This is a genomic window from Cobetia sp. ICG0124, from assembly GCF_004006355.1.
Classification (GTDB): domain Bacteria; phylum Pseudomonadota; class Gammaproteobacteria; order Pseudomonadales; family Halomonadaceae; genus Cobetia; species Cobetia marina.
Window position 1 is genome coordinate 2,694,310 of record NZ_CP024893.1, and the last position, 57,671, is coordinate 2,751,980.

Consider the following 57,671-nt stretch of genomic DNA (forward strand, 5'->3'; position numbering starts at 1 on the left):
AATCTCGATCAGGATGCGATTGCCATCATCGAGGGCGCGCTGGAAATCAGTGACCAGCAAGTCCGCGAGGTGATGATCCCCCGCTCCCAGATGCAGGCCATCCAGGTCGATCAGCGTCCTGAGGAGTACCTGCCGCTGATCCTCGAATCGGCGCATTCCCGCTATCCCGTCATCGACGAGAACCTCGACGAGGTGCTCGGCATCCTGCTGGCCAAGGACCTGCTGCCGCTGATCCTGCAGAACGATAGCGAGCGCAAGCGCTTCGATCTACGCGAAGCCATCCGTCCGGCCATGTTCATCCCGGAGTCCAAGCGCCTCAACAGCTTGCTCAAGGAATTCCGCGAGACCCGCAATCACATGGCGGTGGTCATCGATGAATACGGCGGCACTGCGGGCCTGATCACCATCGAGGACATTCTCGAGCAGATCGTCGGCGACATCGAGGATGAGCACGACACCGATGAGGATGAGGATATCCGTGAGCTGGGCGACGGCCAGTTCGCCGTCAGCGCCCTGACCACCATCGAGGACTTCAACGAGCACTTCGCCACCGACTTCCCGGATGAAGAGTTCGATACCATCGGCGGTCTGATGATCCAGCGCTTCGGTCACATGCCACGTCGCCAGGAGTCGACCGACTTCGCCGGCTGGCGCTTCACCGTGCTCAATGCCGACAACCGTCGCATTCGCCAGGTGCAGGTCTGCCGCCTGGAAGATGCCACCGGTGATGCCCCGCCCTCCGCTGAGCATCGCGCGCACATCAGCGGTGAGTGACCCATGGCGCTGGGCCACCTGCTGGCTCTGATCGCCGGTGTCTTGATCACCCTGAGTTTCGCCCCCTTCGAGCAATGGTGGCTGGGCCCGGTGGGTGCGGGGCTGCTCTACGGCGCCCTGCGCATGCCGAGCGGTGGCTTCCTGCGCGCCTGGTGGTATGGCGTCGGTCTGTTCGGCAGTGGCGCCAGCTGGGTCTATGTCTCGATCCATGACTACGGCTATACCGGCATGCCGCTGGCCGTGCTGCTGACGATGCTGTTCGTCTCCACCATGGCGCTGTTCCCGATGCTGTGGATGGGGCTGTGGCAACGCTTCTGCTCACGCCAGCTGGACGTGCTGTCGTTCGCTGCCGTCTTCGTCATCAGTGAGCTGTTTCGCACCTGGGCCTTCACCGGCTTCCCGTGGCTGCTGCTGGGCAACAGTGCGGTGGGGTCGCCGCTGGCCAATTGGGTGCCGATACTCGGGGTCTACGGCGTCTCGCTGATCATCGCGCTGTCCGGTGCGTTGCTGTGGAACCTGGCACTCAGGCGGCGCTGGCTGACCCTCGTGCCACTGGTGGTGCTATGGGGGGCGGGTCTGCTGCTGCCGACCAGCTGGACGCATCCCGGCGGAGAGCCGGCACGCGTCGCGCTGCTGCAGGGCAACCTGCCGCAGCTGATCAAGTGGAGCGCCGAGGGCCAGCGACGCGCGGCCAATACCTATGCCGCGATGACCCGTGCCGTGCAGGACGATGCCGACCTGATCGTGTGGCCGGAAACCGCACTGCCGATGCTGCGCGATCAGGCCGAACCCTTCCTGGAACGCATCCAGGCGACGCTGCCTCCCAAGACCGGGCTGATCACCGGCATCGTCGAGCGCGACGCCGACAACCGCTTCTTCAACAGCGTGATCCCCATCGATGACCCTTCGGCCCAGTATCGCAAGGAACATCTGGTGCCCTTCGGAGAATATGTGCCGCTGGAGAGCTGGTTGCGTGGCATCATCGGCTTCTTAGACCTGCCGATGTCGAGCATGCAATCAGGCGACAGTCAGCAGGAACCGCTGTTCGTGAGCGGGCTGCGTATCGGGGTCGCCATCTGCTACGAGATCGTCTATCCGGAGCTGGTTCGCCAGCGGGCGCTGAGCTCGACCGTGCTGCTGACCGTGTCCAATGACACCTGGTTCGGTCACTCCATCGGGCCACTCCAGCACCTGCAGATGGCACAGATTCGCGCACTGGAAAACGGACGTTTCCTGCTGCGCGCGACCAGCAACGGGGTGACGGCGATCATCTCGCCACAGGGGGAGATCATTGCCCGCGCCCCGCAGTTCGAGGAGGCGACCGTCACCGGCGACATCCGCCTGCAGCTGGGCATGACGCCCTGGATGCGCTTCGGACTGCTGCCGATATGGATTCTGGTGGGCCTGCTGCTGGCACCGAGCCTGATGCTGGGCATCGGTGAACGTCTGGCGGCACGCCGTGATGCTCGGCAGCGCCTCTGAACAAGCGAGACCATCATGGGCTTCACCGAGTTTCTCGGCATCATCAAGGACCTGATACTGCCACCCGGCGGCCCGCTGCTGCTGCTGATCCTGACCATGCTGATCCTCAAGCGCTGGCCGACTCTGGCGCGGGCGTTGATGGCACTGGCCATTCTTGGCATGTGGCTCCTGGCGTCACCGGTCGTCTCCACACGCCTGATGGCCGGGCTTGAGCGCATTCAGCCCAGTGCACCGGCGGAATGGATTCAGGCTCAGGCGGTGGTCGTGCTGTCCGGTGGCCGTTACTACAATGCGCCGGAGCTGCAGGGACGAGACCGGATCAACGGCGAGACGCTCAGCCGGCTGGACGAAGGCGTGCGGGTCGCGCGCAATGCCGAGCTGCCGATCCTGCTGACCGGCGGCAAGGTCTCGTCATCGGACGATGGCACCCTGGCGGAACTGATGCAGCGCTCGCTGATCGATGAATTCGATTACCCGGCGCGCTGGCTTGAGAACCGCAGCGAGAATACCCAGCAGAATGCGCGCTACACTCGCGAGATGCTCAAGGAAGACGACATCAACAAGATCGTGCTGGTCACCAGTGCCTGGCACATGCCGCGCGCGATGCGCAACTTCCAGAATCAGGGCTTCCGCACCATCATTCCGGCCCCGGTGGGATACACCACCGTCTCCGGGCTGGGAATCGATGCCTGGATTCCCAACAGCTCCGCGCTGACCCAGTCACGCTGGGCACTGCACGAGTGGATCGGCTGGCTGGTGGGTCGCTAGACGCATCGAGGCCACCGACCAGAGACACGACGGGCTGTCCTGCATCCAGCTGGCCTGCCTGAGCCAGGGCCCCAGCTGGCGACGCTGGAAAGCCGGGTCCCGCGTCCATTCATCGCATCCGACATGGGCATTGCCCGCGGGAAGCTCACCCAGCACATCATCGGGAAACGCCAGGCTGGCGCGCGAGTTCACCTTCAGCGAATAACAGCGGTCATGGCTCATGAGGCTGGTACGCAGATAGCGCCAGACGCGCTCCTTGAGAAACCATTGATCGATGTTCGGGGTTTCCACCTGCCGGGGACTCCAGTCCGCCAGCATCCCCTCCATCGAGGGCAGCACCCCGGCGATACCTCCCCAGAGTCCCGCCAGCACGAGATCGGTATGCGTCCACCAATCCCGCATCACATGGAAGAAACGCCCGGATGTCAGCCACATCTGCACGGCTCGTACCTCGCGAAGACTGATGACACTGTCGCAGTCCCGCACCAGGAAATAGCCAACGCCGGGATCATCCGCGACCGCAAATCGCCAGCACAGCCGCTGTCTGAGTGAGTCGGTATTCGGGCGTTCCACCAGCTCGGCGTCCAGCTGCCGGGCGATGTCCAGAAAATCCTCTGGCACACTGTCGTCGTGATACAGCCGCACCTGCCAGCCCGGGTAGAGCACCGGTGCCAGCAACAGGTTATGCAACATGCCATTCAGATAACGCGGCCCCTGGCCCCAGAGACCATAGGACAGCACTCGCCGCTTGCCGGCTGCCACCGCCGATGGGGCTCTGGAGGGCAATGCCCAGTCCTTGGCAAGCGGCTGGTCTCCGTACGCGACATCCTTGAGCTCCAATGCGCGACTGCCGAAGCCACGTGCCTGAGCATGGCGCCCCAGGCGTGCACAGCAGGAGGCCAATGCATCGAACAGTACCGGATTGCGGCTTCCTCCATCGACCAGCCTCTGCCCAGCGGCGATGGCCCCTGACGCATCACCCGCCCGCGACAGGCATACCACCCGATTGAGGGAGATTTCTTCATCCTCGGGGCATTCATCACAACCCTGGCCGAGTATCTGACCGGCAGCGCGATAATCCCCCAGCAGGAACAGGTAGTAGGACACCTGCTTGAAGAGGCCCGCGGCACGCGGGCGAGCCTGTTGATTGAAATGCGCGATCATGCACTGGACGGCTCGGGCGCGATGCCCTGCCGTCCACTCCTGATGCGCTGGCAGGAACCAGTCGTGCGGTGTCGCCATCAGTCCCGGGGGTCCGCATCGGTTGATGGCGCGGGTTGCGGCGCCCCGCGTGCGAAGAAACGGTGCCCACAGGCATGGCAGGGCTCCAGTACGCTGGGGCGCGTCAAGGTCGTGATGGCCTCGCAATGCACGCAGTGCAGCAGCCCCGGCGCGATGACTTCTCCACTGGTGTAGTCGGCGCGAGCGGCCTCGAGGTCTTCCTCGAAGTGCGCGCGGTCCACCACGGTGCGATCCGCGATGGACATCAGCGCGGAACTGACGCTGCGCGACAGCACGTCGAGATCAATCCCCAGCCAGCTGGCGACCCCTTCGCCACCGGCCGCCAGGTGGCGACGGAATTCCTGCATGTCCCGCTCGACCCAGGCACGCAGCAGCGCCAGCTCGTCGCGGGTGAACTCCTCGACCTCGGCCTCGAACTTCACCGCTTCATCCAGCTCGACCTTGAGCCCTTCCCAGGACAACTCGCCGCTGCTGTCTTCCAGACGCGTCAGGATTCGCCCATAGGCATCGCCGAGACGTCCTTCCCCTTCGCCCTGCGGCTGGCGGGAGGGCGGGAGGGCATCGGGGTATCTTCAAAGCCGCTGTCATGCGAGGACGTGGTGGCACTGGCGGGATCGTGGCACTGGCGGGATCGTGCGGATCACGGGGTTCACGTGGTTGGCTCATGGACTCTCCTTGTATCATCAGCGTCTCCCGGTCTGCGGGAGGGCCATGGCAGTCGCCTCCCCTACCTGAGGCCTGGCGTCTGGGGTAGACTTGACCCCATCGCTGACAGTGGCGGCCTTGCCAAGCGGACCGCCCATCTCTTCACGCCCTGCCTGCCCGCTTGGACAGGTACAGGCCAACGCCAAGGTAGCAACGGACCCGATGGACTCACAGGATACGTCTCAACAGTACGCTCCCGACCAGATCGAACAGGCTGCCCAGCAGTACTGGGAGAAAAATCAGTGCTTCAAGGCGGTGGAAGATGCCAACCGCGAGAAGTTCTACTGCCTGTCGATGTTCCCCTACCCCAGCGGCAAGCTGCACATGGGGCACGTGCGTAACTACACCATCGGTGACGTGATCTCGCGCTTCCAGCGCATGCAGGGCAAGAACGTGATGCAGCCGATGGGCTGGGATGCCTTCGGCCTGCCGGCGGAAAATGCCGCGATGAAGAACAACGTCGCGCCGGGCAAGTGGACCCACGAGAACATCGCCTACATGCGCGATCAGCTCAAGGCGCTGGGCTTCGCCTACGACTGGAGCCGTGAGTTCGCGACCTGTGACCTGGAATACTACCGCTGGGAACAATGGTTCTTCGCCAAGCTGGTCGAGAAGGGAGTCGTCTACAAGAAGAGCTCCATCGTCAACTGGGACCCGGCGGACCAGACCGTGCTCGCCAATGAGCAGGTCATCGACGGCCGTGGCTGGCGCTCCGGCGCGCTGATCGAGCGCAAGGAAATCCCGCAGTGGTTCCTGCGCATCACCGACTATGCCGAAGAGCTGCTGGCCGACCTCGACAAGGTCGAGTGGCCGGAACAGGTCAAGACCATGCAGCGCAACTGGATCGGCAAGTCGCGGGGTGTCGAGCTCAGCTTCGGCCTCGATGCCGAGGCAAGCCAGGTGCAGGAATCCCTGACCGTCTTCACCACGCGTCCGGACACCCTGATGGGCGTGACCTACGTCGGTGTCGCCGCCGCTCACCCGCTGGCCAAGGCCGCGGCAGAGCACAATGCCGAGCTTGCCGAGTTCAACGCCGAATGCGCGCGTGGCGGCACCAGCGAAGCCGACATGGCAACCATGGAAAAACGCGGCATGGATACCGGCTTCAAGGCCATCCATCCGCTGACGGGCCGTGAAGTGCCGGTCTACGTCGCCAACTTCGTGCTGATGGAATACGGCACCGGTGCCGTGATGGCCGTGCCGGCCCACGACGAGCGCGACCACGAATTCGCCACCAAGTACGGCCTGCCCATCGAAGCCGTGATCGCCGATGCCGACGGCAACGCGCCTGACGTCAGCGACGCCGCCTTCACCGAGCACGGCGTGCTGATCAACTCCGGCGACTTCAATGGGCTCGACTTCGAGAGCGCCTTCGATGCCATCGCCGCACGTCTGGTCGAGCAGGGCCGTGGTGAGGTCAAGACCAACTTCCGCCTGCGCGACTGGGGCGTCTCGCGTCAGCGCTACTGGGGCGCGCCGATTCCGGTCAAGAATGGTCCGAATGGCGAATCCATCCCGCTGACCGACGACGAGCTGCCGGTCGAGCTGCCACTGGAAGTCGAATTCGACGCCTCCGGCGGTTCGCCGATCAAGAAGATGCCGTCCTTCAGTGACCTGGGCGATGGCTGGCAGCGCGAGACCGACACCTTCGACACCTTCATGGAGTCCTCCTGGTACTACGCGCGCTTCTGCTGCGCGGACAATGCCGAGGCCATGCTGGACGAGCGCGCCAACTACTGGCTGCCGGTCGACTACTACATCGGCGGCATCGAGCACGCCATCCTGCACCTGCTCTACTCGCGCTTCTTCCACAAGCTGATGCGGGACTTCGGCCTGGTCGACAGCGATGAGCCGTTCAAGCAGCTGCTGACCCAGGGCATGGTGGTCGCGGATACCTACTACCGCATCAACGAGAAAGGCGGCCGCGACTGGTTCAACCCGCTGGACGTGGACGTCGAGACCGACGACAAGGGCCGTGCCATCAAGGCCGTGCTGAAGTCCGATGGCCTGCCGGTGGAGATCGGTGGCACCGAGAAGATGTCCAAGTCCAAGAACAACGGCGTGGACCCGCAGTCGATGATCGACCGCTTCGGCGCCGACACCGTACGTCTGTTCATGATGTTTGCCGCACCGCCCGAGCAGTCGCTGGAGTGGTCCGATTCCGGTGTCGAGGGCGCGCATCGCTTCGTCAAGCGTGTCTGGCGCCTGGTTCACGAGCACGTCGCTGCCGGCACCCCGGCCGCGTTGGACGTGGCAGGCCTGAACGATGACCAGAAGGCGCTGCGTCGCAAGACGCACGAGACCATCGCCAAGTGCAGCGATGACATCGGCCGCCGTACCACCTTCAACACCGCCATCGCGGCCGTGATGGAGCTGGTCAACGCCATCAGCCGCTTCGAGGACGCCTCCGAGCAGGGCCTGGCCGTCAGCCGTGAAGCCGTCGAGGCCTGCGTGCTGTTGCTGTCACCGATCATCCCGCATGCCAGCCACTCGCTGTGGGCGACACTGGGCCACGAGGAAGCCGTGATCGACGCCAGCTGGCCGGTCGCGGACAGGGATGCGATGAAGAAGGACAGCATCGAGCTGGTCGTGCAGGTCAACGGCAAGCTGCGGGCGCGTCTGTCCTTCGCCGCCGATGCCGACCGTGATGCCATCGAGGCTGCTGCCCTGGCAGATGCCAACGTCACCAAGCACACCGATGGCAAGACGGTGCGCAAGGTCATCGTGGTACCGGGCAAGCTGGTCAACATCGTCGCCAACTGACATGCAGCGCTCTCGCAGGACATTCATGACACTCGTTCATGACAGGAGGTCACGGTGACGCAGGCGAATTCCAACAGTGCATCAGTGGACGCATCACGCCGCCTGATGGCGGCCATTGGCGTCGGCGTCGCGCTGACGTTGAGCGGCTGTGGCTTCCAGCTGCGCGATTACGACGCCACGCCGATGGCCATCACCGAACTCGATGTCCAGGCACCGAACACCGATACCCACGACGCGCTGCGCGAAGCGCTCAAGCAGGCCGACATCCGCCTGAGCGATGATGCACCACTGCGCCTGAATCTGGGCAAGCTGAATGAAGACGTCCATCAGATCACCTTTGGTGATGCAGGCAGCATCAAGCGCGAGCTGACCTATCGTGTCGTCTACTCGCTGCAACGCAAGTCGGACGGTGCCTACCTGGCCAACCAGCAGGAGCTGGAAGCCAGCAGCGACTACTACACCAACGACGACAACCTGCTCAACACCGATGACGTGCGTGAACGTGCCGGTGAGCAGAATGATCGTGAGCTGAGTCGTCAGCTGATGGACCGCCTGCGCGCCATCACCCCCTGAACTCCCCGTGCAGGATCGAAGGACACTCATGAAGGTCTATCCCGACAAGCTGGAAGAGCAACTCAACAAGCGCCTGTCTCCGGTCTATATCGTGGCGGGCGACGAGCCTCTTATCCATCAGGAAAGCTGCGACGCCATCCGGCGCGCGGCGCGTGCGGCCGGCGTCGAGGAGCGGGAAGTCCTTCACGTCGAGAACGGTTTCCAGTGGGGCCGTCTGACCGAATCTGCCGCCAGCATGTCACTGTTCGCCTCGCGCAAGCTGATCGAGCTGCGCCTGGGCACCCAGAGCGCCGGCCAGGAAGGCAGCAAGGTGCTCAAGGCCTATGCCGAGCGCATCGAGAAGGATGGCGACATCCTGCTGATCACCGCCGCACGCCTCGACCGCAAGGTGCAGCAGACGGCGTGGTTCAAGGCGCTCGAGAAGGTGGGAGTGTTCATCGCGGTCTGGCCGGTGGATCATTCCCGCCTCGGCTTCTGGATTCGTGATCGCGCCCGCCTGCATGGCCTGGAACTGAATCAGGACGCCGCCCGGCTGCTGGCCGAGCGCATCGAAGGCAATCTGCTGGCCGCGGACCAGGAGCTGCAGAAGCTGGCGCTGCTGCACCCGCCGGGCGCACGCCTGGATGGCAATGCCATCGCCCAGGGGGTCGAGGACAATGCCCGCTATGATGTCTTCACGCTGGCGGATGCCTGCCTGAAGGGCGAGATCGAGCGCAGCGGGCGTATCGTGCTGGGTCTGCGGGGAGAAGGGGTCGAGCCGCCGGTGATCCTGTGGGCCTTGACGCGCGAGCTGCGCACCCTGCTCTCGCTGCGTCAGCACCTCGATCAAGGCCAAAGCTTCGAGCATGCCTGCAAGGCGCAGAAACCGATGATCTTCGACAAGCGACGTCCCTTCTATCAACAGGCGCTCAATCGTCTGCCCCACAAGCGTCTGCACAAGCTGCTGCTGTTCTCGCAGCGACTCGACATGGCGATCAAGGGCGGAATGACGCTGCCTATCTGGGACGGGATGGTGGATCTCGCCCTGACGCTCGCCGGTGGACGCGGCCCGCTGGCCGAACTGCCTCATGCCTACAAGGTGGGGTGATCCTGGCACGGTCCGACGTGCCTCTGACACGAGGGAGATCCCATGCAGATGACACCCCCGTTGCTTGGCGAAGGCGTCAGTGTCGAGACCCTGCGTCGATGGCTCGCCGAAGGCAACACGCTGACCGTGGAGATCCAGACGCTGGATCAGGGGCTGTATCTGGTGCGCCTGCATCATGCCGACGGCATCAGTCGTCTGGTCGATGAAGACGGCCAGTCCCTGCGCTTCACCGGCACGCAGTGGATCAGTCGCCTGTTGCTGCCGCTGGGGCTGACGCATGGCGTGCAGACCTGGGCGGAAGTGCAGGATGAGATGATCGGCCTCCCCACCACTCCGGTCGACAATGCCAGCCTGCTGGCCCATGGCACGCGTGTGGCGTTCAAGACGCTGTAGCTTCTGTCATTGCGGCACGCCCCTGTGACTCACGTGGGCGCTCGATCCGCGCTCAGTGCGCCTCCTCGACCTTCGACTTCACGAAGGCGGGATATCCATAGAGCTTGCGTGGATTGTCGCGGAAGATCTTCTCGCGCATCTCGCGCTCCGGCAGCCAGCGCTGCATCAATTCCGCCAGCGTGTCCTCCTCCGGCATCTCGACCCCGATATGCGGATGCGGCCAGTCACTGCCCCACACCACGCGTTCGGGATTGGCGGAAACCAGTGCCCGCGCCAGTGCCGTGACATCGGAATACGGCAGGCGTCCCCGGGTGGTGAGTCGATATGGCGCCGACAGCTTGGCCCAGGTACGTCCCTGCTTGAGCATCCGACACAGCGCGGTGAAACCGGGACATTCCGGCCCCCGTGAAGCCGCGAGGTGGCCCATGTGGTCGATCACCACCGGCACCGGCAGACTGCCGAGCCGTGCCTCCATGTCACGGAAGGTCGAGACATCGATCAGGCATTCCAGATGCCAGTCGAAGCGGGCCAGACGGTCCGCCAGCAGCACGACATCACGCCAGCGCAGCCCGCCGGAGAAGATCAGATTGAGGCGCACCCCACAGACGCCCAGCCTGGAGAGCCGCTCAAGCTCTGCATCACTGATCTCGGGCGAGACCACGGCGATGCCACGATAATCCAGCCCGCGCTCACGACAGTTCTCGAGGCTGTCGCACAGCAGGCGATTGTCATAGCCATAGACACTTGGCTGGATCAGGACGCCATGACGGGCGCCAAGCGCGTGGTGCATTTCCAGCGCGTCCTTGAGCCCGAATTCGGCAGGGTTGTAGGTCCTGTCTTCCGCCAGCGGATAACGCACCGGATCGCCGAACACATGAAGGTGGCAATCAATGCTGCCCGGAGGCAGCCGGAACGTCAGGGGATGCGGCAGGGGGCGTGGCGGTGCCGCACACGGCAGATCCTGCTCGACATGGTTCCAATCCATCGATGCGACTCCCTCGCGTAACCTCGATCATCAAGCCCGGGGCGACGTCACGCTTAATCGCCCACTGCCACGATACTGCGCCGCCCTTCTCGTTTCCAGACAAAAGCCTGCCGACGAAAAAGCGGCATGTCCGAAGACATGCCGCTTGAGGTATCAGCGAGGCCTGATCGCTGACGAAAGGCGCTGACCGAAGCCGCTGACGTTCAGTCGAGTCGCTCGAAGACCGTCGCGACGCCCTGGCCCATGCCGATGCACATGGTCGCCAGCCCCAGGCGCGTGTTCTGCTGCTTCATGACGTTGAGCAAGGTGGTGCAGATACGCGAGCCGGAACAGCCCAGCGGATGCCCCAGCGCGATGGCGCCGCCGTTGAGGTTGACCGCCGTGTCGGCGCGCTCCAGCAGGCCGAGGTCCTTGAGCACAGGAATCGATTGCGCCGCGAAGGCCTCATTGAGCTCGACGGTCTGGATATCGTCGATGGTCAGCCCCGCTGCCTTGAGTGCCTGCTTGGAGGCCGGCACTGGTCCATAGCCCATGATGGAGGCATCGCACCCGGCCACACCGGTGGACAGTACGCGGGCGATGGGCTTGAGACCCAGCGCTTCGGCGCGCTCGGCACTCATCACCGCCATGCCCGAGGCACCCACGGAAAGTGCGGAGGAGGTACCCGCCGTCACGGTGCCGCCCTTGGGATCGAACACCGGCTTGAGGTTGCCCATCGATTCCATGCTGGCATCGCCACGGATGACCTCATCACGGGTCACCATCACGCGACGCCCCTCGGCATCATGGCCCTCGACGCCGATGATCTCGTCATCGAAACGGCCTTCATCGGCGGCCGCCTGGGCACGCTGGTGAGAGCGCACGCCGAACTCATCCTGCTGCTCACGACTCACGCCGTGCATCTTGCCGAGCAGTTCCGCGGTCAGGCCCATCATCATCGCGGCCTTGGCCGCGTGCTTGCTGGCCGCCGGGTTGACGTCGACCCCATGCGCCATCGGCACGTGCTCCATGTGCTCGACACCCCCGATGATGTAGAAGTCGCCCATGCCGGCCTTGATGTTGGCGGTGGCGATATGCAGCGCGCTCATCGAGGAGCCACACAGCCGGTTGACCGTCTGCGCCGGCACGCTGCGCGGGATGCCGGTCATGATGGCGGCATTGCGCGCGATGTTCATGGCCTGTTCCAGGGTCTGGTTGACGCAGCCCCAGATGACGTCATCGACCTCTGCCGGCACCAGGCCGGGGTTGCGGTCGAACAGCGCCTGCATCACCGCGGCGGACAGGTTCTCGGCGCGCACGTGGCGGAAGGCCCCATTCTTGGCCTTGGCCATGGCAGTGCGCACGCCATCGACGATTACCACATCTCTCGAATTCAGATTCATTGTCTGGCTCCCTCATGGCCCTCGCTGTCGCGAGAGCCGAAAATTCTGGTCGGATAGTGCTGGCCCCACTTGGGTGTGCTCAGCAATCAGAGGCTCAGGCGTAGAAGGCGTCGCCGCGCTTGGCGCGCTCACGCAGTGCCTCGGTCGGGCGATACAGCGGCCCCAGCTCATCGGCCAGGCTGTCGGCCAGCGCGACGAACTCTGCCACGCCCATGGCATCGACGTAGCGCAGTGCGCCACCACGGAACGGCGGGAAACCGATGCCGTAGATCAAGGCCATGTCCGCCTCGGCCGGCGTACCGACAATGTCATCTTCCAGACACCGGATGGTTTCCATGCACAGCGGCACCATCATGCGCGCGATGATGTCGTCATCGGAGAATTCGCGCGTCTCGCTGACCACTTCACTGACCAGTGCCTGCGCCGCTTCATCAGGCAGCTTTTTCGGCTTGCCCTTGCGGTCTTCCTCATAGCGATAGAAGCCCAGGTCGTTCTTCTGACCCAGTCGCTTGTTGTCGTACATCACCTGAATGGCGGTCTTGCCCTCACGCGCCATGCGATCCGGGAAGCCTTCGGCCATCACCGCATTGGCGTGGACCGCAGTGTCCATGCCGACCACATCCAGCAGGTAGGCCGGGCCCATCGGCCAGCCGAACTTCTCCATCACCTTGTCGACGCGCTGATAGTCGGCGCCCTTCTCGACCAGCAGGCTGAAGCCACCGAAGTAGGGGAACAGCACGCGGTTGACCAGGAACCCCGGGCAGTCGTTGACGACGATCGGTGTCTTGCCCATCTGACGGGCGTAGGCGACGGTCGCGGCGATCGCCGCGTCGCTGGATTTCTCGCCACGGATGACTTCCACCAGCGGCATGCGATGCACCGGGTTGAAGAAGTGCATGCCGCAGAAGTTCTCGGGACGCTTGAGTGATTCCGCCAGACGCGTGATGGAAATGGTCGAGGTATTGGACGTCAGGATGGTGGTATCCGCCACGTTGTCCTCGAGCTCGGCCAGCACCGACGCCTTGACCTTGGGGTTCTCGACCACCGCCTCGACGACCAGATCCACGTTGCCGAAATCGCCATAGGACAGCGTCGGGCGAATGTTGGACAGCCCCTGCGCCATCTTCTCGGTGGTCAGCTTGCCGCGCTCGACGCCCTTGCCGAACAGCTTGCGCGCTTCCTTCAGGCCAAGCTCGATGGCCTCGCCATTGATGTCCTTCATCAGGATCGGCGTGCCCTTGCTGGCGCTCTGATAGGCGATGCCACCGCCCATGATGCCGGCACCCAGTACGGCAGCCTGCTGGATCTTGCTCGCCTGCTTCTCGTATCCCTTGGCTTTCTTCTTGACCACCTGATCGTTCATGAACAGGCCGACCAGATTGAAGGCCACGTCGGTCAGCGCCATCCGGGCGAAGGTCTTGGCCTCGATGGCCTGGGCACGCTCACGCGATTCGCCCGCGCCCTTCTGGATGACCTTGATGGCCTCCACCGGCGCCGGATAGTGCGGGCCGGCCTTGCCTGCCACGAAGCCCTTGGCGGTCTCGAAGGCCATCATCTGCTCGATGGCATTGAGCTTGAGCGGCGAGGTCTTCTCGAGACGCCGTGCCATGTAGTCCAGCTCACCCGCATTGGCGCGCGCCAGAATGTCGAGTGCCGCCGCGTCCAGCTCGGCCACCGGCAGCACGGCATCGACGGCGCCGACTGCCAGGGCCTTGTCGGCGCGATTCTCGGTGCCCCCACAGATCCATTCGATGGCATTGTCCGCCCCGATCAGGCGCGGCAGACGTACGCAGCCCGCCCAGCCCGGAATGATGCCGAGCTTGGTCTCCGGCAGGCCGATCTTCGCGCTGTCCGCCATGACGCGGAAGTCGGTGGTCAGGGTGATCTCGCAGCCACCGCCCAGCGCCAGCCCATTGATGGCGGTGACGGTGGGGAACGGCAGGTCCTCGATGGCATTGAAGATGCCATGGACGGTCATGTTCATGTCGATGAGGAAGGCTTCATCCTTCTCGAACATCTGATGGAACTCGGTGATATCGGCACCGACCACGAACGCTTCCTTGGCGGAGCGGATGACCAGCCCCTTCAGGTCGGCCGTCGCCTTGATGGCCTCCACCGCCTCCCCCAGCTCCTTGAGTACGTAGCTGGCCAGCTTGTTGACCGATTCGCCTTCAAGATCGAGGGTCAACAGGGCGATGGCGTCCTGATTGGCCTCGACGGATAGCGTTTTGCCTGAATAGATCATCCACGGATCTCCACAAGAGAAAGGGGTGAAGGGGCTGTCAGGCGCAGGATGGTCTCTGCCATTGGTCTCTGCCATGGGTGCGCTGGCAACCGGCCTCGCCGGACTCGAAGCTTCCAGAGGCGCCGCAGGAGAGTCATCTCTCGCCACAGCGCTTCATACAAGCGTTTGAATACAGCCAGCTTGGGCCAGAGACGGGCAAAGATCAAGCCTGCGGACATTAGCGAAAGGTCGGGGGTCCGGGGCTGTCTCCATGCCGGTTCCTGTCTCTGGCGCCTGACATCGACAGCGGGTGTGGGCAAAGATCGACGCTACACCCGGAAAGGCAGTCGCGTTACTCTTGGCGCTTTCCCGACACGCAGGCTGGCAGCGGCATATCCTTGCCCTCCAGCAGGCTCTCAAAGGCCACACCGATATCATGCTTTCATGAGCAGCACTCTCACCGCCCTGTATCTGCGCCTGACCGGCATCGTCGAACGCACCAAGCGCTGGCACTGGCTATGGCCTCCCATCGGCTTCGCTGCGGGCATCTGCAGTTTCTTCCTCGTCAATCGTCAGCAATGGCTGGGTGGCATGCTGGCGCTGGGCATGATGCTGGCCTGGTTGATCCTGATCGCCGAAGGCCTGTGGAGCCGTCTGCGCCGTCATCGCGGCCAGAATGCCCTGCCCCGCAAGCTGGCCACCTTCGTGGCGCAGCTGATCCAGCAGGAGACCCTGTGCTTCACGTTGCCGTTCTTTCTGGCGACGACCGACTGGGCCAGTGGCCAGGCAGGCTTCACCTTGCTGCTGTGCGGCGCGACTCTGCTGTCGATACTCGACCCCTTCTACTACCGACTGGCCGAGCGCCATCGCTGGCTGTACTTCGGCTTCCACGCCCTGTGCGTATTCGTCGTGGTACTGGTCACCCTGCCCCTGCTGCTGGAACTGACCACCGGCGAGAGTCTGTTGGCTGCGTGTGCCGCGATGAGCCTGTTCGCGCTGCCCAGTGTCGCCAACCTGCGGATTGCCCGCGGGCTGGTCGGTGGCCTGGCGATGATCGGCATCAGCGTGATGCTGGGGGTGGGCGCATGGGGGGCACGCGCCTGGATTCCGCCTGCCACGCTCTGGATCAACGCCAGCAGCCTCTCGCCGGACTTCGACACCGCGGCGCGGACACCGCGGGGCGAGATGCATCTGACCCCAGCGCAACTCTCCGCCAGAGGCCTCTACGCCTACACGGCCATTCGCGCCCCACGCGGGTTGTCGGAGAAGGTCTATCACGTCTGGCGACATGACGGAGAAGTGGTGGATCGCATCGCCTTGAACATCAACGGCGGTCGCAAGGAAGGTTATCGGGCATGGACACACAAGACGGCCTTCCCCAAGGGCAGCGAGGGGGAATGGGAAATCGATGTCGAGACCATGAACGGGCAACGCATCGGCAGTCTGCGCTTCCTCGTCAGTGATGATCCGCAGGTAGCCACCTTCGCGGACAGCAGCCTGGCACGGCCGGCGGGCATCCCCGGCTGGCGGATCACCAACCTGATTCCGGGCCTGTAACGCTTCGCGACGTGAGTGACCCTGAAGCGTGAACCCTCGGTTACTCGACCTTGGGCGTAAAATTCGTTCGCAGGCTTGTAATTATCCAGGCTGCCTAGCATGCTGAGGACAAGGGCGGCACCGAGGGGTGCCAGGATAAAAGCCCACTCATCCTTTGCACTCTGTGGACGACATACCCATGCATGAAGATATCGGGCTAAAGCTTTCCCGCCTGCCGCGCCTATGGCGCGCCATCCTGGACCAGCGACTGTCCCCGCTTGGGCTGACACAAACCCGCTGGATGACGCTGGTACACCTGTGGCGACTCGGAGACGGCCAGCCACAATGTGATCTGGCACGCTCCATCGGCATTGAGGCACCGTCTCTGGTACGCACGCTGGATCAGCTCAGCGAGCAGGGACTGGTGGAACGCCGCGCCTGTGAGGAAGACCGCCGCACCAAGCGCATCTTCCTGACACACAAGGCACTGCCGCTGATCGAGAAGATCGATGCCATCGCCGAGCAGACCCGCATCGAGATGCTCGAGGGGCTCACGCCGGAGCAGGTCGACCAATTCTGCGAATGCCTGCGCGTCATGGAACGCAATGGCCTGGAAATCTCCGAGAAGGTGCCGGAAAGCGCCTGAGCGAGCGTGTCCGGATACGCCAGCTGGAAAGGAAAAAGCCCCCATCGAGTGACTCGACGGGGGCTTTTTTCGGGGGGTTGCGCCTGGCGCACTGGCAATACGTTGATGCAAGTCATTGTCTTCCGGGGGTCGGCAAGCCTAGCATGGAAGCAGGTGCACGACGCCACTCGAATGGCCCACCTCTACGGGAGGAATTCAGGATGAGCAACGAATACAAGCATGTACTGGTCGCTGTCGATCTGACCAAGGATTCCCACCTGGTACTGGAACGCGCACTGCCCATCGCCAAGCGCAATGGTGCCAAGGTGTCCATCATGCATACCCTCGAGCCACTGGGCTTTGCCTATGGCGGGGACATCCCGATGGATCTGACCAGCATTCAGGATCAGCTGGATTCCCATGCCCGTGAGCGACTGGGGGATATCGCCACGCCACACGGTATCGCGCCTGAAGATCAGCATGTCGTGGTCGGCATGCCGGACAGCGAGATTCATCGCTTTGCCGCGGAACATGACGTGGATCTGATCGTGGTCGGCTCACATGGTCGCCATGGCTTCGCCCTGCTGCTGGGCTCCACCTCCACTGGTGTCCTGCATGGTGCCCGGTGTGATGTGCTGGCCGTCCGAGTGGGGGCAGATGACAGCGAAGAATGACGCCGGCTCAGCCTTCCTGCATGGCCTCAAGCTCCATCCAGCGCTCCATCGTCTCTTCCAGCACCTGCTGCTTGTGGCTGAGCTTCTCGAGCGTCGTCTTCACGGCCTTGGCATCCCCCGTGTAGAACTCGGGCGCCGCGATCTCGGCTTCCAGCGTCGCGATCTCCGCTTCCAGCGTCTCGATGGTCGCCGGAATCAGATCCAGCTCGCGCTGGAACTTGTAGGGCAGCTTGACCTTCTTGGGGGCCTGCTGCGCCTGGGCGGCCTCACGCTTGCGACGCTCATCCTCGGCCTGCGCCTCACGACGGTGCTTTTCCTCGCGCTCACGCTCGACTTCCCACGGTGCCGGCGGCAGATGCCCGCCCTGACGTATCCAATCGCTGTAGCCCCCGACATACGGCTTGACGATCCCGTCGCCCTCAAAGGCCAGGATATTGGTGACCACGTTGTCCATGAAGGCACGGTCGTGGGAGACCAGCAGCACGGTACCGTCGAAGTCGAGCAGCAGCTCCTCGAGCAGCTCCAGCGTCTCGACATCCAGGTCGTTGGTCGGCTCATCCAGCACCAGCACGTTGGCCGGCATGGTGAACAGACGCGCCAGCAGCAGGCGATTGGACTCGCCCCCTGACAGCGAACGCACCGGCTGACGCGCGCGGTCCGGCGTGAACAGGAAGTTCTGCAGGTAGCTCATCACGTGCATGTCACGCCCGCCGACCGTGACACGGTCGCTGCCGCGCGCCACGTTGTCGTAGACGGTGGCTTCCATGTCCAGGCCCTTGCGCAGCTGATCGAAGTAGGCGATCTGAAGCTTGGTGCCTTCGATGCGCTTGCCTTCACTGGCCTCGAGCTGACCCAGCAGGATATGCAGCAGCGTCGTCTTGCCCGCGCCGTTGCGCCCCAGCAGGCCGACCTTGTCGCCGCGCTGGATCTCGACGCTCAGGTCACGGATGACCCACTTGCCCTGCGCCTCGTCGTAGCGATAGCTGACATTTTCCAGCTCCACGACGCGCTTGCCGCTGCGCTCGGCAGAATCGACGGCGATACGCGCACGGCCCTGCACCTCACGACGCTGTCCACGCTCATCACGCATCTTCTCCAGCGCGCGCACGCGACCTTCGTTACGGGTGCGGCGCGCCTTGATGCCCTGGCGGATCCAGGTCTCTTCCTGGGCCAGTTTCTTGTCGAATTCGGCGTTTTCCTTGGCCTCGACATCCATCTCGTGCTGCTTCTGGGCCTGATAGGCCGCGTAATCGCCCGGATAACGGCCGAGGCGGCCACGGTCCAGCTCCAGAATCTGGGTCGCCAGGCGCTTGAGGAAGGCCCTGTCGTGGGTGATGAACAGCACGGCGCCGGAGAAGGCCGCGACCTGCTCTTCCAGCCAGGCGATGGTATCGAGATCCAGATGGTTGGTCGGCTCATCGAGCAGCAGCAGGTCCGGGTCGGATACCAGCGCACGCGCCAGCGCGACACGCCGACGCCAGCCACCGGAGAGATCTTCCATCATGGTGTCTTCCGGCAGGCCCAGGCGGGTCAGCACGGTATCGATACGCTGCTGGAACTGCCAGCCATCGACGCTTTCCAGCGCGACCTGCACGTGCTCGAGACGCTTGAGGTCCGGTTCCGGATCACTGATCAGGTGATGGTATTCCGCCAGCAGCGCACCTGCCTGCGGCAGGCCTTCGGCAACGATATCGAAGATCGTGCGACCTTCCGCCGCCGGCAGATCCTGGGAGAGCACACCGATCTTGAGGCCCGGCGCCTTCCACAGCTCACCGGCATCGGCCTGGAACTCGCCGGTGATCAGCTTGAGCAGGGTCGACTTGCCGGTACCATTGCGGCCGACGAGCGCCAGGCGCTCGCCGCGCTCGACGACAAGATCCGCCCCATTGAGCAGAACGTGATGGCCATAGGCCAGCTGTAGATTTTCCAGTCGTAACAATGCCATGTGCAGCAGCAACTCGTGACGGGTCCGGGGCCGGGAAGGCCGCGGAGGAAGTGGGAGTCAGGCGGACAGGCCGCCGCCAGCGACGCGCGCCGGAGAATGACGCCATTCTACCCGAGGCGCAGCGTACAGGCGATGGAAGACACCGCAAGGGCTGAAAGACATCGGCGGCTTGGGTAGAATGGCCGACCACTTGAAAGCACGTCGTGCGCCTGGCATTGCCAACCTTTCACTGCCGTGTTCCTTCTCCCTCCCCCGTGACTCAAGGGTGTTCGATGTCCGCGCTTCCTCCCCATGCTGATCCCTCAGCGCTGCCCTGCTATGACCCGGAGCAACTGAGCGAGACCTCGCTTGCCGACCTGTGCGCCGACCTGTCCCTCGATGACAGCGAGCGCCAGACGGCCCTGACACGGCTGGCGCCGGCGCTGCGCTTCGCAAGCCCGACGCCGCTGATCGACATCGGCGTCAACCTGACCCATGAAAGCTATGCTCAGGACATCGAGGGCACCTTGCTGCGAGCTCGCGCGGCGGGCGTCAGCCAGCAGATCCTGACCGGCACCAGCCTGGACGGCTCGCGTGAGGCTCAGGCGCTGGCGGCGCGCTATCGTGGCCTTTCTGCCACCGCCGGTGTGCATCCGCATGATGCCAGCCAGTGGAACGATGGTGTCGAGCGCGGTATCCGGGAGCTGCTGGCCCAGCAGGAAGTGGTCGCGGTGGGCGAATGCGGCCTGGATTTCAATCGCAACTTTTCCACGCCCGCCGAGCAGGCTCGCGCCTTCGAGGCCCAGCTGACCCTTGCCGCCGAGACAGGATTGCCACTGTTTCTGCATGAACGTGACGCCGGCCGACAGATGCTCGAGATGCTCAAGCACTGGCGGGATGACATCAGCCACGCGGTCGTGCACTGCTTCACCGGCGAGCGTGAGACACTATATGGCTATCTGGATCTCGACCTGCATATCGGGCTGACCGGCTGGCTGTGCGATGAACGCCGCGGCGAGCACCTGCGCAGCCTGTGTCGCGAGATTCCGCTGGAACGCCTGATGCTGGAAACCGACTGCCCCTATCTGGTGCCACGCAATCTGCCCGCCAAGCTCAAGGGACGCCGCCACGAACCCTCGCTGCTGGTCTGGATTCTGGCCGAGGTCGCTGCCCTGCGCGGCATGGAGATGGAAGCGCTGGCGCAGGCCACCACGGCGACTGCCACCCGCTTCTTCCGCCTGCCCGCGGCCTGACACGGCACGCCTTCCCTTGCACGCCCTTCTTTGCACGCTTCCCTGCTCTGGACACGACAATGCACGAATACGAACCTGAAACAGGCGACTTCCCCGCCTTCATCGCCGTCGAGACAGGCGAGGACTCAAGCCTGCCCCTGGCCATCGCCTGGGCCCTGCCCGATGGGCAGATGAAGCATGTCCTGATTCAGCCTGACGATGAATGGCTGGATGGGGAAATGCTGGAACTGGGCGACTACAGCCTGGATGACCTGAGAAGCTTCGGCGTCAGCCCTCTCGACGTGCTCAAGGAGCTGGAGCAGGACTACTACCAGACCACGCTCTATACCACCGGCGTCATGGATGACGAACAGGCGCTGGCGCGTCTGTTCGATGCCTACAACATGGACCCCTTCATCGAGTTTGCTCCTGCCGAGGGCCTCTACCCGGAACTATCCCCCGGCGACTGGGCACGCGAGCGCAACAACATGCTGTTCGAGCAGGGGCTGCAGCCCTTCCGACCGGACAACGAGGTGATGGTGATGCTGGCCATCCACACCCGCCTGCGCGGTGACGGTGTGCGTGGCGATGAAGACATCCAGGGCACAGGCCCGGACTATGAGATCGACTGGGAAGAAGACGTCTGATTTCCTTCCGCCATCTCTGAAACGCAGAACGCCCCGACAACCGGTAGTTGTCGGGGCGTTCTGGTTCACGACTTCCGCCAGTGCGCTGGCCGCCATTACGTTGGCCGTCAGAGCGCTGGCCACCATTGCCACGACCTTCACCGGCAGGCTTGCCGCCAGGGCGCTGGCCGCCAGTGCGCTGGCCGCCAGTGCGCTGGCCGCCAGCTGGCCGCCAGTGCGCTGGCCGCCAGAGCGCTGGCCGCCACGCGGCTGACGCGGCTCACGTTCCGGCTCGACGTCGACTTCCGGCACGAAACCTTCCACTTCGACACGCTTGAGCTTGCCCTTGAGCAGACGTTCGATACCGCCGAGCTCCTTGCGCTCATCGCTGGAAACCAGCGAGATGGCACGCCCGCTGGCACCGGCGCGACCGGTACGTCCGATCCGGTGAACGTAGTCTTCCGGGACATTGGGCAGTTCGTAGTTCACGACCTGCGGCAGCTGCTCGATATCCAGGCCACGTGCCGCGATATCGGTGGCAACCAGCACGCGCACTTCGCCGTTCTTGAAACCGGCCAATGCCTTGGTACGGGCATTCTGGCTCTTGTTGCCATGAATCGCCGCGGCGCTGATGCCGGACTTCTCGAGCTTGGTCGCCAGACGGTTGGCCCCATGCTTGGTACGCGTGAAGACCAGCACCTGATGCCAGTTTTCCTTGAGGATCAGATGCTTGAGCAGCGAAGGCTTGTGGCTCTTCTCCACGGTATGGATATGCTGCTCGACCTTCTCGGCCGTGGTGTTGCGCGGGCTGGCTTCCACGGCGACCGGATCATTGAGCAGCTTGTTGGCCATGCCGCGAATCTCGTCCGAGAAGGTCGCGGAGAACAGTAGCGTCTGACGCTTGGTCGGCAGCAGCTTGAGCAGGCGGCGAATGTCGTGGATGAAGCCCATGTCCAGCATGCGGTCCGCTTCGTCCAGCACCAGCGTCTCGAGATCCGAGAAATCGATGGCCTTCTGGGAGTGCAGGTCCAGCAGGCGACCCGGTGTGGCGGTCAGGATCTCGACGCCGGAAGACAGGCGGCTGATCTGCGGATTGATCTTCACGCCACCGAACACCACGGCATTGCGCAGCTTCAGGTGACGGGAGTAGGCCGTGACGTTTTCGTCGATCTGCGCGGCCAGTTCACGCGTCGGCGTGACGATCAGGGCCTTGATCTTGCGGGCGCCTGCAGGGGCGCCGTTTGAGAGGCGCTCGACCAGCGGCAAGGCGAAACCGGCAGTCTTGCCGGTACCGGTGCGCGCGGCAGCCATCACGTCACGACCTTCCAGCACGGCAGGAATCGCACCCGCCTGCACCGGGGACGGCGTGGAATAGCCCATCTCGGCAATCGCTTTCAGAACAGGAGCGGACAGCCCCAGGGCGGCAAAAGCCGGGATGGAGTTGGCAGTAGTCTCAGTCATCAATATCTCTTCGGCTGACCGGCCACGTGCTGGTCGATCATTAAGGAATGGCGCCTGGCCGGGCACGTGCCGGGAGAGAGAGCGAGGCGTATCAGGCACAGTGAAGAAGGCGTTGGTCTGGGGGACCTCGGCGGACTGCTGCCAGTCGCTCGCGTCAGGCGATGACCCAGTCTATCACCTTCCGCCGGCGACTGCAGAAGCACGCGCCCGGTGGTGGCCCCTGATGACTCAATGCCAGTGCAGCGGATAGCGACGATGACGCGCCAGGTTGTTGATCAATACCGCCAGCACCAGCATGGCCAGGCACCCCAGACCGACGGGAAGCAAGGCATACCAGTAGCCGAGCGCATGCAGGGGTTCACCGCCGATCACCGCGATCAAGGCCGTGGCGCCGCCCGGCGGATGCAGGGTATGCGTCAGCTGCATCACCAGCAGTGCCACCGAGACTGCCATGGCGGCTGCCAGCCAGCCATCGCCCAGCCAGTGATAGCAGGCCACGCCGACCAGCGCCGACAACAGGTTGCCGCCCAGTACATTGCGCGGCTGCGCCAGCGGACTATGCGGCGCACCGTAGAGCAGTACCGAGGTCGCCCCGAAGGAGCCGACCAGCAGCAAGGTGCTGACCGCCAGATAATGTGATGACATCCAGCCGATCAACGCCATGCCGAGAAAGGCCCCCAGCCAGGACCACAGGGCATCGGCAACATGCGGCTTGCCACGCTTGAGCGGGCCTCCGCGCATCTTGGTCAGATAAGGCTTGATCATCGTGCGAGTCGTCTCCGGGAGTGTCCTTGCGTCATCAAGCGCTGCACCCTAGGCGATCTCAAGGGCAGGGACAACTACCGTATGGCAATAAGCTGATGCCTCACGCTTCGCTGCGTGAGGCGACGATGGTGCGCGAGATCACGATCACCGGCAGGATACCGACCAGCACGATCACCAGTGCCGGCAGCGCCGCCTGCTCGAGCATTTCATCGGAGGCGTACTGATAGACGTGAGTGGCGAGCGTATCGAAGTTGAAGGGGCGCAGCAGCAAGGTGGCCGGCAGCTCCTTCATGGCATCCACGAACACCACAAGCGCCGCGGTCAGAAGCCCCGGACGAATCAGCGGCAGATGCACACGACGCAGGGTCGAGAAGGTGTTCTCGCCCAGCGAGCGTGCCGCCATGTCCATCGAGGGCGTGACCTTGTCGAGGCTCGACTCGATGGAGCCCGCGGCAATCGCCAAGAAGCGCACCACATAGGCGATGATGATCGCGCCCATCGTTCCCGTCAGCAGCAATCCGCTGGAGATGCCGAAATTGGCCCGCAGGAAGCTGTCCAGTGCATTGTCGAAGCCGGATAGCGGTACCAGAACGCCCAACCCCAGCACGGCACCCGGCATGGCGTAGCCCAGACTCGAAAGCTTGAGTGCTTGCTGTACGCTGGCGGTGCGATCCAGCCGCTTGGCATAGGCCAGCAGCACCCCGATGATCAGGGTCAGTACCGCAGCGCTCACCGCCAGTATCAGGCTGTTCACGGCATAGCCTGCGAAGTCCGGTGTCCAGGATTCCTCGAAATACAGGATGGCGTGCCGCGTGAGCAAGCCCACCGGCAGCAGGAAACCGAAGAACAGCGGCAGGAAACAGGCCAGTGACGCCACTGATGCCCGCCATCCCGTCAGGGTCGGACGTTGATAGCGACGGTAGCGATCGCCCTTGCCGAACTGGCGCTGACGACGCCGAGCATGCCGCTCGAGCCAGATCAGCGTGACCACGAAGATCATCAGGCACAGCGCGATCTGCGCCGCACCGCGCAGGCTGCCCATGTTGAGCCAGACATTGAAGATGCCGGCGGTCAGCGAGCGTACCGCGAAGTAGTCCACTGTTCCGAAGTCGTTGAGCGCCTCCATCATCGCCAGTGCAAGGCCGACGGCAATCGCCGGTCGGGCGCTGGGCAGTGCCACGCGCCAGAAGCTTTGCCACCCGTTGCAGCCCAGCGTTCTGCTGGCATCGCGCAGTGAGGGCGACTGATCGAGAAATGCCGAGCGTGCCAGCATGAAGACATAGGGAAACAGCACCAGGGACAGCATCAGGATGGCGCCCCCCAGGCTGCGGATCTCCGGGAAGTAGTAATCCTGGGGCGAATCCCAGCCAAACAGGGCACGCAGCGCGCCCTGGAAGGGGCCGGCATACTCAAAGACGTCGGTATAGATGTAGGCGATGACGTTGGCGGGAATCGCGAACGGCAACAGCAGCGACCACTCGAAGGTGCGTCGCAGCGGAAACTGATACATGGTGGTCAACCAGGCCGAGACGACCCCCATGCTGCCACTGAGGACCGCCACTCCCGCCACCAGCGCCAGACTGGTCATGACGTAATCGGGGAGCACGGTGGAGACGAGATGCGGCCAGATGCCCTCCCCGGCCTGATCACTGCCATCGTCACCGAAGACAGCCAGCCAGACGACGGCCAGCACCGGCATGACCACCAGTGCGGCCACGCCCCAGGCGCTGACGAACCAGCCCATGTGGGTTCCGAGACGCCGCTGACGACGCCGGATGGCCGCTGCATCGCAACTGCAATTGCGTCTATTTTACATGCTTTGCGCAAACGAAGAGGGGCTGTCGCATCGCGACAGCCCCTCTTCGTTCATGACAGCTCGCTCGGTAGCCTCTGGCTCCGGCGAGTGCCCTTACTGGTTGAAGCCGACTTCATTGACCATCTGCGCGGCGCGCTTGCGAAGCTTGGCGACTTCGGTCAGCGGCAGGTCATCCTGCTTGAACTCGCCCCATGAGGTCAGCAGCTCGGAGCTCTCGGCTTTCGGGTTGGCCGGATACTCGAAGTTGACCTCGGCATACATGTGCTGGGCGGTCTTCTCGGTGAGGAAGCGCATCAGCTTGAGGGCATTCTCTTCGTGCGGGGCGTACTTGGTCATCGCCATGCCGGAGATGTTCATGTGCGTGCCGACGCCGTTCTGATCCGGGAATTCGATACGTGCCTTCTCGGCCCACGGGCGCTGCTCGTCATTGTCGAGCATCTTGCCGTAGTAATAGCTGTTGCCGATGGCCACATCACAGACGTTGTCGCGGATCGCCTTGATCTGATCACGATCGCCACCCTGAGGCTTGCGCGCCAGATTGGCCTTGAAGCCTTCCAGCCACTCACGCGTGGCCTCTTCACCGTTGTGCGCGATGCGTGAGGCGATCAGTGCGACGTTGTAGGGGTGATCACCGGCGCGTGAGCAGACGCGCCCCTTCAGGCTCGGATCCGCCAGGTCGTCATAGCTTGCCACCTGACCGGCCTCGAGACGCTCGACACTGGTGTAGAGCACCCGTGCGCGCGTGGTGATGCCGAACCACTGATTGTCGGGGCCGTGGTACTGCTCGGGCAGATTGGCCTCAATGACCTCGTCATTGACGCTCTTGACCAGCTCCTCGTCGACCAGCTCCTGCAGACGTCCCACATCCACGGTCAGCAGCACGTCAGCCGGAGTGTTGCGCCCTTCCCGCTTGAGACGCTCGGCCAGGCCCTGCTTGGCGAAGACCACATTGACCTTGACGCCGGTCTCCTCGGTGAACTCCTTGAGGAACGGCTCGATCAGATAGGCCTGACGATAGGAATAGACGTTGACCTCTTCCTGGGCTTGAGCCGGCAGCGCCGTGGCGGCGGTAACGCCAGCCAGTGCGCCCAGCAGCAGCTTGCGGACGGAGGATGCAGAAATCGTGGTGGAAGCTGTCATCGAATACCCCTGTTCGAAGGTCCCCGCTTATCTGCTAGGATGGCGCGCCAAGCAAGAATGATTCTCGATTACCAGCAGGAGCCTGCCGTGCCCCCCGCCGAACCCTCCCATTCATCCGCCTCCACGCCTGCAGCCTCTTCTCAGGCGCCATTCGCCAGCCGGGTACGCGCCGAGACCTCACGTCTGGTCACGCTGGCACTGCCAATCTGCGGTGCTCAGCTGGCTCAGGCAGGCATGAGCGCCGTGGATGTCCTGATGACCGGTCGCTCCAGCGCGACGGACCTGGCAGCCGTCTCGGTGGGGTCCAGCCTCTGGGTGCCTCTGCTGCTATTGATGGCTGGCACCTTGATGGGGCTGACACCCGTCGTGGCACAGCTGATGGGGGGTAACCGCAGCGGTGAGGTACGTGACAACGTTCACCAGTCACTGTGGATCTCATTGGTGCTCGGCAGTCTGTCAGGATTGGCACTGTGGTTCCTGGCGGCGCCAATCTTCACGCTGATGGAGGTGCCCGGCGCGGTGGCAGAACAGGCCACGCTTTATCTGATGGCCATTGCCTGGGGCATGCCGGGCGCCGCCTTCTATCAAGTGCTACGCGCGTATTCCGATGGCATGAATCATACTCGTCCGGCGCTGATCATCAGCTTGATCGGCCTGTTGTCGAACATTCCGCTCAACTACCTGCTGATCTATGGCTCTGCAGGCGTGGATGACTTGCTGGGGATCACGTTGCCGGGACTGCTGGGCGATATCCCGGCCATGGGCGCTGCAGGCTGCGGTATCGCGACAGGGCTTGCCATGTGGATCATGTGTCTGAGCATGTTTCTCTACACCCGTCGCAGCAGCGCCTACCAGGCAGTCGCTCTCTGGTGCCAACCCAGCGCGCCTCAGCTCAAGAAGATCTCGGAACTGCTCAAGGTCGGTCTGCCGATCGGCATCGCCATCTTCTTCGAGGTCACGCTGTTCACCGTCATCGCGCTGTTCGTGGCAAGCTTCGGTGAGATCAAGGTGGCAGCCCACCAGGTCGCGCTCAACTTCACCTCATTGCTGTTCATGCTCCCCCTGTCACTGGCCATGGCACTCACCGTACGAGTGGGGCATACCATCGGCCGTGGTGACATGAACGAGGCGCGCTTCGTGGCGTGGAATGGCGTGGCCTTCTCACTGGTGGTCGCTCTGATCAATGACCTGGTGATCTGGGTACTGGCGGAGCCTGCCGTGGCGCTCTACACCAGCAACCTCAAGGTGCAGGCGCTGGCGCTTTCCCTGATCACGCTGGCGATGCTCTATCAGGTCTCCGACTCCTTGCAGGTTGCCATGGCGGGGGCTCTGCGCGGCTTCAAGGACACTCGCATCATCATGTTGATCACCATGTTCGCCTACTGGATCATCGGTCTTGGTGGCGGACATCTGCTGGGGGTGGGCAGTGAGCAGTTCCCCGTCTGGCCCTGGGCTGTCGAGAGCATGGGTGTCTATGGCTACTGGATTGGCATGGTGGCCGGCCTGACCGTGGCGGCTCTGCTGCTTGGCTGGCGTCTGTGGGTCATCGCGCGCCGCGCCATTCAGGACGCGGGGCGTTTGCGTTTAATCCTTCATCTGCGCATGGACGGTCATTTCGTCCAAGGAGGGGTTACCGTCATGGCTCAGGCTGTGCTAATGGTTATTCAAGGCAGTGCATTCCACACCCGCACACGCCGAGGACGATCGACAAGCTGCTGAGGAGGGTTCGTCATGGGCGTACCAGTTTCTTCCCCCCGCTCCGCCAAGGTCATCGACCTGAATGTCATGCGTGACAGGATGCGTGCACGACGTCGTATTCTCCGGCTTGCGCCGGAACACGATGGGTTGGAAATGCTCTATCAGCTCGAAAGCGACCCGGAGAGCTACTACAGCCTTCCCGTGTTGGCCTGGGGTCTGCGCGAGGATGGTGAAGTGGTCGGCCTGGTGCCATGGATGGAGGGGCTGATGCCCTGCCATGAGCTGGAAGATCCGCAGCAGGGCCACTTCGTCGGCTACCGAGACCCGGAAACCGACGAGGTCTTCATGCTGGCTCCGGACCACAAGGTCTATGAGCTCGAGCATGCCGCGGCCTATTACGACTATGAGGTGTCGGAGAAGACCACCTTGCTGCAGCAGCTACCGGATACGCTCGGGACTCATGCCCTGTGCATGACCAATGGCGAGTCCGCGTGGCAGCTCAAGCAGGTGTTCGGCTGGCGTCTATACAGCGATGGCAACATCGAGGCACTGCTGGTCGATGAGACACGCGTCACCCAGACACCGGTGCTGGCTGGAGATGACTGCCTCTACCCCGGTCGCAGTCGTCATGACGTGGTCTATTTCTTCCAGCGCGCCGTCGCCAACCAGATTCGTGAGCAGGACCCGGCCACCCTGGAAGCTCTCGCGCTGATGATGACCGGCGAAAGTGATCAGGTCAGTGTGGAAGTGCACGACCGCGAAGCCTGAGACGACTGACGTCAACTGATGCGAATGTCATAAAGGAAGTGATCCGGCGTTTCGTCACTGCGCTCCAGTGTGTGCCCAAGAAATGCACAGAACTTGGGCACATCACGTGTCGTCGCCGGATCGGTCGCCACGACACGCAGCAGGTCTCCGCTCGCGAGCTCACGCACCTTGTTGTGCAGCATCATGATGGGTTCGGGGCAATACAGACCGCTGGTATCCAGCTCTGCATCGGCAACGGGCAAGGGGGTATCGGTCATCAATGACTCCTGAAAGACGGGAGACGGGCATGATCAAGGTAATGATCGAGCGGCATATCATGCCGGGACTCGAACAGGATTACGAGCAGGCCTCACGCGAGGTCGTGCGTGAAGCCATGCATGCACAGGGCTTCATATCGGGCGAGAATCTGGTGGAAAGCGGACGTCCCGGCCACCGAATATTGATCACTTCATGGCGAGACGCAAGAGCCTGGCAGGAGTGGTCGAGCAGTCACGCGCGCGAACGCATGATGGCGCGTCTGGGGCCGATGCTTTCTCAACCGGAACGCATCGTGTTGCTTGAACACACCTGATCAGTGCGTGATACGCACATGCACGGTGACTTCTTCGCGGTCATGGTACAAGTGACGACACCGGATCTCGGCACCGACATTGGAACGCTCAAGGCTGGCCGCCAGATAATCGAGACAGCGGGAGACTTCCTTCCAGCGTTGCTTCATCGGCAGCTTGAGATTGAAGACCGCCTCATTGCACCAGCGCTTCTTCAGCCAGCGCTCGACCATTTCCGTCACGCGGATGGGCTTGTCGACGATGTCACAGACCAGCCAGTCCAGTCGCAGCGGTGGCTCCCAGGTAAAACCATCTTCCTTGAGATGCTCTACCTGTCCTGTCGCCATCAGATCCTTGTTCATGGGGCCATTGTCGATGGCAAACACGAACATGCCCTTCTCGACCAGCTGGAAGGTCCAGCCACCCGGCGCTGCCCCAAGATCCGCTGCCTGCATGCCAACCGCGATGCGACGCTCCCACTGGTCGCGCGGCACGAACTCATGCCAGGCCTCTTCCAGCTTGAGTGTGGAGCGACTGGGGGCACGGCTCGGCGAACGCAGATGACGGATGCCGTTGGCATATTCGCTGCGGTTGCCAGGAAAGCTCATGCCCAGCTGCACTTCGTCACCATCCGTCCAGAAGACGTGCAGCGCCCGCCCACCGGCCTTGCGACGCAGTGCACCACGCTTCTTGAGCGCAGACTCCAACGGGCGGCCGACGGCCTTGCCAAGGCCCGACAGCGCCTTGCCATCATTGGTGTCCGGCATCTCGTGGCGGATCTCCTCGAAGCTCCAGCCAGCGTCGACCACCTGCTGCAGAATCGGCGAGACGCGATTTTCCCGCGACATGCCGACCAATGGCTCCAATGCCACCAGTGTCTGGCGAGCGAAGACCAACGCCTGAAGCGGCATGTCACGATGCAGGCTATTGGCGGGCTCATCACCTGTCACCACATAACGCACGAAGCCACTGTCGCGTGCCGCAATCGGATAACCCGGGGCGCCCAGATAAGCGGCCTTTTCACAGACTTCTGCGGCCAGGTCGGCCTCGAAGCCCGGGCGGCAATACAGCAACAGTTCTTGAGGTTGCATCATCATCTCCATAACGGAAGGCTGGGGAGTCTACCGCCTCGCTCCTGTCCACGACAAGCATGTTTTTCCTACCCAAAGAGAACCGCCCCTGCAGCTGGGCTGCAGGGGCGGTTCAGTATAAGTGCCTGACGATGACCTACTCTCACATGGAGAAACTCCACACTACCATCGGCGCTAAGCGGTTTCACTTCCGAGTTCGGCATGGGATCGGGTGGTTCACGCTCGCTATGGTCGTCAGGCGAAACGGTGGCATCTTGCGATGCCTGAGTCCCGAGGCTTGTGGCCTCGCGACTCGCAATATGAATCATGCTGACCGATATGTCGTCGATCCTGTCGCAATCCCGGCGGATCCTGTCGCAATCCCGGCGTTTACCGTAGCAAACCCCTTGGGTGTTATATGGTCAAGCCTCACGGGCAATTAGTACTGGTTAGCTCAACACATTGCTGTGCTTCCACACCCAGCCTATCAACCTTGTAGTCTTCAAGGGCCCTTCAGGAGGCGCAAGGCCTCAGGGAAGTCTCATCTTGAAGGGGGCTTCCCGCTTAGATGCTTTCAGCGGTTATCCCGTCCGAACGTAGCTACCGGGCAATGCCATTGGCATGACAACCCGAACACCAGAGGTTCGTCCACTCCGGTCCTCTCGTACTAGGAGCAGCTCTTCTCAAACTTCCGACGCCCACGGCAGATAGGGACCGAACTGTCTCACGACGTTCTAAACCCAGCTCGCGTACCACTTTAAATGGCGAACAGCCATACCCTTGGGACCGACTTCAGCCCCAGGATGTGATGAGCCGACATCGAGGTGCCAAACACCGCCGTCGATGTGAACTCTTGGGCGGTATCAGCCTGTTATCCCCGGAGTACCTTTTATCCGTTGAGCGATGGCCCTTCCATACAGAACCACCGGATCACTAGAACCTACTTTCGTACCTGCTCGACGTGTCTGTCTCGCAGTCAAGCACCCTTATGCTCTTGCACTCAATGCACGATTTCCAACCGTGCTGAGGGTACCTTCGTGCTCCTCCGTTACTCTTTAGGAGGAGACCGCCCCAGTCAAACTACCCACCATACACTGTCCTCGATCCGGATAACGGACCTGAGTTAGAACGCCAATGATGTCAGGCTGGTATTTCAAGGTTGGCTCCACCGCATCTGGCGACGTGGTTTCAAAGCCTCCCAGCTATCCTACACAGACAACATCAGCATCCAGTGTAAAGCTATAGTAAAGGTTCACGGGGTCTTTCCGTCTAGCCGCGGGTACACAGCATCTTCACTGCGATTTCAATTTCACTGAGTCTCGGGTGGAGACAGCGTGGCCATCATTACGCCATTCGTGCAGGTCGGAACTTACCCGACAAGGAATTTCGCTACCTTAGGACCGTTATAGTTACGGCCGCCGTTTACCGGGGCTTCGATCAAGAGCTTCGGACGAATCCTAACCCCATCAATTAACCTTCCGGCACCGGGCAGGCGTCACACCCTATACGTCCGCTTGCGCGTTTGCAGAGTGCTGTGTTTTTAATAAACAGTTGCAGCCACCTGGTATCTTCGACCGGTAAGAGCTTACGGAGCAAGTCCTTCACTCGAACCGGTGCACCTTCTCCCGAAGTTACGGTGCCATTTTGCCTAGTTCCTTCACCCGAGTTCTCTCAAGCGCCTTGGTATTCTCTACCTGACCACCTGTGTCGGTTTGGGGTACGGTCGCATGTGATCTGAAGCTTAGAGGCTTTTCCTGGAAGCGTGGCATCGATGACTTCCTGACCGTGGTCAGTTCGTCTCGCATCTCGACCTCAGAGGAACCGGATTTGCCTGATTCCTCGGCCTACATGCTTTCACCAGGACAACCAACGCCTGGCTCACCTAGCCTTCTTCGTCCCCCCATCGCAACCACATCCGGTACGGGAATATTAACCCGTTTCCCATCGACTACGCGTTTCCGCCTCGCCTTAGGGGCCGACTCACTCTGCTCCGATTAACGTAGAACAGAAAACCTTGGTCTTCCGGCGGGGGAGTTTTTCACTCCCCTTATCGTTACTCATGTCAGCATTCGCACTCGTGATACCTCCAGCAGACTTCTCAATCTACCTAGGATGAACCCGTAGCTTCGGTACCTGATTTAGCCCCGTTATATCTTCCGCGCAGGCCGACTCGACTAGTGAGCTATTACGCTTTCTTTAAAGGATGGCTGCTTCTAAGCCAACCTCCTAGCTGTCTGAGCCTTCCCACATCGTTTCCCACTTAATCAGGATTTTGGGACCTTAGCTGACGGTCTGGGTTGTTTCCCTTTTCACAACGGACGTTAGCACCCGCTGTGTGTCTCCCACGCTGCACTCACTGGTATTCGGAGTTTGCCTCGGGTTGGTAAGTCGGGATGACCCCCTAGCCGAAACAGTGCTCTACCCCCAGCGGTGATACGTGAGGCGCTACCTAAATAGCTTTCGAGGAGAACCAGCTATCTCCGGGCTTGATTAGCCTTTCACTCCGATCCACAGCTCATCCCAGCATTTTTCAACATACTTGGGTTCGGGCCTCCAATTGATGTTACTCAATCTTCACCCTGGCCATGGATAGATCGCCCGGTTTCGGGTCTATACCCTGCGACTGGTCGCCCAGTTAAGACTCGCTTTCGCTACGCCTCCCCTATACGGTTAAGCTCGCCACAGAATATAAGTCGCTGACCCATTATACAAAAGGTACGCGGTCACACCACGAAGGTGCTCCCACTGCTTGTACGCATACGGTTTCAGGATCTATTTCACTCCCCTCGCCGGGGTTCTTTTCGCCTTTCCCTCACGGTACTGGTTCACTATCGGTCAGCCAGGAGTATTTAGCCTTGGAGGATGGTCCCCCCATGTTCAGTCAAGGTTTCTCGTGCCCCGACCTACTCGATTTCACGATACTCAGACTTCGACTACGGGACTATCACCCTGTATCGTCAAGCTTCCCAGCTTGTTCGTCTGTCAGTTGTATCGCTTAAGGGCTGGTCCCCGTTCGCTCGCCGCTACTTGGGGAATCTCGGTTGATTTCTTTTCCTCCGGGTACTTAGATGTTTCAGTTCCCCGGGTTTGCCTCTATAGGTTATGTATTGGCCTATAGATACTCACCTGATGGTGAGTGGGTTTCCCCATTCGGAAATCGTTGGGTCGCAGGGTATTTGCCACCTCGCCAACGCTTATCGCAGGCTATCACGTCCTTCATCGCCTCTGGCTGCCAAGGCATCCACCGTATGCGCTTAATCGCTTGACCATATAACCCCAAGGGGTCTGTCAAGGATTACGAATCTGTCGGACCTCTCCGACATATCGTTTGATGGAGATGTGCTTGGCGCACATTCCATCGTCAGCATGATTCACATTGTTAAAGAGCGGCTGTTCAGAGAACAGTGAGAAGCGCGCTCTGTCGAGCACGCTTGCCACTGCTGGCTAAGCCAGCAATAAGATCAGGTAATTCGTTGTGAGCACTTGCCGCGAGCAGTAGACAGTGTCGATAAGGAGGTGATCCAGCCCCAGGTTCCCCTAGGGCTACCTTGTTACGACTTCACCCCAGTCATGAACCACACCGTGGTGATCGCCCTCCCGAAGGTTAGGCTAACCACTTCTGGTGCAGTCCACTCCCATGGTGTGACGGGCGGTGTGTACAAGGCCCGGGAACGTATTCACCGTGGCATTCTGATCCACGATTACTAGCGATTCCGACTTCATGGAGTCGAGTTGCAGACTCCAATCCGGACTGAGGCAAGCTTTATGGGATTGGCTCCACGTCGCCGTATTGCAACCCTTTGTACTTGCCATTGTAGCACGTGTGTAGCCCTACCCGTAAGGGCCATGATGACTTGACGTCGTCCCCACCTTCCTCCGGTTTGTCACCGGCAGTCTCCTTAGAGTTCCCGACATTACTCGCTGGCAAATAAGGATAGGGGTTGCGCTCGTTACGGGACTTAACCCAACATTTCACAACACGAGCTGACGACAGCCATGCAGCACCTGTCTCAGAGTTCCCGAAGGCACCAATCCATCTCTGGAAAGTCCTCTGGATGTCAAGGGTAGGTAAGGTTCTTCGCGTTGCATCGAATTAAACCACATGCTCCACCGCTTGTGCGGGCCCCCGTCAATTCATTTGAGTTTTAACCTTGCGGCCGTACTCCCCAGGCGGTCAACTTATTGCGTTAGCTGCGCCACTAAGTCCTCAAGGGACCCAACGGCTAGTTGACATCGTTTACGGCGTGGACTACCAGGGTATCTAATCCTGTTTGCTACCCACGCTTTCGCACCTCAGTGTCAGTGTCAGTCCAGAAGGCCGCCTTCGCCACTGGTATTCCTCCCGATCTCTACGCATTTCACCGCTACACCGGGAATTCTACCTTCCTCTCCTGCACTCTAGCCAAGCAGTTCCAGATGCCGTTCCCAGGTTGAGCCCGGGGCTTTCACACCTGGCTGACTTAGCCACCTACGCGCGCTTTACGCCCAGTAATTCCGATTAACGCTTGCACCCTCCGTATTACCGCGGCTGCTGGCACGGAGTTAGCCGGTGCTTCTTCTGCGAGTGATGTCTTTCCTCGGGAGTATTAATCCCGAAGCGTTCTTCCTCGCTGAAAGTGCTTTACAACCCGAAGGCCTTCTTCACACACGCGGCATGGCTGGATCAGGCTTTCGCCCATTGTCCAATATTCCCCACTGCTGCCTCCCGTAGGAGTCTGGGCCGTGTCTCAGTCCCAGTGTGGCTGATCATCCTCTCAGACCAGCTACGGATCGTCGCCTTGGTGAGCCGTTACCTCACCAACAAGCTAATCCGACATGGGCTCATCCGATAGCGCAAGGTCCGAAGATCCCCTGCTTTCTCCCGTAGGACGTATGCGGTATTAGCCTGAGTTTCCCCAGGTTGTCCCCCACTATCGGGCAGATTCCCATGCATTACTCACCCGTCCGCCGCTCGACGCCTTCTAGCAAGCTAGAATCGTTTCCGCTCGACTTGCATGTGTTAAGCCTGCCGCCAGCGTTCAATCTGAGCCATGATCAAACTCTTCAGTTGAAAGCTTGATAGTCTGTTAAGCAGACCAAACTTGGTTCAGAGTCAAACTTCTCGTGAGAGGCTTGCTCCGATATTTGGTGACCTTGTCACCACTCATCGGCAAGCGCTCACACGAATTACCTGATCAAATTTTTAAAGAGCGTCGCTGTTAAGCGAGGAGGCATATTCTATCCGGAACGCTTGAGAAGTCAAGCACTTGATGATGAGTCAATCGACTGCCTCTAAGCATCATCAAGCGGTGAGGAGCGTTGCTCGATCACCTGTTCCGTAAGGAGTGCGGCGTATTCTAGCGAATCGCCCGGGATTGTCAACTGATGATTTGGAAGCGGACTTCAAAAACATCAAACAAAACAACCACCTGCAAACCTCTTTCACCGCTGGTAACGCCATGCGTCCCCGGCAGCGGATGCGTACTTTACGCACGATCCGGGCTGAGCACAAGGGCTTTTTCATGAGCCAGTCATCACGCTGTCACGGACGTGGTCATTCAAGGCGTCATCCTTCCGCCGGCCGGGATACCGGCTGCGCCCGCCATCCGCCACGAGACTGCGACTGCATCTCGAGAGCGGCTTCCAGGCGTGCTTCCGGCAGCTGCATGACGCGCGCCAAGAGTGTCAGCAAGGCCACCTCTTCATCGGCCAGTGTCTGATCGGCATGCACTACCTGAGCAAGCGCCGCGAACCAGCGTTGCTTGTCCATGGGGCGCAGGTGCGCCAGCTGCGTGAGATGACGGCAGCGCAGCGCAGGGTTATCCCCACCCGGCTGCGACTGCGGATACTCCAGCGCCAGACCAAGTTCCGCACTGGCGTCCAGGAAGATGTCCTTGCGCAGTGCTTCATCGTCGATGAGTCCAACCATCAGCACGAGCCAGTGCTGACAGGCCGGCTGGCATTGCTGCAGGGCCAGCGAGTCGCTCAGGCGATCGATCCGCGGGTCCAGTGATTCCAGCAGCAGTTGCCATAGACACCAGACGAACATGTCCTGCGGAGGTGTCTGCGCCTTGAGCATGCGATGCGCGCGCTCATCCGCTTCCCGCCAGCGCGGTATCAACCGGTTGAGCAAGGGGATCCACTCGACCCTCGGCAAGGACTCGAGCCTGCGCCGCGCCTCACGCACGCGCTTGCCATCCAGCCAGTCATGCTGACGCTCAAGCTCGGTGAGCCAGACACCGCGTGTGGTCAGCTCCGAGGGCGCGATCATCGCCACCACCAGCTGCGGGCAGAGAAACCTCGACAGCGTCAGGCTCTCGAGTTCTCCTCGTGAGCGCGAGAGCTCCCCCATGACCGCCGCGCCGGCGATACCCGCCATGACCCCGCCAAGCACGTCTGCCCCGATGGGGCCCTGCTGCTCGAAGGTATGCACCGGCTGCTGGCGCGCACTCAGATACTGCCGGTCCCAGCGAGGTTCCAAGCGCTTGATGCGTTCATCCAGCGGAGGATGCGAGTCGAACCAGCCTGTCAGCCATGGCGGGCGCGCTTCGACGAAGAAGAGATGGTTGTAGGTCATGGCGCGCGGATGCTGGATACGCCCCTGCCAACCCATGCCACCGATACGCTTGAGGGCCGAGGCGATGCCATCCGGGAAGCGGGTCAGGCGCACCGCACTGGCATCGGCGAGATATTCGCGTGAGCGCGCGACCCCGCGCTGCAATAGTCGCCCTCCCAGCCCGCCGAGACTGCCGAGCAACCACAGCGCCACACCCACCAGCATCAGCTGTGGCATGCCGCCTTTCCTGTCGGAACCGGAGGAGCGCGCTCTGCCCAACACGAAGCCGATGCGCCCTGCCCCCATCAGGAAGCGCCCCGCCTCGGAGAGAAACACCAGGCCGTGGACTGCACTCGCCAGACGCAGGTTGAGGCGGATATCGCCATTGGCGATATGGGCGAACTCGTGAGCGACCACGCCCTGCAGCTCGTTGCGATCCAGCTGCTCCAACGCCCCGCGACTCAGCGCGATCACCGCATCCTGTGGCCGATAGCCCGCCGCGAAAGCATTGATCATCGCCTCATGCGGCAGCAGGAACAGCTGCGGCGTGGGCAGGTTGGCGGCAATCGCCATCTCTTCCACCACATTCAGTGCCCGTCGCTCGCTCGAGTCCTGCGTCTCGACATCCACCAGCTTGCCACCCAGGCGTGCCGCCACCATCGCACCGCCCTGCTGCAGACGCCGCAGCTCACGCGCCGCGACCAGTGCATTGCACAGGAAGATGATGCTCGCCACCGGCCAGACATATTCAAACGTCGTGGTGGCCGGGCGCCCCAGGAAACTGCTGATCGCGACATGCACCACGGCGCCGGCGGCAAGAGACACCACCAGCGACATGGCCGTGAAGGCCATCAGCAATAGCCGCGTTCGACGACGCGCACTGTCCTGCTCGTGATAGAAATTCATTCGCGCTCGCCATCTATCCTGTCAGGATCACAGCTCAAGACCGCTGCGAGAGAAGCATCCGTCGGTCGGCTCATGAGAAGCTGACATCGGGGGCCTGACGAATCTTCACGCTGTCATCGAAGGCCAACAGGCCTGCATCACTGCGATGACCGAAGGTCGGTGCGAACATCACCTGCGGGAAGCTCTGGCGATAGACGTTGTAATCGGTGACGGCATCGTTGTAGGCCTGACGCGCGAAGGCGACGCGGTTCTCGGTGGCGGTCAGCTCTTCCATCAGGTCGCTCATGGTCTGGTCGGCCTTGAGCTCCGGATAGGCCTCGACTACCACATCCAGCTTGCCCAGACTCGCCGCCAGCCCCTGCTCGGCGCCGGCCAGACTGGCCAGCTTGTCCATGCTGCCGGGGTGCGCCGCTGCGGCATTCAAGGCGGTCATCGCCTTGTTGCGGGCATTGATCACTTCTTCCAGAGTGCCACGCTCATGGCTCAGATAGCCCTTGGCCGTCTCGACCAGATTGGGAATCAGGTCGTAGCGCCGCTTGAGCTGTACCTCTATCTGCGCGAAGGCATTCTCGAAGCGCGCCTTGAGGCTGACCAGCTTGTTGTAGATCGAGATCACGTAGATGACGATCAGCGCGATTCCGCCCAGCAGCAGAAATGTTTTCATGAATGCGTCCCCTTGTAATGAAGCCTTTGCAATGAAGACTCGGCAGGCGTTGCCCCGCTCTTCGGCGAGTCTTTGCAAGCGCCCCAGTCGATCGCCCTGTGCAATCCGCTTCCAGTTTACCCATACCGGATGACGGCACCAGTCAATTGGATGACTGATTGCCAACGGGACATCATGCGGCTGGCAGCCTCACGGCACCCAATGCGCCATGAACTCGTGCACGGGCAGTGCTTCGAGTCGTTCGCGATCGGCCAGCAACGCCATCAGGGTGTCGCAACGCGAGGGCGGGAAGCAGGTGGCCAGATTGGCCCGACACTTGTCCTTGAGCGGAACGAGCGACGCTTCACGCCGCCGGCGATGTCCCAGCGGGTATTCCACCGTCACCTGCTCGGTGGCACTGCCATCGCAAAAGACCACCCGCAGGGCATTGGCGATCGAGCGCTTGTCGGCTTCCAGATACTCGCGGGTGAAGCGCGCCTCTTCCTTGACGATCATCCTGTCACGCAGCCGGTCGATCTCCGGGTGAGCGGCATGGAAGCCATCTTCATAGTGATCCGCGTTCAACTCCCCGAAGATCAGCGGCACCGCGACCATGTATTGCAGGCAGTGATCGCGGTCCGCCGCATTGGCGAGCGCGCCCTGCTTGGAGATGATGCGGATCGCCGATTCGTGGGTGGTGATCTCGATGCGCTCGATCTCCTCGAGCCGGCCGCGCACCTCGGGATGGAGCTGGATGGCGGCCTCTGCGGCGGTCTGGGCATGGAATTCGGCCGGAAAGGAGACCTTGAAGAGCACGTTCTCCATCACATGGCTGCCCAGAGGATGCGCCAGCGTCAGACGTCGCTCGCCTTCAGGCTTGAGGGCGAGATCGCGGTTGCCATGACTGAAGGAGACATCATTGAAGCCCCACTGCGGCGCACTGAGGGCGCCGGGGACGCCCATCTCGCCACGCAGGGCGATGTCCGCCAGCCGCACGCCGCGTGAGGTGGCGTCCCCCGCCGCCCAGCTCTTGCGCGAGCCCGCGTTGGGCGCATGCCGATAGGTGCGCAGGCTCTGGCCATCGACGAAGGCGTGCGACAGCGCCGACAGCAACTGCTCGCGATTCGCCCCCATCAAGCGCGCCGTCACGGCGGTGGTCGCCACCTTGACCAGCATGACATGGTCGAGACCAACGCGGTTGAAGCTGTTGTCCAGCGCCAGCACACCCTGGATCTCGTGCGCCATCACCATGCTCTCCAGCACATCGCGCATCACCAGGGGCGGCTTGCCCTGAGCGACACGCTGGCGCGAGAGATGGTCCGCCACCGCCAGAATGCCGCCGAGATTGTCCGAGGGATGCCCCCACTCCGCCGCCAGCCAGGTGTCGTTGTAATCCAGCCAGCGGATGGTGCAGCCGATGTCCCATGCCGCCTTGACGGGATCGAGACTGAAGGCGGTGCCGGGCACGCGCGCGCCATGCGGCACCAGCGTCTCGGCCACCAGCGGCCCGAGATGCTTGGTGCATTCCGGGAAGCGCAGCGCCAGGATGCCGCAGCCGAGAGTATCCATCAGACACAGACGAGCGGTGTCCATCGCCTCTGCCGAGGGACCTGAGCGCTCGTGCTTGCCGGCCAGACCGTCCACTCATCGAATCCACATCCGCATCCGTATTCGAGACAGGGGGATCGTTGCAATACCCCAGCACATAGTCGGCGATCTGCTGAAGCTCCGGGTCATAGTCCGGGCGCTGATTGGCGCTGGCCTGATTGGCGCTGTACTCCCCCCACTGCCTGCACACATACCACAGAGACGCGAAAGCCGGCCCTCTGCACATGCATGCCAGGCCGGCTTTCATCGAGATGCCGCAGGAGGGATATCAAGAGGGATATATTGACAGTAGACCATCGCCTGCCAATGCCGGCGCTAGCGCATCAAGGTCTCCGCCGGCACCCGCACCCAGCCTTCCATCAGGATACGCGCGCTGCGACTCATCACCGCTTCACTGACGGTCCACTCGCCCTCGCCTTGCTGGCCATCACTGACCTGGCCTGCCTCTGTCTGCCGATGGGCACTCGCGCCGACCCTGAGCGTGCCGGAGGGGTGTCCGAAGCACACCGAGTCACGCGCCGCGCCAGCCTGCCCGGCCCCAGACTCAGCCTCGGCTCCGCCATCGGCGGCAAGATTGACCAGCGTGCCGGGTACCGCAGCCGCCGCGGCAATGGCGACAGCCGCGGTGCCCATCATGGCGTGGTGCAGCTTGCCCATCGACACGGCGCGAATCAGCACATCGATCTCGCCTGCCTTGATCTCCCGGCCGCTGGAGACGACGTGATCCACCGGCGGCGCCACAAAGGCGACCTTGGGGGTGTGTTGCCGCGTGGCCGCCTCAGCGAGATCATTGATCAGTCCCATGCGCAGTGCGCCGTGGGCGCGCAATGTCTCGAGGCGCGCAAGCGCCTCGCCGTCCGAGTTGATCGCCTCCTGCAGCTCGGTGCCCTGATAGCCGAGGTCGCGTGCATTGACGAAGATGGTCGGGATGCCGGCGTTGATCAGGGTCGCCTGGATCTGCCCGCCAGCGACCACCGATTCCGGCACCTCCAGCGCATCGACCACATTGCCGGTGGGGAACATGCTGCCCTCACCCGCGGCGGGATCGCGGAAGGCGACCGCCACTTCGGCGGCCGGGAAGGTCACGCCATCCAGGGCGAAGTCGCCGGTTTCCTGGACGCGCCCTTCGCACATCGGCACCCGCGCGATGATGGTCTTGGCGATGTTGGCCTGCCAGATGCGCACCTCGGCGATGCCGTCACGCGGCAGGCGCTCGGCCGGCACCAGGCCCTTCTCGATGGCGAAGGGCCCGACCGCCGCCGAGAGGTTGCCGCAGTTGCCGCTCCAGTCGACGAAGGGCGAGTCGATGGAGACCTGGCCGAACAGGTAGTCGACGTCATGATCCGGCTGTTCGCTGCGACTGATGATCACCGTCTTGCTGGTGCTGGAGGTCGCGCTCCCCATGCCGTCGATCTGCTTGGCGTAGGGGTCGGGGCTGCCGATCACGCGCAGCAACAGGGCGTCACGCATCGGGCCCGGCACCTGCGCCGCTTCCGGCAGTTCATCGTGCAGGAAGAACACGCCCTTGCTGGTGCCGCCACGCAGATAGGTGGCGGGAATCCTGAGCTGTGCCTGCTGGCTCATGCCGATACCTCCGCCGCCGTCTCGCCCGGTGCCTGTGAGCTGAGGAAGTCTTCAGCGAAGCGCTGCAGCACACCGCCCGCGGAGTAGATGGAGACCTCCTCACGGGTATCGAGGCGACAGGTGACCGGCACGCGTTCGACCTGGCCTGCCTTGTCGCCGGCGGTGCGCTCGATCACCAGCGTGAGCGCTGCCCCCGGGGCCGGTTCGCCCTCGACGGCGTAGATCTCGCTGCCATCCAGCGCCAGCGTCTTGCGTGTGGTACCGGCGGCGAACTGCAACGGCATCACGCCCATGCCGACCAGATTGGTGCGGTGGATACGCTCGAAGCCTTCCGCGACGATGGCCTCGACCCCCGCCAGCCGCACGCCCTTGGCCGCCCAGTCACGCGACGAGCCCTGGCCGTAATCCGCACCCGCGATGATGATCAAGGGCTGCTTGCGCTGCATGTAGGTCTCGATGGCCTCCCACATGCGCACTACCTTGCCTTCCGGCTCCAGACGCGTGAGCGAGCCCTGCTTGACCTCGCGCTTGCCGTCTGCCCCTTCCACCACCGCCATCTCATTGATCAGCTTGGGATTGGCGAAGGTGGCCCGCTGTGCAGTGAGGTGGTCCCCACGGTGGGTGGCGTAGGAATTGAAGTCCTCCTCCGGCAGGCCCATCGCGGCCAGATACTCGCCCGCCGCACTGCTGGCCATGATGGCATTGGAGGGCGACAGGTGATCGGTGGTGATGTTGTCCCCCAGCACCGCCAGTGCCCGCATGCCGGTGAGCGTCGGCGCGCTGGCCAGGCCGCCTTCCCAGTACGGCGGACGACGGATGTAGGTGCTCATCTCGCGCCAGTCATACAGGGGACTGGTGGAGGCATCGCGGTCGTCTCTGGCCTCGAACATCGGGATATAAACCTGACGGAAGTGGTCCGGCTTGACGCTGGAGCCGACGATGGCGTCGATCTCTTCGTCGCTCGGCCACAGGTCCTTGAGCATGATCGGCGAGCCGTCCGGCGCATGCCCCAGCACGTCCTTCTCGATATCGAAGCGGATGGTGCCGGCGATGGCGTAGGCGACCACCAGCGGCGGCGAGGCCAGGAAAGCCTGCTTGGCGTAGGGATGGATACGGCCATCGAAGTTGCGATTGCCGGACAGCACGGCGGTGGAATAGAGATCGCGCTCGATGATTTCCTGCTGGATCGCCGGGTCCAGCGCACCGCTCATGCCGTTGCAGGTGGTGCAGGCGAAGCCGACGATGCCGAAGCCGAGCTGCTCGAGTTCCGGCAGCAGTTCCGCTTCTTCCAGATACAGCTGCACCGCCTTGGAGCCCGGCGCCAGCGAGGTCTTGACCCACGGCTTGCGCGTCAGTCCCAGCGCATTGGCGCGCCGAGCCAGCAACCCTGCGGCGATGACGTTGCGCGGGTTGGAAGTATTGGTGCAGCTGGTGATGGCGGCGATGATCACCGCGCCATCCGGCATCAGATCACGCCCGTCCTCGTCCTGTTCATGCTCGACCACGCCGGAGATGCCGCGCGCGGCCAGCTCGCTGGTCGGCACGCGACTGTGCGGATTGGAGGGCCCCGCCAGGGTGCGCACCACCGAGGACAGATCGAAGGTCAGCTCGCGCTCATATTCCACCGCGCCCTCGATATGGCCGGCCTCATCTGCCCACAGGCCAGTCTCGCGTGCGTAACGCTCGACCAGCGCGATGTTCTCCGGCTCGCGGCCGGTCAGGGCCAGGTAATCCAGCGTCTGCTGGTCGATGTAGAACATCGCCGCCGTGGCGCCGTACTCCGGCGTCATGTTGGAGATGGTGGCGCGATCACCCAGCGTCAGGCTGGCCGCGCCTTCGCCGAAGAATTCCAGATAGGAGGAGACGACCTTCTCGGCGCGCAGGAATTCGGTCAACGCCAGCACGATATCGGTGGCGGTGATGCCCGGCTGCGGGCGCCCGGTGAGGCGCACGCCGATGATGTCGGGCAGGCGCATGTAGGAGGCACGCCCCAGCATCACGCTCTCGGCCTCCAGCCCACCGACGCCGACGGCGATCACGCCCAGCGCATCGACATGTGGCGTGTGGCTGTCGGTGCCCACCAGGGTATCCGGGAAGGCGACCTGATGGCCCTTTTCATCGGCGCGCGACTCGATCACCGGCGACATCCGCTCCAGATTGATCTGGTGCATGATGCCGTTGCCCGGCGGGATCACGTCGATGTTCTCGAAGGCCTGACGGGTCCAGTCGATGAAGTGGAAGCGGTCCTCGTTGCGACGCTCCTCGATGGCGCGGTTCTTGGCGAAGGCGTCCTTGTCGAAGCCGGCGTGCTCCACCGCCAGCGAGTGGTCGACGATCAACTGGGTCGGCACCACCGGATTGACCTTGGCCGGGTCTCCGCCGCGCTCGGCGATGGCATCGCGCAGACCGGCCAGATCCACCAGCGCGGTCTGACCGAGGATGTCATGACACACGACGCGCGCGGGGTACCACGGGAAATCGAGATCACGCCGACGCTCGATCAATTGCACGAGGCTGTCACGCAGCTGATCCGGCGGGCAGCGGCGCACCAGGTTCTCGGCCAGTACGCGTGAGGTATAGGGCAGACCGGCGTAGGCGCCGGGGGCGATGTCTTCCACGGCGGCACGCGCATCGAAGTAGTCGACCGGGGTACCCGGTGACGCCGTGCCAGGCAGGGGTTTGCGATACTCGGTATTCATGGGCATCCGGACTCATCAGGCGATCAGGAAAACGATCGGCCAGCACGCTGACTGGCCGAGGAAAGGGTCAGTCGCGCTGCTCGATGGGCAGCCAGTCGCAATGCTCCGGGCCGGTGTAATCGGCGCTCGGGCGGATGATGCGATTGTTGGCGCGTTGCTCGAAGACATGCGCCGCCCAGCCGGTCAGGCGTGAACAGACGAAGATCGGCGTGAACAGCTTGGTGGGAATGCCCATGAAGTGATAGGCGCTGGCGTGGAAGAAGTCGGCGTTGCAGAACAGCTTCTTCTCGCGCCACATCACGGCTTCGACGCACTCGGAGACGGCGTAGAGCTGCGTATCGCCCACATCGTCCGCCAGCTTGCGAGACCACTCCTTGATGATGGCATTGCGCGGGTCACGCTCACGGTAGATGGCGTGGCCGAAGCCCATGATCTTCTCGCGGCGTTCCAGCATGCCGAGAATCTCGCGCTCGGCTTCCTCCGGTGAGCGCCAGTGCTCGATCATCGCCATCGCCGCCTCGTTGGCACCGCCATGCAGCGGTCCGCGCAGCGAGCCGATGGCTGCCGTCACGCAGGAGTGCAGGTCAGACAGCGTCGAGGCGCAGACACGTGCGGTGAAGGTCGAGGCATTGAATTCGTGCTCGGCATAGAGGATCAGCGAGGTATTCATCACCGCAGCATGCAACTCGCTGGGGGCTTCGCCATGCAATAGGTGCAGGAAGTGCGCGCCGATGGAGTCATCATCGGTCTCGGTGTCGATGCGCACGCCATCATGACTGAAGCGATACCAGTAATTGATGATCGACGGGAACACGGCCAGCATGCGGTCGGCCTGATCGGACTGCTCCTCGAAGCTCTCTTCGGTCTCCAGATTGCCGAGCATCGAACACCCGGTACGCATCACATCCATCGGGTGAGCGCTGGCCGGAATCTGCTCAAGCACCGCCTTCAAGGCGTCCGGCAGACCCCGCAACCCCTTGAGGCGCGCAATGTAGGCATCCAGCTCCGCCTGATTGGGCAACTTGCCCTTGAGAAGCAGATAGGCAACTTCCTCGAAGGCTGCGTGACTGGCGAGGTCTTCCAGGTCGTAACCGCGATAGCGCAGACCGGAACCGGACTTGCCGACGGTGCACAGCGCCGTCTCACCGGCACTCTGGCCGCGTAGACCACTGGGGGCGCTGGTGCTCGAAGTAGCGGTGGTCGGGTTGGCGATGGTATCTGACATGGCGTGATCTCCTTGGCAGTGACGTCATTGAGTTGTTCTTTTTCTTGTAGGGCATAAAGCGTCAAGCCCCTCGCCGGCCAGGCGTCTGCCAGCGAGGGAGAAACGATCGGGCCGAGAGTGCCGGCCCGTGAAGCCGATGACCTCCAGAGGCGAGACATGGCGTCCGTCTCGAGCGTCTGGCATCAATCCTTGCGGCTTTCGGCCTCGAACAGGGTGTCCAGCTTCTGCTCGAAGGTGTGGTAATCGAGGAAGTCGTAGAGCTCCATGCGGGTCTGCATGTCGTCGACGACATCCTTCTGATCACCCTTGTCGTGGATGTTCTGGTAGACCTTGAGGGCGGCGGCGTTCATGGCGCGGAAGGCAGACAGCGGATAGAGCACCATCCGGCAGCCGACATCGCCCAGCTCGCGCTGGTTGAACAGCGGCGTGGCGCCGAATTCGGTGATGTTGGCCAGGATCGGCGCGTCGACGCCCTCACAGAAGGCACGGTAGTCCTCGAGGGTATGCACCGCCTCGGCGAAGATGGCGTCGGCACCGGCTTCGACACAGGCGTTGGCACGTGCGACGGCGGCTTCGAGCCCTTCCTTCTGGAAGGCATCGGTGCGCGCGATCAGATAGAAGCTGTCATCACGACGCGCATCGGCAGCGGCCTTGATGCGATCGACCATCTCCTGGCTGGAGACGATGGCCTTGTTGGGACGGTGTCCACAACGCTTCTGGGCGACCTGGTCCTCCAGGTGCACGGCAGCCACGCCGGCGCGCTCCATCTCCTGAATGGTGCGCGCGATGTTGAAGGCGCCACCCCAGCCGGTATCGATGTCCACCAGCAGCGGAAGCTCGCTGGCGGCGGTGATGCGACGCGCATCTTCCAGCACGTCATTCATGCTGGTCATGCCCAGATCCGGCAGACCGTAGGAGGCATTGGCCACGCCACCACCGGACAGGTAGATCGCCTGATGCCCGACGCGCTCGGCCATGATGGCGGTGTAGGCATTGATGGTGCCGACGATGGGCAGCGGACGATTGGCCTCCAGCGCCGCGCGGAAGCGGGCACCGGGGCTTGGCAGGGCGGTGGAACTCAGATGGCGTGACATGACATCTCCCGGGCTGGGCCCATGACGGGGTTGGAATTGTTCGGTCGGTTCAAGTCGTGAGCGGTGCGTCAGCTCACTCTTCGCCCTGCTCCTGCTTGAGCGTGGCGGCATAGCGGCGGGCGACGTTCTCCCGCGAGGCGCTGACATGGCGGCGCATCAGCAACTCCGCCAGTTCCTCATCGCCGGACTCGATGGCATCGACGATGCGATGATGCTCGACGAAGGCCTTCTGCGGGCGTGATCCACTGGCGCTGAACTGGGTGCGGTACATTCGTACCAGGTAATAGAGGTCATCACAGAGAATCGTCATCAGCATGTGGTTGTGGCTGCCGAGCACGATCTGATAGTGGAAATCGAGGTCGCCTTCCTTCTGGAAGTAGGCGGTACCGGTCTTGAGGTCCGACTGCTGTTCGTGGGTCTTGAGCACGCTGCGCAGCCGCGCGACCTCTTCCTGTGTCATGTGGCGTGCGGCCAGACGGGCGGCCATGCTTTCCAGTGCCTCACGCACATCGAACAGCTCCAGCAGCTCGGTCATCGAGAGCTTGACCACCCGCGCGCCGACGTGGGGCACGCGCTCGATCAGACGATGGACCTCGAGGCGGCGCATGGCCTCGCGCAGCGGTCCGCGCGAGATCCCGTAGGCCTGAGCCAGGCCGGGCTCGGTGATCTTGCTGCCCGGTGCCAGCTCGCCACGCACGATGGCGTCCTGCAATTGATGGAAGACACGCTCGGCCAGGGTGCGCACCTCAGGGGTCGCTGCCGTCGCGGAAGCGGTGTGACCTGCCTGCTCGGCAGTCGCGCCGCGCGCAAGGCTTCGAGCGGTGGTGGCATTGTGAAAGGCATCGGTGGTCATGGCGGTCAGGCAATCCGGCTGGCAAGGGACAGAGGCAAGGCAATGGCGGCGAGGGACTTTCAGCACCATTGTCGACAATCATTCACTGAATGCCAGACTAGCCAGCGCGCCTGTGTGGGTCAAGATGCAATCCGCCAAATCCTCTACACCTTTGGCGTTAGATTTAGCCGAAGCTGAGCTCCGCGCCGATACGGCGGGGTTTCTGGAAGGGCAGCGAATGATCGGTGCCGGGGATTTCCAGCGATTGCCAGCCCGGATGACGTTCGGCCAGCAGCGCATGATAGTCACGCAGGGTCGTGGGGCTCTTGCCACCGACCATGCTGCGTACCTCGCCGCCTGCCGCCAGCACGTCAGCCAGCAGGGCCTCGCGGTCAATCTCGCGCACGGCATGCGTGACACAGTCCAGGGCATTGGCGAAGCCCAGATGGCGATGCGCCAGACGCGCCACCATCATGCGCTCGGCACGCGGGTTGCGCGTGCGATGCGGGGAAATGAGGTCGAGGAACGCGGTGATCCCCGCCTCGGGGCTTGCCGCCTCGCGCATCGCATGCGCCGCCTCGGCGTAGCCATCGCGTACCTGGATCATGGTGGCGTGGCATTCGCGCTCCAGCAGTGCCGGTTCCAGCAGGCTGATGTCGCCGACCTTCACCTCCGGGCGCTCGGCGCGCAGACGCTGGACAAGACGCATGGCGACCAGCCCGCCAAAGCTGTAGCCGATCAGGTCGAAATGCGTGATGCGCTGCGTCTCGATCAAGGCCATCACATCCTCGACCACCTGCTCGAGGGTGAAGGGAGGTTCACCGCCATCGGGTGACACCGTCTGCCCCATGCCGCGCAGGTCAGGAATGATCAGCTCGTCATGGGCCGTGAGATGCCCGACCAGCGGCGCCCAGGTCAGCGTGCCGGCCACACCCGCGCCGTGCAGCATCAGCAAGCGACGCCCACCATTTGATTCACGACGCGTCAGACGCTGCCAGAAGAGGGTCTGGTCAGGACGTGACAGCAGATGTTGGCCATGTTCGAACTCGGGATGCATGCAGGGCTCCGGTAGGGTGCCAGGGCTGGGCAAGCGACTGGGCAAGAGGACTGGGCGAACGTCAGCACACGCGTCGGGGCAGTCGTCGATGACGGCGCAGGGCGTTCAGAGGCAGGCACCTTAATCAGCGCACGGGAGAACGGCAAGCCAACAAGGACAGCCCCTCATCGGAATCCGCACGCATGGGCGGACAAAACGCGTCTGGATGCCTAGAATGCCCTGTCCGCCAACGGAAGCTGTCATGACCATCTCGCTCGAAATCACTGCCCTGCCCTACGCCCTCGCCGCCGAGGACGAGGCATCCACACTGTCGCGCTTCGCACGCCTGCGTACGCGCCCCGACGCCGTGCTGCTCGACAGCGGCCAGCCTTCACTGGCCGGCGGTCGCTTCGACATCATCAGCAGCGACCCGCTGGCCGTGCTGGAGCAAGGCGCGCATGGCGGCAAGCTCACCGGCCCACTGCCGGAGTCGATGCGTGACCTGAGCCAGTTCAGTGAAGCACTGGAGCGCCTCGCGCGGCTGCCGGTGATCGAGGCCCAGCGCCAGCTGTTGACACTGCTGCCGCAGACGCTGGCGGGCGAAGAGCTCGCCCAGTATGACCTGACAGCCGAGGACCTGCCGTTCATCGCCGGCCTGCTGGGCTACTGGAGCTATGACTTCGGGCGCGCACTCGAGACGTTGCCCGCCACGGCCGAGGACGACATCGCCCTGCCCTGGTCGCGGCTCGGTCTCTACGACTGGGCATTGATCAGTGATCATCAGCGTCAGCAGAGCTGGCTGATCGCCTCATCACAGCGTCGCAAGCAGGTGCTGGAATGGCTGGAGCAACCGGCGCCGAGCAGCGCCGACTTCGCCCTCGACACCCCCTTCGCGCCGCTGCTGGATCGCGCGGGCTACGGCGAACGCTTCCGCCAGGTGATGGAGTATCTGCACGCTGGTGACTGCTACCAGATCAACCTGACCCAGCGCTTTTCCGCCGATTGCAGTGGCGACAGCTGGGATGCCTACCTGCGTCTGCGTCAGGCCACGCCGACGCCCTATGCGGGCTATCTGAGCTGGCAGGACGCCAAGGGCGAGGAGATGGCGATCGTCTCCGTCTCGCCGGAGCGCTTCGTCGAGGTCAATCACCGCGCGGTCGAGACCAAGCCGATCAAGGGCACCCGCGCACGTGGCGCGACACCGGAAGAGGACGCCCGACTGGCCGCCGAGCTGCTGGCCAGTCCCAAGGACCGCGCCGAGAACGTGATGATCGTCGACCTGCTGCGCAATGATCTGGGGCGTGTCTCCGCGCCCGGCAGCGTCAAGGTGCCATCGCTGTGCGCGTTGGAGAGCTACGCCAACGTGCACCATTCCGTCAGCACCATCACCAGCACCCTGGAGGAAGGGCGCGATGCGCTGGATCTGCTCGGCGCCGCCTTCCCCGGTGGCTCCATCACCGGCGCGCCCAAGATCCGCGCCATGCAGATCATCGAGGAGCTGGAGCCGGTTCGCCGCAGCGCCTATTGCGGCAGCCTCGGCTACCTGGACATCCGCGGGCACATGGATACCTCGATCGCGATCCGCACGGCGGTGATCGCCGAGGGCCAGGTACACCTGTGGGGCGGCGGCGGCCTGGTCGCCGATTCCGAGGAAGAGGCCGAATACCGCGAAAGCCTGGCCAAGATCCAGCGCCTGATGGAAGCGCTCGGCTGACAGGCGGCGTTATAAGCCGTCATGAGCGCCATAACTCGATGGCATATAACGATCGAACGAATTCGTATTGGGGAAGCAGTGCCCGCCTTTGATAGGGTAGGCGCATTCCTGCACGTCTCCTTGAGCGCTACTCGCCTCTGCTGATGGCCTTTCCTGGCCATTGATCAGCCCTGCGCCCCGCTCCATCGGACGTGCCCTCGTTCTGGAGACTCCTCATGTCCGATACCTTCGATCTCGCCCGCATCAATGCCGAATTCGGCAACGACCCCGAAGCCCTGACTCGCTGGGCTCTGTCGCTGGACAAGCACGCCATCTGCACCACCAACTTCCGCCCCTTCGAGGCGGTGATCCTGCACATGGTGACGCGCTTCCGTCCTGACATCCCCATCGTGTGGATGGACAACGGCTACAACACCGATGCCACCTATCGTTTCGCCGATGAGGTGACGCGCAAGCTGAATCTGAATCGCATCATCTATCTGCCGCAGCGTACCCGCGCGCACCGTGAAGCCGTCGATGGCCTCACGCCGCATATCGATGACCCGCGCCACGAAGCCTTCACCCGTGAAGTGAAGCTCGAGCCCTTCGAGCGTGCCCTGCGTGAGCTGAACCCCGAGATGTGGTTCACCGCCGTGCGCGCCAGTGACACCGCCTTCCGTGCCGGCATGCAGCCGGTCTCGCTGAACGGAGATGGCCTGATCAAGGTCGCACCGGTGCTCCACTGGTCCTCCAAGCAGATGCACGAGTATCTGGTCGCCCACGACCTGCCCAACGAGTTCGACTACGTCGACCCGACCAAGGCGGAAGACAACCGTGAGTGTGGCCTGCACCTGGCGCACTGATCAGCGCACCGGCAGCTCGATATCGTGGAAGATCTCGTGCTCGTGGCGCGGGCCGGCGGCCAGTGCCGCCTCGACACGATCGCGTGTCAGGTGCGGCGCGAAGCGTTCGACGAATTCGAACATGTAGCTGCGCATGAAGGTGCCGCGACGAATGCCGATCTTGGTCGTCGAGCTGTCGAAGAGATGCGTCGCATCCAGCGCCACCAGGTCCTCGTCCGCCACCTCGTCCACCGCCATGTGCGCGACGATGCCGATGCCCATGCCCAGGCGCACATAGGTCTTGATGACATCGGCATCCGAGGCGGTCAGCACGACATTGGGTGCCAGGCCATGTGACTTGAAAGCATCATCCAGCTGGCTGCGCCCGGTGAAGCCATAGGTGTAGGTGACCAGCGCATAGCTGGCCAGTGTCTCGAGGGTCAGCTCCTCGCCATTGGCCAGCGGATGATTCTTCGGCACCAGCACGCAGCGATTCCAGCGGTAGCACGGCAGCAGGATGAGGTCGTTGAACAGCTCCAGCGACTCGGTGCAGATGGCGAAATCGGCCTGCCCCTCACTGACCATGTTGGCGATCTGCTTCGGGGTGCCCTGCTGCATGTGCAACGCGACATCCGGGTACTTGCGCGTGAAATCGGCGATTACCGGCGGCAGGGCATAGCGTGCCTGGGTGTGGGTGGTGGCGATCGCCAGACTGCCACGGCGATCATCGCTGTGTTCCTGCGCGACATGCTTGATGTTCTCCACCGTACGCAGCACCTGGCTTGCCAGCTCGACGATCGACTCACCCGCCGGCGTCACGCGCGTCAGATGCTTGCCACTGCGCGCGAAGATCTCGACGCCCAGCTCATCCTCCAGCAGACGAATCTGCTTGGAGATCCCCGGCTGTGAGGTATAGAGGCTCTGAGCGGTCGCTGACACGTTCAGATTGTGTCGGGTCACTTCCCAGATGTAACGCAACTGCTGGAGTTTCATGCGACTTCACTCTCCTGAGAAGCCCCGTCGACGCGGGAGAGCGCGACAGTGGCCCGGACATGGCCGTTCACCCTGCTAAGATGATCGGGCGATAAAATCATGAACAATGATTCCTTTCGGGAATATACAGTCAAGAGTAGATTGACGGCAGTAACCTGACAAGGGGTAGACAAGGGATGGATGTCACACAGCTGCTGCTATACGTACTGGCAGGCGCCGGAGTGGGCTTTGCGGTCGGTGTCACCGGCGTGGGCGGTGGCTCACTGATGACACCGCTGCTATTGATGTTCGGCTTTCCGCCGCATGTCGCGGTCGGTACCGATCTGCTTTACGCCGCCATCACCAAGGCCGGCGGTGCCTTCGCGCACCATCGCCAGGGGCATGTGGACTGGACCATCACCCGTCGCCTGGCCCTGGGCTCCATCCCCGCCGCGCTGGTGACCATCGGCGTGCTGCATGCCTTCTTCACGGACCCCACCGCCTACGCAGGCCTGATCAAGGGCATGCTGGGCGTGATGTTGATCCTCACCGCCGGCGTGCTGCTGTTCAAGAAACGCCTGTTGGGCCTGATCAGTCCGGAAAGCTTCATCGTGCGGCATGCGGCACCGCTGACCGTGCTGTCGGGCATCGTGCTGGGCGTATGCGTCACCCTGTCCTCCGTCGGCGCCGGTGCCTTCGGGGCGGCCGTGCTGATCATGCTGTTCCCGCTTCTGAGCACCGCACGCATCGTCGGCACCGATATCGCCCACGCCGTGCCACTGACACTGGTCGCAGGCCTGGGGCATCTATGGCTGGGCAATGTCGATTTCCTGCTGCTCGGCGCATTGCTGGTCGGCTCCCTGCCTGCCATCAGCCTTGGCGCACGCCTGACGCGCCACATGCCCGGCAGCCTGTTGCAGGGGCTGCTCACCACCCTGCTGCTGGGGCTTGGCATCCGCTACGCCTTCTTCTGACCCCGCCCTTCCTTTGCTGCTGCACGCGTAATCCAGACCAATGTCGCAGCAGGCAATCGTGATTGCCTGCTGCGTGGCTATTCCCTCCAACCAATAAAACAGCTATAAAAATACCAACGATCATAACCCCGTGCTATTGAGTCGATGGACAATGCCCATTTGTCAGTGATGGAAAGTGGCGCTACCATCGGACGCAGCCTGCATGTCCGGCAATGCCGCAGACAGCGAAACGAATCCCCTGGAGAAACAAGATGTCCAATCACGTCGATGTCACCGGCGCCAACTTCGAACAGGAAGTTCTCAACGCTGAAGCCCCGGTACTGCTGAAGTTCTGGGCGCCCTGGTGTGGCCCGTGCAAGATGATGGCGCCGGTCGTCGAGGAAGTCGCCAACGAGAAGGGCGAAGGCCTGAAGATCGTCAACGTCAATGTCGATGACGCACCGGAAATCGCCGCCGAGCAAGGCGTGCGTGGCGTGCCGACCGTGATCCTGTTCAAGTCCGGCGCCAAGGTCGCCTCGCTGGTCGGTGCCCAGTCCAAGGGACAACTGAGCCAGTTCATCGAGCAGAACCTCTAAACCGGTCCGCTCGAAGGTGGCTGCCCCGGCAGTCACCAGACACGAGATGAACACCAGAAGGCCCCGTCACGCTCAACGTGACGGGGCCTTCTGCATTCCTTGCCGACGCGCTATTCCTCCGCCATGCGTCGGCGACGTCGAATGCGTCTGGCGGAGGGTCCCAGCAGGCGTGCCGCCCAGCGCGTGCCCGGGTGCGAGTCGAAGGCGATCTTGAGCGTCATGGTGATCGGCACCGACAACAGCATCCCCACCGGGCCGAACACCCAGCCCCACACCACCAGTGACAGGAAGGCGGCCAGTGTCGACAGCCCCAGCGTCCGCCCCATCACGCGCGGCTCGATCATGTTCCCGAGAATGAAATTGATCGCCAGGTAGCAGCCGCCCAGCATCAACGCCTTGACCGCCCCACCCTCCGGCATCACCAGCGTCAGCAATACTGCCGGCACCGCGGCCAGCGCCGACCCGATATTGGGAATGTAGTTGAGGCAGAAGGCCAGCGTGGCCCACAGGAAGGCGAACTCCACATCCAGTGCCAGACAGCTGATGCCGACCAGCGCACCGGTCACCAGACTGATCAACGTCTTGACCGCCAGATAACGTCGCAGCGTCAACGAGAACAGCGTAAAGCGGCGCAGGCTGACATGCGGGCTGCGCAGAGTGGTGATCAGCTTGTCGCGCAGCGACAGGGCTTCGTACAACAGGAAGGTGGCCGTCAGCACGATGATGACACTGGAAGACAGCAGACCGCCCAGCCCGGTGAGCAGGTTGGGCACCCATTGCGTCAGCGATGCCGGATCCACCAGCTCACTGAAGCGCGCCGGCGCGATGGAGACGCCGTGGCCTGCCAGCCATTCCAGCATGCTCTGATACTGCTCCCGCAGACTTTCCTCCAGCTTGGGCATCTCATCGCTGAACAGGGTGAAGCGTGAGACCAGCAAGGCCGCCAGCGAGGAAAACAGGATGCAGACCGTCAGGATGACGATGGGCACCCCGAAACGCTGGCCGATGCCGTGTCGGGCCAGCCAGCGCACCGGCGCATCACAGACCGCCGCGACAAACACCGCCATCAGCAGGGGGACCACCAGGTCTGCCGCCATCTTGAGGCCACCGATGATCACCACCAGCGCGGCCATGCCGACCAGCAGCGGATGGATCTCCAGCGCCTTGCGGACCTTGGGGACATGGCGAGAACGCCCGGAAAGCTCCAGCGCTTCCTGCTGACGCTCGTCTCGCGGCACCTGCATGCGTGCCACGGCCTCCTCGGCGGAAGTGCCTTCGCTGACACTGCTCGGCTCACCCACCATCATGTCATGCGCTCTTCAGGGGTATCGTTAGCCTGCATCCTGCGCCACCTATCCTGTCAGTTACTGCATCAGATCTCGAACCCGCTGCCGAAGCCCTCCACCGCAGGTGCCATCAGCGTCTCGCCGCCGGCACGAATCATCGCGGCATGCCCCTGGGTACGCGGCAGGATGCGCTGGAAGTAGAAGCGTGCGGTATCCAGCTTGGCCTGGTAGAAGGTCGCGTCCCCCGTGCCAGATGCCAGCGCTGCCCTGGCGGTCTCACCGGCACGCGCCCACAGGTAGCCCAGCGTGACGTAACCGGCATACATCAGATAATCGACACTGGCAGCACCGACCGCCTCGCGGTCCTGCATCGCTCCCATGCCCACCGCCATGGTCAGCTCACCCCATTCGCGGTTGAGCTCCGCAAGTGGCGAGGCAAATTCGCTGCCTTCGCTGGCCTGACAGAACTTGTGGATCTCCTTGGTGAAGACCTTGAGCGACTCGCCCTGGCTCATCAGGATCTTGCGTCCCAGCAGGTCCAGCGCCTGGATACCGGTGGTGCCTTCATAGAGCAGCGTGATGCGCGCATCGCGCACGAACTGCTCCATGCCCCACTCCTGGATGAAGCCGTGGCCACCGAACACCTGCACCCCATGGTTGGTCGCCTCGAAGCCGGTCTCGGTCAGGAAGGCCTTGACGATGGGCGTCAGCAGGCCCAACAGCGTGTCGGCACGAGTCTTCTCTTCGCTGTCCGGCGCATTCTCGACAAGATCATTGAGCTGGGCGGCGTACATCACCAGCATGCGTCCGCCCTCGGCGATGGCCTTCTGGGTCAGCAGCATGCGCCGTACGTCCGGGTGCACGATGATCGGGTCGGCTGCCTTCTCCGGCGCCTTGGCCCCCGAGAGAGCTCGCATCTGCAGACGGTCCCGCGCATAGCTCAGCGCATTCTGGAAGCTGGCCTCGGCCAGCGCCACGCCCTGGATGCCCACGCCAAGCCGCGCGGCATTCATCATGGTGAACATGCAGGCCAGCCCCTTGTGCGGCGGGCCGACCAGATAACCGATCGCGGAGTCGAAGTTCATCACGCAGGTCGCGTTGCCGTGAATACCCATCTTGTGCTCGATGGAGCCACAGCTGACACCGTTGCGCTCTCCGGCCTCGCCACTGGCATCCGGCAGGAACTTCGGCACCACGAACAGCGAGATGCCGCGTGAGCCTTCCGGCGCGTCCGGCAACTTGGCCAGCACCAGATGCACGATGTTCTCCGAGAGATCGTGTTCGCCGGCGGAGATGAAGATCTTGGTACCGCTGATGGCGTACCCCTTGCTGCCATCGGCGTCATCCAGTGGCACGGCGCGGGTCTTGATCAGCCCCAGATCCGTGCCACAGTGCGGTTCGGTCAGACACATGGTGCCGGTCCAGCGGCCTTCGACCAGCTTGGTCAGATAGGTCTGCTTGAGCACCTCGCTGCCATGGTGCTCAAGGGCGTTCATCGCGCCATGTGACAACCCCGGATACATGCCCCACGAGAGGTTGGCGGAGGCGACCATTTCCGAGAGCACCATCGCCAGAGACGGCGGCAGGCCCTGGCCACCATGCTCCGGTGAGGCTGCCAGACTCGGCCAACCGCCCTCGACATACTGCTGATAGGCGGCCTTGAAGCCACGCGGCGCCTTCACCTCTCCCCCCTCGAAGGTACAGCCCTCGAGATCGCCCGACTGGTTGAGCGGCGTCAGCACCTCGTTGGCAAAGCGTGCCCCTTCCTCGAGAATCGCGCTGACGATGTCATCACTGGCATCTTCGCCACCCGGCAGGCGGGCGTAATGCGCGGGGTAGTCGAGCAGCTCATTCATCACGAAGCGAATATCGCGCAAGGGCGCCTGATAGTCGGGCATGCTGTACTCCTTGTGCCGTCGCGACGCGGCGGCGATGACCTGACGGCAGGCTCAGGCCATGCGGATGCTGCCGTCGAGACGGATCACTTCCCCATTGAGCATGCCGTTGGTGATGATGTGTTCGGCCAGGCGAGCGAATTCATCGGGCCGCCCCAGGCGCTTGGGAAACGGAACGGCCTCGCACAGCGCCTCGCGAGCAGGCTCCGGAATGCCTGCCATCATCGGTGTCTCGAACACGCCAGGGGCAATCGCCATCACGCGAATGCCGTGACGCGCCAGTTCGCGTGCCATCGGCAGGGTCATGCCTGCCACCCCGGCCTTGGAAGCACTGTAGGCACATTGCCCTATCTGGCCATCGAAGGCCGCGACCGAAGCGGTGTTGAGAATGATGCCGCGCTCTCCGTCTTCCCCCTCGGCCACATTGCGCGCCATGCGGGCCGCCGCGAGACGCGCCACGTTGAAGGTACCGCTCAGATTGATGGCCAGGGTCTTCTCGAACCCTTCCAGCGGCGCCGGTTCCCCCTCGCGATCCACCAGCTTGGCGACGCTCACCACGCCCGCGCAGTGGATCACGCCATGAAGGGCTCCGAAGCTCTGCTCGGCGACATCCAGCGCCGCGCTCACGCTCGCGGAATCGGTGATATCGCAATGACAGAAGCGTGCCGACGCACCGAGTGCCGCGGCATGCTCGCGTGCGGCCTCGGAGATGTCAGCCAGTACGACGCGTCCACCGGCGGCCACCAGACGGTCCGCTGTGGCAGCCCCCAGGCCGGAGGCGGCACCCGTGATCAGGAAGCAGTGCTCGGCAATCTTCATGCGGGTCTCACTCCTCGCGAGCTTCGGCGCGCAGCAGGAATCGCTGGATCTTGCCCGAGGGTGTCTTGGGCAGGTGGTCCACGAAGCTGATCTCGCGGGGATAGCTGTGGCCTGATAGCCGCTGGCGCACTTCGCTGCGTATTGCCTCGGCGAGGGCTTCATCCCCGACATGTCCGTCGCGCAGCACCACGT

43 protein-coding genes, 3 rRNA genes and 2 pseudogenes (2 of these 48 only partly in view) are annotated in these 57,671 nt (G+C 62.8%); 19 read left to right on the forward strand and 29 right to left on the reverse strand.

The annotated features are described in order from the left end of the window. The 3 genes in view from CU110_RS12655 to CU110_RS12665 are tightly spaced (at most 15 nt apart) and all read left to right on the forward strand, a layout consistent with a single transcriptional unit that may run on beyond the window. Nucleotides 1–774, forward strand: the 3' portion of a protein-coding gene (locus CU110_RS12655; RefSeq protein ID WP_077371396.1) for a transporter associated domain-containing protein. The gene continues 135 nt to the left of window position 1, outside the view; 774 of the gene's 909 nt are visible here — the last part of the coding sequence; its start codon lies off the left edge, out of view; the stop codon is at nt 772–774. A 3-nt stretch (nt 775–777) separates the two neighbouring features. Continuing rightward, on the forward strand, nt 778–2,256 hold the full coding sequence (gene lnt, locus CU110_RS12660) for an apolipoprotein N-acyltransferase (RefSeq protein WP_127736225.1): 1,479 nt from the start codon (nt 778–780) through the stop codon (nt 2,254–2,256). Between the two features lie 15 nt (nt 2,257–2,271). Next, nucleotides 2,272–3,024 (forward strand): YdcF family protein, encoded by a 753-nt coding sequence (locus CU110_RS12665; protein WP_077371390.1) that lies wholly within the window; start codon nt 2,272–2,274, stop codon nt 3,022–3,024. Here the strand turns inward: CU110_RS12665 and CU110_RS12670 are convergent. Both CU110_RS12670 and CU110_RS12675 read right to left on the reverse strand, forming a co-directional pair. Next, the gene (locus CU110_RS12670; protein WP_127736228.1) at nt 2,977–4,266 is read right to left on the reverse strand and encodes a tetratricopeptide repeat protein; all 1,290 of its coding nucleotides are present in this window, start codon (nt 4,264–4,266) and stop codon (nt 2,977–2,979) included. The two genes, CU110_RS12665 and CU110_RS12670, sit on opposite strands and share 48 nt — an antisense overlap. Then, the gene (locus tag CU110_RS12675) at nt 4,266–4,727 is read right to left on the reverse strand and encodes a zinc ribbon-containing protein (RefSeq protein ID WP_346427140.1); all 462 of its coding nucleotides are present in this window, start codon (nt 4,725–4,727) and stop codon (nt 4,266–4,268) included. The genes CU110_RS12670 and CU110_RS12675 overlap by 1 nt, the downstream gene beginning before the upstream one ends. 406 nt (nt 4,728–5,133) lie before the next feature. Here CU110_RS12675 and leuS point away from each other — a divergent pair, with 406 nt between their 5' ends. From leuS to CU110_RS12695, 4 genes are read left to right on the forward strand one after another with little or no spacing between them, the layout of a single operon-like run. Then, nucleotides 5,134–7,734, forward strand: coding sequence for a leucine--tRNA ligase (gene leuS / locus CU110_RS12680; RefSeq protein ID WP_084209266.1), 2,601 nt, complete (start codon nt 5,134–5,136; stop codon nt 7,732–7,734). Nucleotides 7,735–7,788: 54 nt separating this feature from the next. Beyond that, nucleotides 7,789–8,307, forward strand: coding sequence for an LPS assembly lipoprotein LptE (gene lptE / locus CU110_RS12685; RefSeq protein WP_127736234.1), 519 nt, complete (start codon nt 7,789–7,791; stop codon nt 8,305–8,307). A 28-nt stretch (nt 8,308–8,335) separates the two neighbouring features. After that, the gene (gene holA / locus CU110_RS12690; RefSeq protein ID WP_077371377.1) at nt 8,336–9,394 is read left to right on the forward strand and encodes a DNA polymerase III subunit delta; all 1,059 of its coding nucleotides are present in this window, start codon (nt 8,336–8,338) and stop codon (nt 9,392–9,394) included. Between the two features lie 42 nt (nt 9,395–9,436). Further along, a complete protein-coding gene (locus tag CU110_RS12695) occupies nt 9,437–9,787 on the forward strand; it encodes a DUF6482 family protein (RefSeq protein WP_127736237.1) in 351 nt (116 codons plus the stop codon). 52 nt (nt 9,788–9,839) lie between these two features. On the opposite strand, the gene CU110_RS12700 is transcribed toward CU110_RS12695, so the two are convergent. The 3 genes from CU110_RS12700 to fadB all read right to left on the reverse strand — a co-directional run bounded on the left by CU110_RS12700 (nt 9,840) and on the right by fadB (nt 14,399). Then, on the reverse strand, nt 9,840–10,772 hold the full coding sequence (locus CU110_RS12700; protein ID WP_077371374.1) for an amidohydrolase family protein: 933 nt from the start codon (nt 10,770–10,772) through the stop codon (nt 9,840–9,842). Nucleotides 10,773–10,975: 203 nt separating this feature from the next. Then, entirely contained in the window at nt 10,976–12,154 is a 1,179-nt protein-coding gene (gene fadA, locus CU110_RS12705) for an acetyl-CoA C-acyltransferase FadA (RefSeq protein ID WP_084209268.1), read from the reverse strand. Nucleotides 12,155–12,248: 94 nt separating this feature from the next. Further along, nucleotides 12,249–14,399: a fatty acid oxidation complex subunit alpha FadB gene (gene fadB, locus CU110_RS12710; RefSeq protein WP_077371369.1), complete on the reverse strand. Its 2,151-nt coding sequence runs from the start codon at nt 14,397–14,399 to the stop codon at nt 12,249–12,251. A gap of 423 nt (nt 14,400–14,822) precedes the next feature. On the opposite strand from fadB, the gene CU110_RS12715 reads away from it, so the two are divergent. The 3 genes from CU110_RS12715 to CU110_RS12725 all read left to right on the forward strand — a co-directional run bounded on the left by CU110_RS12715 (nt 14,823) and on the right by CU110_RS12725 (nt 17,213). Beyond that, nucleotides 14,823–15,935: a DUF5924 family protein gene (locus CU110_RS12715; RefSeq protein WP_077371366.1), complete on the forward strand. Its 1,113-nt coding sequence runs from the start codon at nt 14,823–14,825 to the stop codon at nt 15,933–15,935. 178 nt (nt 15,936–16,113) lie between these two features. Continuing rightward, nucleotides 16,114–16,560: a transcriptional regulator SlyA gene (gene slyA / locus CU110_RS12720; protein WP_077371363.1), complete on the forward strand. Its 447-nt coding sequence runs from the start codon at nt 16,114–16,116 to the stop codon at nt 16,558–16,560. Nucleotides 16,561–16,760: 200 nt separating this feature from the next. Next, nucleotides 16,761–17,213: a universal stress protein gene (locus CU110_RS12725; protein WP_084209270.1), complete on the forward strand. Its 453-nt coding sequence runs from the start codon at nt 16,761–16,763 to the stop codon at nt 17,211–17,213. Between the two features lie 7 nt (nt 17,214–17,220). Here the strand turns inward: CU110_RS12725 and CU110_RS12730 are convergent, their stop codons facing one another. Beyond that, a complete protein-coding gene (locus CU110_RS12730; RefSeq protein ID WP_084209271.1) occupies nt 17,221–19,158 on the reverse strand; it encodes an ATP-binding cassette domain-containing protein in 1,938 nt (645 codons plus the stop codon). Between the two features lie 272 nt (nt 19,159–19,430). On the opposite strand from CU110_RS12730, the gene CU110_RS12735 reads away from it, so the two are divergent. Both CU110_RS12735 and CU110_RS12740 read left to right on the forward strand, forming a co-directional pair. Beyond that, nucleotides 19,431–20,390 carry a TatD family hydrolase gene (locus tag CU110_RS12735; RefSeq protein WP_084209272.1) on the forward strand — a complete coding sequence of 320 codons (960 nt, stop codon included), beginning with the start codon at nt 19,431–19,433 and terminating at the stop codon, nt 20,388–20,390. A 59-nt stretch (nt 20,391–20,449) separates the two neighbouring features. Then, a complete protein-coding gene (locus CU110_RS12740) occupies nt 20,450–21,016 on the forward strand; it encodes a hypothetical protein (RefSeq protein ID WP_240499589.1) in 567 nt (188 codons plus the stop codon). Between the two features lie 459 nt (nt 21,017–21,475). Here the strand turns inward: CU110_RS12740 and CU110_RS12745 are convergent. The 4 genes and pseudogenes from CU110_RS12745 to CU110_RS12760 form a co-directional block, all read right to left on the reverse strand. Continuing rightward, nucleotides 21,476–22,456: pseudogene (locus CU110_RS12745) on the reverse strand (DEAD/DEAH box helicase); the annotation flags it as partial. Nucleotides 22,457–22,684: 228 nt separating this feature from the next. Further along, nucleotides 22,685–23,221 (reverse strand): HPP family protein, encoded by a 537-nt coding sequence (locus tag CU110_RS12750; protein WP_169477178.1) that lies wholly within the window; start codon nt 23,219–23,221, stop codon nt 22,685–22,687. A 100-nt stretch (nt 23,222–23,321) separates the two neighbouring features. After that, nucleotides 23,322–24,965 carry an iron ABC transporter permease gene (locus tag CU110_RS12755; protein ID WP_127736240.1) on the reverse strand — a complete coding sequence of 548 codons (1,644 nt, stop codon included), beginning with the start codon at nt 24,963–24,965 and terminating at the stop codon, nt 23,322–23,324. A 165-nt stretch (nt 24,966–25,130) separates the two neighbouring features. Next, nucleotides 25,131–26,177 carry a Fe(3+) ABC transporter substrate-binding protein gene (locus CU110_RS12760; protein WP_084209274.1) on the reverse strand — a complete coding sequence of 349 codons (1,047 nt, stop codon included), beginning with the start codon at nt 26,175–26,177 and terminating at the stop codon, nt 25,131–25,133. Between the two features lie 183 nt (nt 26,178–26,360). Here CU110_RS12760 and CU110_RS12765 point away from each other — a divergent pair, with 183 nt between their 5' ends. Continuing rightward, nucleotides 26,361–27,896 carry an MATE family efflux transporter gene (locus CU110_RS12765; protein WP_240665577.1) on the forward strand — a complete coding sequence of 512 codons (1,536 nt, stop codon included), beginning with the start codon at nt 26,361–26,363 and terminating at the stop codon, nt 27,894–27,896. Nucleotides 27,897–27,908: 12 nt separating this feature from the next. Beyond that, nucleotides 27,909–28,643 (forward strand): hypothetical protein, encoded by a 735-nt coding sequence (locus CU110_RS12770; protein WP_077371340.1) that lies wholly within the window; start codon nt 27,909–27,911, stop codon nt 28,641–28,643. Between the two features lie 11 nt (nt 28,644–28,654). Here CU110_RS12770 and tusA read toward each other — a convergent pair whose 3' ends face one another. Beyond that, on the reverse strand, nt 28,655–28,900 hold the full coding sequence (gene tusA, locus CU110_RS12775) for a sulfurtransferase TusA (protein WP_077371338.1): 246 nt from the start codon (nt 28,898–28,900) through the stop codon (nt 28,655–28,657). Between the two features lie 29 nt (nt 28,901–28,929). Here tusA and CU110_RS12780 point away from each other — a divergent pair, with 29 nt between their 5' ends. Further along, on the forward strand, nt 28,930–29,214 hold the full coding sequence (locus tag CU110_RS12780; protein ID WP_077371336.1) for an antibiotic biosynthesis monooxygenase: 285 nt from the start codon (nt 28,930–28,932) through the stop codon (nt 29,212–29,214). Here the strand turns inward: CU110_RS12780 and rlmM are convergent, their stop codons facing one another. The 13 genes and pseudogenes from rlmM to CU110_RS12845 form a co-directional block, all read right to left on the reverse strand. Next, on the reverse strand, nt 29,215–30,288 hold the full coding sequence (gene rlmM / locus CU110_RS12785) for a 23S rRNA (cytidine(2498)-2'-O)-methyltransferase RlmM (protein ID WP_103751373.1): 1,074 nt from the start codon (nt 30,286–30,288) through the stop codon (nt 29,215–29,217). It abuts the gene before it with no gap. Nucleotides 30,289–30,405: 117 nt separating this feature from the next. Continuing rightward, a 5S ribosomal RNA gene (gene rrf / locus CU110_RS12790) occupies nt 30,406–30,521 on the reverse strand. Nucleotides 30,522–30,679: 158 nt separating this feature from the next. Further along, nucleotides 30,680–33,529 (reverse strand): 23S ribosomal RNA (locus CU110_RS12795). 241 nt (nt 33,530–33,770) lie between these two features. Then, nucleotides 33,771–35,311: ribosomal RNA gene (locus CU110_RS12800) — 16S ribosomal RNA — on the reverse strand. The 16S, 23S and 5S rRNA genes sit together here, the layout of an rRNA operon. 495 nt (nt 35,312–35,806) lie before the next feature. Beyond that, nucleotides 35,807–37,702, reverse strand: a complete 1,896-nt coding sequence (locus CU110_RS12805; protein ID WP_084209276.1) for a M48 family metallopeptidase — start codon at nt 37,700–37,702, stop codon at nt 35,807–35,809. 70 nt (nt 37,703–37,772) lie between these two features. After that, the gene (locus tag CU110_RS12810; RefSeq protein WP_084209277.1) at nt 37,773–38,366 is read right to left on the reverse strand and encodes a LemA family protein; all 594 of its coding nucleotides are present in this window, start codon (nt 38,364–38,366) and stop codon (nt 37,773–37,775) included. 189 nt (nt 38,367–38,555) lie between these two features. Then, nucleotides 38,556–39,944 (reverse strand): annotated as a pseudogene (locus CU110_RS12815) (bifunctional 2-methylcitrate dehydratase/aconitate hydratase); the annotation flags it as partial. Between the two features lie 324 nt (nt 39,945–40,268). Continuing rightward, nucleotides 40,269–41,537, reverse strand: coding sequence for a 2-methylaconitate cis-trans isomerase PrpF (gene prpF, locus CU110_RS12820; protein ID WP_084209279.1), 1,269 nt, complete (start codon nt 41,535–41,537; stop codon nt 40,269–40,271). Continuing rightward, nucleotides 41,534–44,236 (reverse strand): Fe/S-dependent 2-methylisocitrate dehydratase AcnD, encoded by a 2,703-nt coding sequence (gene acnD, locus CU110_RS12825; protein ID WP_084209806.1) that lies wholly within the window; start codon nt 44,234–44,236, stop codon nt 41,534–41,536. The genes prpF and acnD overlap by 4 nt, the downstream gene beginning before the upstream one ends. 67 nt (nt 44,237–44,303) lie before the next feature. After that, a complete protein-coding gene (gene prpC / locus CU110_RS12830) occupies nt 44,304–45,461 on the reverse strand; it encodes a 2-methylcitrate synthase (protein ID WP_084209280.1) in 1,158 nt (385 codons plus the stop codon). 182 nt (nt 45,462–45,643) lie between these two features. Then, nucleotides 45,644–46,555 (reverse strand): methylisocitrate lyase, encoded by a 912-nt coding sequence (prpB, locus tag CU110_RS12835; protein WP_077379313.1) that lies wholly within the window; start codon nt 46,553–46,555, stop codon nt 45,644–45,646. Between the two features lie 73 nt (nt 46,556–46,628). After that, the gene (locus CU110_RS12840; RefSeq protein WP_084209281.1) at nt 46,629–47,408 is read right to left on the reverse strand and encodes a GntR family transcriptional regulator; all 780 of its coding nucleotides are present in this window, start codon (nt 47,406–47,408) and stop codon (nt 46,629–46,631) included. 163 nt (nt 47,409–47,571) lie between these two features. Then, a complete protein-coding gene (locus CU110_RS12845; protein ID WP_084209282.1) occupies nt 47,572–48,444 on the reverse strand; it encodes an alpha/beta hydrolase in 873 nt (290 codons plus the stop codon). Between the two features lie 241 nt (nt 48,445–48,685). Here CU110_RS12845 and pabB point away from each other — a divergent pair, with 241 nt between their 5' ends. Continuing rightward, nucleotides 48,686–50,137 (forward strand): aminodeoxychorismate synthase component I, encoded by a 1,452-nt coding sequence (gene pabB / locus CU110_RS12850; protein ID WP_084209283.1) that lies wholly within the window; start codon nt 48,686–48,688, stop codon nt 50,135–50,137. Between the two features lie 215 nt (nt 50,138–50,352). Further along, complete coding sequence (locus CU110_RS12855; protein ID WP_077379306.1) at nt 50,353–50,979, forward strand: phosphoadenosine phosphosulfate reductase family protein; 627 nt, start codon at nt 50,353–50,355, stop codon at nt 50,977–50,979. Here CU110_RS12855 and cysB read toward each other — a convergent pair whose 3' ends face one another. Then, a complete protein-coding gene (cysB, locus tag CU110_RS12860; protein WP_084209284.1) occupies nt 50,980–51,951 on the reverse strand; it encodes an HTH-type transcriptional regulator CysB in 972 nt (323 codons plus the stop codon). Nucleotides 51,952–52,127: 176 nt separating this feature from the next. Here cysB and CU110_RS12865 point away from each other — a divergent pair, with 176 nt between their 5' ends. Together CU110_RS12865 and trxA are read left to right on the forward strand one after the other, a co-directional pair. After that, on the forward strand, nt 52,128–52,904 hold the full coding sequence (locus CU110_RS12865; protein ID WP_077379302.1) for a sulfite exporter TauE/SafE family protein: 777 nt from the start codon (nt 52,128–52,130) through the stop codon (nt 52,902–52,904). A 251-nt stretch (nt 52,905–53,155) separates the two neighbouring features. Continuing rightward, nucleotides 53,156–53,479, forward strand: coding sequence for a thioredoxin (gene trxA / locus CU110_RS12870; RefSeq protein ID WP_043333971.1), 324 nt, complete (start codon nt 53,156–53,158; stop codon nt 53,477–53,479). A 110-nt stretch (nt 53,480–53,589) separates the two neighbouring features. Here the strand turns inward: trxA and CU110_RS12875 are convergent, their stop codons facing one another. The 4 genes from CU110_RS12875 to CU110_RS12890 form a co-directional block, all read right to left on the reverse strand. Then, nucleotides 53,590–54,786, reverse strand: a complete 1,197-nt coding sequence (locus CU110_RS12875) for an AI-2E family transporter (RefSeq protein ID WP_240665386.1) — start codon at nt 54,784–54,786, stop codon at nt 53,590–53,592. 65 nt (nt 54,787–54,851) lie between these two features. Next, nucleotides 54,852–56,663, reverse strand: coding sequence for an acyl-CoA dehydrogenase C-terminal domain-containing protein (locus CU110_RS12880; RefSeq protein WP_084209285.1), 1,812 nt, complete (start codon nt 56,661–56,663; stop codon nt 54,852–54,854). A gap of 51 nt (nt 56,664–56,714) precedes the next feature. Then, the gene (locus CU110_RS12885; RefSeq protein WP_084209286.1) at nt 56,715–57,479 is read right to left on the reverse strand and encodes an SDR family NAD(P)-dependent oxidoreductase; all 765 of its coding nucleotides are present in this window, start codon (nt 57,477–57,479) and stop codon (nt 56,715–56,717) included. Between the two features lie 7 nt (nt 57,480–57,486). Continuing rightward, nucleotides 57,487–57,671, reverse strand: the end of a protein-coding gene (locus CU110_RS12890) for an AMP-binding protein (RefSeq protein ID WP_084209287.1). Its footprint extends 1,474 nt past the window's final position; only the last 185 of its 1,659 coding nucleotides appear in the window; its start codon lies off the right edge, out of view; the stop codon is at nt 57,487–57,489.

What these genes read in the sequence shown, in the direction of transcription:
- lnt (WP_127736225.1), top strand. Translation starts at nt 778, where the DNA reads ATGGCGCTGGGCCACCTGCTGGCTCTGATCGCCGGTGTCTTGATCACC.
- CU110_RS12665 (WP_077371390.1), top strand. Translation starts at nt 2,272, where the DNA reads ATGGGCTTCACCGAGTTTCTCGGCATCATCAAGGACCTGATACTGCCA.
- CU110_RS12670 (WP_127736228.1), bottom strand. Translation starts at nt 4,266, where the DNA reads ATGGCGACACCGCACGACTGGTTCCTGCCAGCGCATCAGGAGTGGACG.
- leuS (WP_084209266.1), top strand. Translation starts at nt 5,134, where the DNA reads ATGGACTCACAGGATACGTCTCAACAGTACGCTCCCGACCAGATCGAA.
- holA (WP_077371377.1), top strand. Translation starts at nt 8,336, where the DNA reads ATGAAGGTCTATCCCGACAAGCTGGAAGAGCAACTCAACAAGCGCCTG.
- CU110_RS12695 (WP_127736237.1), top strand. Translation starts at nt 9,437, where the DNA reads ATGCAGATGACACCCCCGTTGCTTGGCGAAGGCGTCAGTGTCGAGACC.
- CU110_RS12700 (WP_077371374.1), bottom strand. Translation starts at nt 10,772, where the DNA reads ATGGATTGGAACCATGTCGAGCAGGATCTGCCGTGTGCGGCACCGCCA.
- fadA (WP_084209268.1), bottom strand. Translation starts at nt 12,154, where the DNA reads ATGAATCTGAATTCGAGAGATGTGGTAATCGTCGATGGCGTGCGCACT.
- fadB (WP_077371369.1), bottom strand. Translation starts at nt 14,399, where the DNA reads ATGATCTATTCAGGCAAAACGCTATCCGTCGAGGCCAATCAGGACGCC.
- CU110_RS12715 (WP_077371366.1), top strand. Translation starts at nt 14,823, where the DNA reads ATGAGCAGCACTCTCACCGCCCTGTATCTGCGCCTGACCGGCATCGTC.
- slyA (WP_077371363.1), top strand. Translation starts at nt 16,114, where the DNA reads ATGCATGAAGATATCGGGCTAAAGCTTTCCCGCCTGCCGCGCCTATGG.
- CU110_RS12725 (WP_084209270.1), top strand. Translation starts at nt 16,761, where the DNA reads ATGAGCAACGAATACAAGCATGTACTGGTCGCTGTCGATCTGACCAAG.
- CU110_RS12730 (WP_084209271.1), bottom strand. Translation starts at nt 19,158, where the DNA reads ATGGCATTGTTACGACTGGAAAATCTACAGCTGGCCTATGGCCATCAC.
- CU110_RS12735 (WP_084209272.1), top strand. Translation starts at nt 19,431, where the DNA reads ATGTCCGCGCTTCCTCCCCATGCTGATCCCTCAGCGCTGCCCTGCTAT.
- CU110_RS12740 (WP_240499589.1), top strand. Translation starts at nt 20,450, where the DNA reads ATGCACGAATACGAACCTGAAACAGGCGACTTCCCCGCCTTCATCGCC.
- CU110_RS12750 (WP_169477178.1), bottom strand. Translation starts at nt 23,221, where the DNA reads ATGATCAAGCCTTATCTGACCAAGATGCGCGGAGGCCCGCTCAAGCGT.
- CU110_RS12755 (WP_127736240.1), bottom strand. Translation starts at nt 24,965, where the DNA reads ATGGGCTGGTTCGTCAGCGCCTGGGGCGTGGCCGCACTGGTGGTCATG.
- CU110_RS12760 (WP_084209274.1), bottom strand. Translation starts at nt 26,177, where the DNA reads ATGACAGCTTCCACCACGATTTCTGCATCCTCCGTCCGCAAGCTGCTG.
- CU110_RS12770 (WP_077371340.1), top strand. Translation starts at nt 27,909, where the DNA reads ATGGGCGTACCAGTTTCTTCCCCCCGCTCCGCCAAGGTCATCGACCTG.
- tusA (WP_077371338.1), bottom strand. Translation starts at nt 28,900, where the DNA reads ATGACCGATACCCCCTTGCCCGTTGCCGATGCAGAGCTGGATACCAGC.
- CU110_RS12780 (WP_077371336.1), top strand. Translation starts at nt 28,930, where the DNA reads ATGATCAAGGTAATGATCGAGCGGCATATCATGCCGGGACTCGAACAG.
- rlmM (WP_103751373.1), bottom strand. Translation starts at nt 30,288, where the DNA reads ATGATGATGCAACCTCAAGAACTGTTGCTGTATTGCCGCCCGGGCTTC.
- CU110_RS12805 (WP_084209276.1), bottom strand. Translation starts at nt 37,702, where the DNA reads ATGAATTTCTATCACGAGCAGGACAGTGCGCGTCGTCGAACGCGGCTA.
- CU110_RS12810 (WP_084209277.1), bottom strand. Translation starts at nt 38,366, where the DNA reads ATGAAAACATTTCTGCTGCTGGGCGGAATCGCGCTGATCGTCATCTAC.
- prpF (WP_084209279.1), bottom strand. Translation starts at nt 41,537, where the DNA reads ATGAGCCAGCAGGCACAGCTCAGGATTCCCGCCACCTATCTGCGTGGC.
- acnD (WP_084209806.1), bottom strand. Translation starts at nt 44,236, where the DNA reads ATGAATACCGAGTATCGCAAACCCCTGCCTGGCACGGCGTCACCGGGT.
- prpC (WP_084209280.1), bottom strand. Translation starts at nt 45,461, where the DNA reads ATGTCAGATACCATCGCCAACCCGACCACCGCTACTTCGAGCACCAGC.
- prpB (WP_077379313.1), bottom strand. Translation starts at nt 46,555, where the DNA reads ATGTCACGCCATCTGAGTTCCACCGCCCTGCCAAGCCCCGGTGCCCGC.
- CU110_RS12840 (WP_084209281.1), bottom strand. Translation starts at nt 47,408, where the DNA reads ATGACCACCGATGCCTTTCACAATGCCACCACCGCTCGAAGCCTTGCG.
- CU110_RS12845 (WP_084209282.1), bottom strand. Translation starts at nt 48,444, where the DNA reads ATGCATCCCGAGTTCGAACATGGCCAACATCTGCTGTCACGTCCTGAC.
- pabB (WP_084209283.1), top strand. Translation starts at nt 48,686, where the DNA reads ATGACCATCTCGCTCGAAATCACTGCCCTGCCCTACGCCCTCGCCGCC.
- CU110_RS12855 (WP_077379306.1), top strand. Translation starts at nt 50,353, where the DNA reads ATGTCCGATACCTTCGATCTCGCCCGCATCAATGCCGAATTCGGCAAC.
- cysB (WP_084209284.1), bottom strand. Translation starts at nt 51,951, where the DNA reads ATGAAACTCCAGCAGTTGCGTTACATCTGGGAAGTGACCCGACACAAT.
- CU110_RS12865 (WP_077379302.1), top strand. Translation starts at nt 52,128, where the DNA reads ATGGATGTCACACAGCTGCTGCTATACGTACTGGCAGGCGCCGGAGTG.
- trxA (WP_043333971.1), top strand. Translation starts at nt 53,156, where the DNA reads ATGTCCAATCACGTCGATGTCACCGGCGCCAACTTCGAACAGGAAGTT.
- CU110_RS12875 (WP_240665386.1), bottom strand. Translation starts at nt 54,786, where the DNA reads ATGATGGTGGGTGAGCCGAGCAGTGTCAGCGAAGGCACTTCCGCCGAG.
- CU110_RS12880 (WP_084209285.1), bottom strand. Translation starts at nt 56,663, where the DNA reads ATGCCCGACTATCAGGCGCCCTTGCGCGATATTCGCTTCGTGATGAAT.
- CU110_RS12885 (WP_084209286.1), bottom strand. Translation starts at nt 57,479, where the DNA reads ATGAAGATTGCCGAGCACTGCTTCCTGATCACGGGTGCCGCCTCCGGC.